49 protein-coding genes and 1 tRNA gene (1 of these 50 running past the window's edge) are annotated in these 57,671 nt (G+C 69.3%); 16 read left to right on the forward strand and 34 right to left on the reverse strand.

Going from position 1 to position 57,671, the window contains the following annotated elements:
• Window positions 1-1,218: 1,218 nt before the first annotated feature.
• The 5 genes from B0I29_RS10325 to B0I29_RS10345 form a co-directional block, all read right to left on the reverse strand.
• Window positions 1,219-2,001 (reverse strand): ABC transporter ATP-binding protein, encoded by a 783-nt coding sequence (locus B0I29_RS10325; RefSeq protein ID WP_111648707.1) that lies wholly within the window; start codon window positions 1,999-2,001, stop codon window positions 1,219-1,221.
• On the reverse strand, window positions 1,994-2,974 hold the full coding sequence (locus B0I29_RS10330) for an ABC transporter ATP-binding protein (protein WP_111648708.1): 981 nt from the start codon (window positions 2,972-2,974) through the stop codon (window positions 1,994-1,996). The genes B0I29_RS10325 and B0I29_RS10330 overlap by 8 nt, the downstream gene beginning before the upstream one ends.
• Window positions 2,964-3,953 (reverse strand): branched-chain amino acid ABC transporter permease, encoded by a 990-nt coding sequence (locus B0I29_RS10335; protein WP_111648709.1) that lies wholly within the window; start codon window positions 3,951-3,953, stop codon window positions 2,964-2,966. The genes B0I29_RS10330 and B0I29_RS10335 overlap by 11 nt, the downstream gene beginning before the upstream one ends.
• 10 nt (window positions 3,954-3,963) lie before the next feature.
• Window positions 3,964-5,253 carry a branched-chain amino acid ABC transporter permease gene (locus tag B0I29_RS10340; RefSeq protein ID WP_221401730.1) on the reverse strand — a complete coding sequence of 430 codons (1,290 nt, stop codon included), beginning with the start codon at window positions 5,251-5,253 and terminating at the stop codon, window positions 3,964-3,966.
• A 165-nt stretch (window positions 5,254-5,418) separates the two neighbouring features.
• On the reverse strand, window positions 5,419-6,033 hold the full coding sequence (locus B0I29_RS10345) for an ANTAR domain-containing response regulator (protein WP_111648711.1): 615 nt from the start codon (window positions 6,031-6,033) through the stop codon (window positions 5,419-5,421).
• Between the two features lie 179 nt (window positions 6,034-6,212).
• Here B0I29_RS10345 and B0I29_RS10350 point away from each other — a divergent pair.
• Both B0I29_RS10350 and B0I29_RS10355 read left to right on the forward strand, forming a co-directional pair.
• A tRNA-Leu gene (locus tag B0I29_RS10350) sits at window positions 6,213-6,286 on the forward strand.
• Window positions 6,287-6,569: 283 nt separating this feature from the next.
• Window positions 6,570-7,454, forward strand: coding sequence for an HdeD family acid-resistance protein (locus tag B0I29_RS10355; protein WP_245972424.1), 885 nt, complete (start codon window positions 6,570-6,572; stop codon window positions 7,452-7,454).
• A gap of 125 nt (window positions 7,455-7,579) precedes the next feature.
• Here the strand turns inward: B0I29_RS10355 and B0I29_RS10360 are convergent, their stop codons facing one another.
• From B0I29_RS10360 to gltB, 4 genes are all read right to left on the reverse strand, one after another.
• The gene (locus B0I29_RS10360; RefSeq protein ID WP_111648712.1) at window positions 7,580-8,458 is read right to left on the reverse strand and encodes an acyl-CoA thioesterase; all 879 of its coding nucleotides are present in this window, start codon (window positions 8,456-8,458) and stop codon (window positions 7,580-7,582) included.
• Window positions 8,455-9,891, reverse strand: coding sequence for a pyruvate kinase (gene pyk, locus B0I29_RS10365; protein WP_111648713.1), 1,437 nt, complete (start codon window positions 9,889-9,891; stop codon window positions 8,455-8,457). Before pyk ends, B0I29_RS10360 begins: the two co-directional genes overlap by 4 nt.
• 346 nt (window positions 9,892-10,237) lie before the next feature.
• Window positions 10,238-11,707, reverse strand: a complete 1,470-nt coding sequence (locus tag B0I29_RS10370; RefSeq protein ID WP_111648714.1) for a glutamate synthase subunit beta — start codon at window positions 11,705-11,707, stop codon at window positions 10,238-10,240.
• Window positions 11,700-16,229 (reverse strand): glutamate synthase large subunit, encoded by a 4,530-nt coding sequence (gene gltB / locus B0I29_RS10375; RefSeq protein ID WP_111648715.1) that lies wholly within the window; start codon window positions 16,227-16,229, stop codon window positions 11,700-11,702. Before gltB ends, B0I29_RS10370 begins: the two co-directional genes overlap by 8 nt.
• 205 nt (window positions 16,230-16,434) lie before the next feature.
• Here gltB and B0I29_RS10380 point away from each other — a divergent pair, with 205 nt between their 5' ends.
• On the forward strand, window positions 16,435-17,307 hold the full coding sequence (locus tag B0I29_RS10380) for a GNAT family N-acetyltransferase (protein ID WP_111648716.1): 873 nt from the start codon (window positions 16,435-16,437) through the stop codon (window positions 17,305-17,307).
• A 581-nt stretch (window positions 17,308-17,888) separates the two neighbouring features.
• Here B0I29_RS10380 and B0I29_RS10385 read toward each other — a convergent pair.
• The 5 genes from B0I29_RS10385 to trpC form a co-directional block, all read right to left on the reverse strand.
• Window positions 17,889-19,076, reverse strand: a complete 1,188-nt coding sequence (locus tag B0I29_RS10385; RefSeq protein ID WP_111648717.1) for an FAD-dependent oxidoreductase — start codon at window positions 19,074-19,076, stop codon at window positions 17,889-17,891.
• A gap of 14 nt (window positions 19,077-19,090) precedes the next feature.
• Window positions 19,091-20,167, reverse strand: a complete 1,077-nt coding sequence (gene lgt / locus B0I29_RS10390) for a prolipoprotein diacylglyceryl transferase (protein WP_111648718.1) — start codon at window positions 20,165-20,167, stop codon at window positions 19,091-19,093.
• Between the two features lie 90 nt (window positions 20,168-20,257).
• Window positions 20,258-21,055, reverse strand: coding sequence for a tryptophan synthase subunit alpha (trpA, locus tag B0I29_RS10395; RefSeq protein WP_111648719.1), 798 nt, complete (start codon window positions 21,053-21,055; stop codon window positions 20,258-20,260).
• Window positions 21,052-22,302 (reverse strand): tryptophan synthase subunit beta, encoded by a 1,251-nt coding sequence (gene trpB / locus B0I29_RS10400; RefSeq protein WP_111648720.1) that lies wholly within the window; start codon window positions 22,300-22,302, stop codon window positions 21,052-21,054. Before trpB ends, trpA begins: the two co-directional genes overlap by 4 nt.
• Entirely contained in the window at window positions 22,299-23,090 is a 792-nt protein-coding gene (gene trpC / locus B0I29_RS10405) for an indole-3-glycerol phosphate synthase TrpC (protein ID WP_245972481.1), read from the reverse strand. Before trpC ends, trpB begins: the two co-directional genes overlap by 4 nt.
• A gap of 422 nt (window positions 23,091-23,512) precedes the next feature.
• On the opposite strand from trpC, the gene B0I29_RS10410 reads away from it, so the two are divergent.
• On the forward strand, window positions 23,513-23,779 hold the full coding sequence (locus B0I29_RS10410; RefSeq protein ID WP_111648722.1) for a hypothetical protein: 267 nt from the start codon (window positions 23,513-23,515) through the stop codon (window positions 23,777-23,779).
• 16 nt (window positions 23,780-23,795) lie between these two features.
• On the opposite strand, the gene B0I29_RS10415 is transcribed toward B0I29_RS10410, so the two are convergent.
• The 3 genes from B0I29_RS10415 to hisI are packed head-to-tail and all read right to left on the reverse strand — an operon-like array spanning window position 23,796 to window position 26,223.
• Complete coding sequence (locus B0I29_RS10415) at window positions 23,796-24,350, reverse strand: Trp biosynthesis-associated membrane protein (protein WP_111648723.1); 555 nt, start codon at window positions 24,348-24,350, stop codon at window positions 23,796-23,798.
• A complete protein-coding gene (locus tag B0I29_RS10420) occupies window positions 24,347-25,861 on the reverse strand; it encodes an anthranilate synthase component I (protein WP_111648724.1) in 1,515 nt (504 codons plus the stop codon). The genes B0I29_RS10415 and B0I29_RS10420 overlap by 4 nt, the downstream gene beginning before the upstream one ends.
• Window positions 25,861-26,223, reverse strand: a complete 363-nt coding sequence (hisI, locus tag B0I29_RS10425) for a phosphoribosyl-AMP cyclohydrolase (protein ID WP_111648725.1) — start codon at window positions 26,221-26,223, stop codon at window positions 25,861-25,863. The genes B0I29_RS10420 and hisI overlap by 1 nt, the downstream gene beginning before the upstream one ends.
• A 205-nt stretch (window positions 26,224-26,428) precedes the next feature.
• Between hisI and B0I29_RS10430 the strand changes: the two genes are divergently transcribed.
• The gene (locus tag B0I29_RS10430; protein ID WP_220091302.1) at window positions 26,429-28,426 is read left to right on the forward strand and encodes a hypothetical protein; all 1,998 of its coding nucleotides are present in this window, start codon (window positions 26,429-26,431) and stop codon (window positions 28,424-28,426) included.
• A 189-nt stretch (window positions 28,427-28,615) separates the two neighbouring features.
• Here the strand turns inward: B0I29_RS10430 and B0I29_RS10435 are convergent, their stop codons facing one another.
• Window positions 28,616-29,371 (reverse strand): DUF2470 domain-containing protein, encoded by a 756-nt coding sequence (locus tag B0I29_RS10435; protein WP_111649138.1) that lies wholly within the window; start codon window positions 29,369-29,371, stop codon window positions 28,616-28,618.
• 70 nt (window positions 29,372-29,441) lie between these two features.
• On the opposite strand from B0I29_RS10435, the gene rpsD reads away from it, so the two are divergent.
• On the forward strand, window positions 29,442-30,050 hold the full coding sequence (gene rpsD / locus B0I29_RS10440; RefSeq protein WP_111648727.1) for a 30S ribosomal protein S4: 609 nt from the start codon (window positions 29,442-29,444) through the stop codon (window positions 30,048-30,050).
• Window positions 30,051-30,167: 117 nt separating this feature from the next.
• On the opposite strand, the gene B0I29_RS10445 is transcribed toward rpsD, so the two are convergent.
• Together B0I29_RS10445 and B0I29_RS10450 are read right to left on the reverse strand one after the other, a co-directional pair.
• Window positions 30,168-31,973, reverse strand: coding sequence for an ABC transporter ATP-binding protein (locus B0I29_RS10445; RefSeq protein ID WP_111648728.1), 1,806 nt, complete (start codon window positions 31,971-31,973; stop codon window positions 30,168-30,170).
• The gene (locus B0I29_RS10450; RefSeq protein WP_111648729.1) at window positions 31,970-33,742 is read right to left on the reverse strand and encodes an ABC transporter ATP-binding protein; all 1,773 of its coding nucleotides are present in this window, start codon (window positions 33,740-33,742) and stop codon (window positions 31,970-31,972) included. The genes B0I29_RS10445 and B0I29_RS10450 overlap by 4 nt, the downstream gene beginning before the upstream one ends.
• A gap of 113 nt (window positions 33,743-33,855) precedes the next feature.
• Here B0I29_RS10450 and B0I29_RS10455 point away from each other — a divergent pair, with 113 nt between their 5' ends.
• Together B0I29_RS10455 and B0I29_RS10460 are read left to right on the forward strand one after the other, a co-directional pair.
• Window positions 33,856-34,482, forward strand: a complete 627-nt coding sequence (locus B0I29_RS10455) for a TIGR03085 family metal-binding protein (protein ID WP_111648730.1) — start codon at window positions 33,856-33,858, stop codon at window positions 34,480-34,482.
• Between the two features lie 68 nt (window positions 34,483-34,550).
• Window positions 34,551-35,807 (forward strand): APC family permease, encoded by a 1,257-nt coding sequence (locus B0I29_RS10460; protein ID WP_111648731.1) that lies wholly within the window; start codon window positions 34,551-34,553, stop codon window positions 35,805-35,807.
• Here B0I29_RS10460 and pdxR read toward each other — a convergent pair.
• The gene (pdxR, locus tag B0I29_RS10465) at window positions 35,781-37,193 is read right to left on the reverse strand and encodes a MocR-like pyridoxine biosynthesis transcription factor PdxR (protein ID WP_111648732.1); all 1,413 of its coding nucleotides are present in this window, start codon (window positions 37,191-37,193) and stop codon (window positions 35,781-35,783) included. The genes B0I29_RS10460 and pdxR overlap by 27 nt on opposite strands.
• A gap of 223 nt (window positions 37,194-37,416) precedes the next feature.
• Here pdxR and B0I29_RS10470 point away from each other — a divergent pair, with 223 nt between their 5' ends.
• Window positions 37,417-39,240 carry an AMP-dependent synthetase/ligase gene (locus tag B0I29_RS10470; protein ID WP_111648733.1) on the forward strand — a complete coding sequence of 608 codons (1,824 nt, stop codon included), beginning with the start codon at window positions 37,417-37,419 and terminating at the stop codon, window positions 39,238-39,240.
• A 59-nt stretch (window positions 39,241-39,299) separates the two neighbouring features.
• Here B0I29_RS10470 and yczR read toward each other — a convergent pair whose 3' ends face one another.
• Window positions 39,300-40,754: a MocR-like transcription factor YczR gene (gene yczR / locus B0I29_RS10475; RefSeq protein WP_111648734.1), complete on the reverse strand. Its 1,455-nt coding sequence runs from the start codon at window positions 40,752-40,754 to the stop codon at window positions 39,300-39,302.
• A 57-nt stretch (window positions 40,755-40,811) separates the two neighbouring features.
• On the opposite strand from yczR, the gene yczE reads away from it, so the two are divergent.
• From yczE to B0I29_RS10500, 5 genes are all read left to right on the forward strand, one after another.
• Window positions 40,812-41,456: a membrane protein YczE gene (gene yczE / locus B0I29_RS10480; RefSeq protein WP_111648735.1), complete on the forward strand. Its 645-nt coding sequence runs from the start codon at window positions 40,812-40,814 to the stop codon at window positions 41,454-41,456.
• Window positions 41,457-41,550: 94 nt separating this feature from the next.
• The gene (locus B0I29_RS10485) at window positions 41,551-41,979 is read left to right on the forward strand and encodes a hypothetical protein (protein ID WP_111648736.1); all 429 of its coding nucleotides are present in this window, start codon (window positions 41,551-41,553) and stop codon (window positions 41,977-41,979) included.
• 60 nt (window positions 41,980-42,039) lie between these two features.
• Window positions 42,040-43,467: a DUF262 domain-containing protein gene (locus B0I29_RS10490; RefSeq protein ID WP_181557757.1), complete on the forward strand. Its 1,428-nt coding sequence runs from the start codon at window positions 42,040-42,042 to the stop codon at window positions 43,465-43,467.
• Window positions 43,433-44,194 (forward strand): type II toxin-antitoxin system HipA family toxin, encoded by a 762-nt coding sequence (locus B0I29_RS10495; protein WP_146616759.1) that lies wholly within the window; start codon window positions 43,433-43,435, stop codon window positions 44,192-44,194. The genes B0I29_RS10490 and B0I29_RS10495 overlap by 35 nt, the downstream gene beginning before the upstream one ends.
• Complete coding sequence (locus B0I29_RS10500; protein ID WP_181557758.1) at window positions 44,169-44,552, forward strand: HipA domain-containing protein; 384 nt, start codon at window positions 44,169-44,171, stop codon at window positions 44,550-44,552. The genes B0I29_RS10495 and B0I29_RS10500 overlap by 26 nt, the downstream gene beginning before the upstream one ends.
• Window positions 44,553-44,554: 2 nt before the next feature.
• On the opposite strand, the gene hisF is transcribed toward B0I29_RS10500, so the two are convergent.
• Window positions 44,555-45,316 (reverse strand): imidazole glycerol phosphate synthase subunit HisF, encoded by a 762-nt coding sequence (gene hisF / locus B0I29_RS10505; RefSeq protein WP_111648739.1) that lies wholly within the window; start codon window positions 45,314-45,316, stop codon window positions 44,555-44,557.
• Window positions 45,313-46,197, reverse strand: coding sequence for an EamA family transporter (locus B0I29_RS10510; RefSeq protein WP_111648740.1), 885 nt, complete (start codon window positions 46,195-46,197; stop codon window positions 45,313-45,315). Before B0I29_RS10510 ends, hisF begins: the two co-directional genes overlap by 4 nt.
• A 72-nt stretch (window positions 46,198-46,269) precedes the next feature.
• On the opposite strand from B0I29_RS10510, the gene B0I29_RS10515 reads away from it, so the two are divergent.
• Window positions 46,270-47,193, forward strand: coding sequence for a LysR family transcriptional regulator (locus B0I29_RS10515; protein ID WP_111648741.1), 924 nt, complete (start codon window positions 46,270-46,272; stop codon window positions 47,191-47,193).
• Here B0I29_RS10515 and priA read toward each other — a convergent pair.
• The 7 genes from priA to hisD form a co-directional block, all read right to left on the reverse strand.
• A complete protein-coding gene (gene priA, locus B0I29_RS10520; protein ID WP_111648742.1) occupies window positions 47,142-47,864 on the reverse strand; it encodes a bifunctional 1-(5-phosphoribosyl)-5-((5-phosphoribosylamino)methylideneamino)imidazole-4-carboxamide isomerase/phosphoribosylanthranilate isomerase PriA in 723 nt (240 codons plus the stop codon). The genes B0I29_RS10515 and priA overlap by 52 nt on opposite strands.
• 40 nt (window positions 47,865-47,904) lie before the next feature.
• On the reverse strand, window positions 47,905-48,222 hold the full coding sequence (locus B0I29_RS10525; protein WP_111648743.1) for a hypothetical protein: 318 nt from the start codon (window positions 48,220-48,222) through the stop codon (window positions 47,905-47,907).
• Window positions 48,219-48,842 carry an imidazole glycerol phosphate synthase subunit HisH gene (gene hisH, locus B0I29_RS10530; protein WP_111649140.1) on the reverse strand — a complete coding sequence of 208 codons (624 nt, stop codon included), beginning with the start codon at window positions 48,840-48,842 and terminating at the stop codon, window positions 48,219-48,221. The genes B0I29_RS10525 and hisH overlap by 4 nt, the downstream gene beginning before the upstream one ends.
• A 3-nt stretch (window positions 48,843-48,845) precedes the next feature.
• Entirely contained in the window at window positions 48,846-49,007 is a 162-nt protein-coding gene (locus tag B0I29_RS45660) for a hypothetical protein (protein WP_181557759.1), read from the reverse strand.
• Window positions 49,004-49,615: an imidazoleglycerol-phosphate dehydratase HisB gene (gene hisB, locus B0I29_RS10535; protein WP_111648744.1), complete on the reverse strand. Its 612-nt coding sequence runs from the start codon at window positions 49,613-49,615 to the stop codon at window positions 49,004-49,006. The genes B0I29_RS45660 and hisB overlap by 4 nt, the downstream gene beginning before the upstream one ends.
• Window positions 49,616-49,691: 76 nt before the next feature.
• Complete coding sequence (locus B0I29_RS10540; protein ID WP_111648745.1) at window positions 49,692-50,768, reverse strand: histidinol-phosphate transaminase; 1,077 nt, start codon at window positions 50,766-50,768, stop codon at window positions 49,692-49,694.
• A complete protein-coding gene (gene hisD, locus B0I29_RS10545; protein WP_111648746.1) occupies window positions 50,768-52,075 on the reverse strand; it encodes a histidinol dehydrogenase in 1,308 nt (435 codons plus the stop codon). The genes B0I29_RS10540 and hisD overlap by 1 nt, the downstream gene beginning before the upstream one ends.
• A gap of 111 nt (window positions 52,076-52,186) precedes the next feature.
• On the opposite strand from hisD, the gene B0I29_RS10550 reads away from it, so the two are divergent.
• A complete protein-coding gene (locus B0I29_RS10550) occupies window positions 52,187-52,894 on the forward strand; it encodes an LON peptidase substrate-binding domain-containing protein (protein WP_111648747.1) in 708 nt (235 codons plus the stop codon).
• Here B0I29_RS10550 and B0I29_RS10555 read toward each other — a convergent pair.
• The 3 genes in view from B0I29_RS10555 to B0I29_RS10565 are tightly spaced (at most 33 nt apart) and all read right to left on the reverse strand, a layout consistent with a single transcriptional unit that may run on beyond the window.
• Window positions 52,820-53,551, reverse strand: coding sequence for a DUF2567 domain-containing protein (locus tag B0I29_RS10555; RefSeq protein WP_111648748.1), 732 nt, complete (start codon window positions 53,549-53,551; stop codon window positions 52,820-52,822). The genes B0I29_RS10550 and B0I29_RS10555 overlap by 75 nt on opposite strands.
• A 30-nt stretch (window positions 53,552-53,581) precedes the next feature.
• Window positions 53,582-57,115 carry a DNA polymerase III subunit alpha gene (gene dnaE / locus B0I29_RS10560; RefSeq protein ID WP_111648749.1) on the reverse strand — a complete coding sequence of 1,178 codons (3,534 nt, stop codon included), beginning with the start codon at window positions 57,113-57,115 and terminating at the stop codon, window positions 53,582-53,584.
• A gap of 33 nt (window positions 57,116-57,148) precedes the next feature.
• Window positions 57,149-57,671: the final stretch of a MinD/ParA family ATP-binding protein gene (locus B0I29_RS10565; RefSeq protein WP_111648750.1), read on the reverse strand. 1,172 nt of this gene lie beyond the right edge of the window; the window shows 523 of its 1,695 coding nt (coding positions 1,173-1,695); its start codon lies off the right edge, out of view; the stop codon is at window positions 57,149-57,151.

Here is a 57,671-nt window from a genome sequence, read left to right on the forward strand (position 1 = left end):
ACCGCCACCGCCACCGCCACCGCCACCGCCGCCACCGCCACCGCCACCGCCACCGCCACCGCCACCGCCACCGCCGACCGTCGCCCCGCCCGCGCTGTCGCCCCCCGTTGCCCCGCCACCGCCCGCGCTGTAGCCCTCGCCACTTTCATTTGTCCGCTGTCACCCTTCGCCGCTGGCGCCCGCGTTGTCGCCCCTCGCCACCTTCTCTCGTCCTGCTGTCGCCCCTCGCCGCTGCCGCCCGCGTTGTCGCCCTTCGCCGCAGGCCGCTGTCGCCCCTCGCCGCAAGCTGCTTTCGCCGCGCTGCCGGCCGCTGTCGCCCAAGCAGCTGCCCGCCCGTCAGCGATCTGGCGATCTTGTGCGGTTTGGCCGTCCAATCGACCACAAACTCACGAGTTCCGGGGGGCCGCCGCCGAGGCGTGTCGATTTCGGGCGGCCCGCGGGCACCTTGATGACGCACTGCGGGCCACTGTCGCCTGAACCGGGGCCGCAGCTGCCCGCCCATCAGCAATCTTGGAAGCTTGCGCCGCCATCCCCACCCAAACCGCACAAGGTCGCCGAGTTGGCGGCTACCGACAGGCGATCTTGTGCGGTTCAGCCGTCCAATCGACCACAAACTCACGAGTTCCGAGCGCCGCCCCCGTGGCGTGTCGATTTCGGGCGGTCCGCGGGCACCTTGATGACGCGCTGCCACCACAACAGTGGGAAGTCACGGCTTTGTGGAGCCCTGTAGGGGTCATAGCACCCACAGGTCTCCAAGATCAGGCTGCAGCCGACAACATCTTTGCCGGGCGCCCACCCTCCGTGACAGTTCGATGAGACAAGCGGCGCCCAGCGGTGACAGGCGTAGAGAGTCCGCGAGCTTGAACCGCCATCCCCGCACAAGGTCGCGGAGCTGGCGGACGAGAGGCGATCTTGTGAGCTTCAGCCACCCGAGCCACCCGAAACTCACAAGATCGCGGCGGGCCCGCGGCGCCGGCCGGCCTGTGCCGGCCGCACAGGCGGCACGGGCGGCACGGCAGCACGGGCAGCACGGCAGCACGGCAGCACAGGCAGCACGGCAGCACGGCAGCACAGGCAGCACAGGCAGCACAGGCGGCACAGGCAGCACAGGCAGCACGGCCAGCACAGGCGGCACGGGCGGCACCTGCTTGGTTGGGCATGGCGAAAGGCCCCGGAACCAAGCGATTCCGGGGCCTTCGTTCGTTCTGCTGGGTGGGGTCAGGCGCGGGCCAGGGTCCCCAGGTAGAGCTCGATCACCTTCGGGTCGTGGATCAGGTCACGGCCGGACGCGGTGTACGCGTTCCGCCCCTGGTCCAGCACGTACCCACGGTCACAGATCTGCAGGCAGCGACGGGCGTTCTGCTCGACCATGATGACCGTGACGCCGGTGTCGTTGATCTGCTTGGTGCGGAAGAAGACCTCGTCCTGCATCGCCGGCGAGAGGCCCGCCGACGGCTCGTCGAGCAGCAGCACGCTGGGCTCCATCATCAGGGCCCGGCCCATCGCGACCATCTGCCGCTCGCCGCCGGAGAGGGAGCCCGCCCGCTGCTTGCGCCGGGTGCCCAGGGCGGGGAACAGGCCGGCCACGAACTCGAAGCGCTCCTTGAAGCGCTTCGGCCGCAGGAACGTACCCATCTCCAGGTTTTCCTCGATGGTGAGGGTTCCGAAGACGTTGTTGGTCTGCGGCACGAAGCCGATGCCCTTGGCGACGAGCTTGTTCGCCTTGACGTTGGTGATCTGCTCGCCGCGCAGGGTGACCTGCCCGGACCGGATCGTCACCAGGCCGAAGAGGGACTTGAGCAGGGTCGACTTGCCGGCGCCGTTGGGGCCGATGATGCCGACCAGTTCGCCCTCTTTGGCGTACAGGTCACAGCCGTTGAGGATGTTGACCCCGGGAAGGTAACCAGCGGTCACGTCGTCGACGCGGACCAGGGCGCCCTCGGCCGCGGCCAGGTGCTCGTCGCGGCCCTCGATCTCGTTGCTGGAGGTTGCGTCACTCATCGGTCTTGCCTCCCTCCGACTTGGCGCCTTCAGCAGAAGACGGTGCGGCGTCCACCGAAGACGACGACGGCGCGTCGGCGCCCGGCACCTCGGCAGCGACCTCGGCGGCGTCGTGCTCGGTGCCGTCGTGGTGCGAGCCCAGGTAGGCATCGATGACCCGCGGGTCCGCCATCACGGTGTCCGGCGTGCCCTCGGCGATGACCTTGCCCTGGCCCATGACGATGACCCAGTCGCTGATGTCGCGGACCATGTCCATGTCGTGCTCGACGAAGAGCACGGTCATGCCGTCCTCGCGCAGGCTCTTCACGTGGCCGAGCAGGGACTGCGTCAGCGCCGGGTTAACACCGGCCATCGGCTCGTCCAGCATGACCATGTCGGGCTGCACCATCAGGGCCCGCGCCATTTCGAGCAGCTTGCGCTGGCCGCCGGAGAGGCTGCCCGCGAAGTCCTCGCGCTTGGCGTCGAGCTTGAACCGCGCCAGCAGCTCGTCGGCGCGCTCGGTGATCTCCTGTTCCTGCTTCTTCCAGATGCCGGGGATCAGCGCCTTCCAGAAGGACTCGCCTTTCTGGCCGGTGCCGCCCAGGCGCATGTTGTCGATCACCGTCAGCCGGGACAGCGCCTTGGTGAGCTGGAAGGTGCGGACCATGCCCTGCTTGGCGACCTTGTGCGCGGCCACGCCGGCGAGCGGCTTGCCGTTGAACTTCCAGTCGCCCTCGTCGGGGCGATCGAAACCGGTCAGCAGGTTGAAGAACGTCGTCTTGCCGGCTCCGTTGGGGCCGATCAGTGCGGTGATCGCGCCACGCTGGATCTCGATGTGGTCGACGGAGACCGCGGTGAGTCCGCCGAAGCGGCGTACCACGGAGTCGGCGACCAGGATCGGGTCCTGCTTGGGCGCTCCGGGCTCGTGCGGAACGTCCTTGAGCGCGGCGCGTGCCTTTGCCACGCCGGGCGGAACGGTGACGTCATCGGCCATCGAGCATGACCTCCTTCTTGTCGCCGAAGATGCCCTGCGGACGGAAAATCAGCAAGAGTACGAGTCCGAGGCCCACCAGGATGTAACCGACCGCACCCGCCTGGTTCGCGTCCATGAGCCACGTCGGGATGTAACCCTGCGAGATCAGCGTCGGCAGCAGCGCGTTGACGAACGTGAGCAGGAACCAGAAGATCATCGAGCCGACGACCGGGCCGAAGACCCGAGCGGCGCCACCGAGGATCACGATCGTGTACATGTAGAACGTGAACTCGGTGCCGTAGGTGTCCGGCTGCACGGCCGCGTTCTTCAGCGCGATGATGAAACCACCGAGCGAGCCGAGGACACCACCGAGGATGAGCGACTGCATCTTGTAGGACACGACGTTCTTGCCGAGGCTGCGCACGGCGTCCTCGTCCTCGCGGATGGCCTTGATGACACGGCCCCACGGGCTGCGCATCGCCAGGAACACGATGGTCAGCGCGATCGCGACGAGCGCCCAGCCGACGGTCATGACCCAGAGCTCACGCTCGTCGAAGCTGATGCTCCAGAATTCCAGCGAGCCGCTGTACGGGTTCATCGCGTAGAAGTCGTCGGAGAACTGCTGCAGACCGTCCGAGCCACCGGTCCACTCGCTCAGCGAGACCGAGCGGAAGAGCAGGCGGACGATTTCCGCGGCGGCGATCGTCACGATCGCCAGATAGTCGGCGCGCAGGCGCAGCGTCGGGATACCGAGCAGCAGTGCCAGCACGACCGCGCCGAGCAGGCCGACCGCGATGCCGATCCAGAACGGAAGGCCGAAGGTCGACACCATCATCGCGAGACCGTAGGCCGCGACGCCGAGGAACGCCGACTGACCGAAGTTCAGCAGGCCGGTGTAGCCGAAGTGCACGTTCAGGCCGATCGCGGCCAGTGCGTACGCGATCATCGTGCCGTTGATCAGCGACTCCAGAGAGACGCCGAAAATGATGTCCCAGTTCATCAGGCCCCCCTCAGCCGATCCGCTCGCGGCGGCCCAGGATGCCCTGGGGACGCACGAGGATGATCACAATCAGCACCGCGAGGGCGCCGACGTTCTTCAGCTCAGTCGGGATCCACAGCGTCGACAGCTGTGTGGCGAGACCGATGACAAGGCTGCCCAGCAGGGCACCGAAGGCGGTTCCGAGACCGCCGAGCGTCACGGCCGCGAACACCAGCAGCAGGATCTGGAAGCCCATCTGGTAGTTCACGCCCTGGAAGATCGCGAGCATCACGCCGCTGAGCGCGGCGAGCGCGCCACCGATCGTCCAGACCAGCCGGATCACCGAGTCGACGCTGATGCCGGAGGCAGCGGCGAGCGACGGGTTGGTGGAGACCGCGCGGGTCGCCTTGCCGAGGCGGGTCTTCACCAGCGCCAGCGAGACCACGATCAGAACGATGATCGCGATACCGTCCATGACCAGGTTCTTCGGCGCCACCGAGATGAGGCCCAGGTCCATGCCGGGCTGCGCGACGTACTGCGCGAACTGCCGGGTGTCGCCGCGGAAGACGTAGAGGAACAGGTACCGCAGGATCAGCGCGAGACCGATCGAGATGATCATCATGCCGATCAGGCCGGTACGGCGGTTACGCAGCCACCCCCAGAAGAATCTGTCCTGGAAGTAACCGAACAGACCACCGAGTGCCACGGCGAGGACCGCCGCGATCTCGAGCGGCACGCTGGCCGTCACGTTGATGAAGAAACACGCCACCGCGCCGAAGGTGATCAGCTCACCGTGGGCGAAGTTCGTGAGGCCCATGGTGCCGAAGATCAGCGAGAGGCCCAGGGCCGCCAGCGCGATGATGAGACCGAAATGGATTCCCGTATAGACGAGGTCGGCCACCCGCTCCAGCTGAGAGGTGCCACCCTCTGCAGGCTGATCGGCGCCGGGACTGCCGGCTGCCGCGCCGAGCGGGAACAGCACGTTACGCGCGGCGCCCTCGAAAACGCTCAATGTCAGGCTCGTGCGGCCAGTGGTGACAGCAACGCCCTGAGGAAGGGTCGCGGCGTCGAGGTCGACCTTGTAGGTACCCGCGGCAGGGACGGAGACCGACCACTTGCCTTGAGCGTCCGAAGTCGCCTCGCCGACCGGAGTGCCGCTCTCTTCCGCCACCTTGATAACCACGCCGGCCACTGGCTGGCCCGCATTGATCAACGTGCCCTGTAACGACTCGCCCTCAGCCAAGGCGCTTGTGGCACCCAGACCCAGGGAAGTGAACAGGAATCCGAGAACGGCCGTGAAGATGATCACGGCTCTACGCAACGATGCTCCTTGTGTTTAGCAGCAGAAATCCCCGCCATACGTCACGCGAAGGACTGGCGGGGATCATAGCTTGCTCAGGAGCGTCGAACCCGGTCGTAACAAAGCCGTTACTGAGCCTCAACCTTTGGTCAAGAGCCAATATCGGAACGGTGGCTCGACAAGCCGCTAACCAGCGGGTTCGGCCTCGCCCTCGGACTCTTTGATGATCCGGTCCGCGACCTCGCGCATCGTCATCCGGTGATCCATCGCGGTCCGCTGGATCCACTTGAACGCCTGCGGTTCGGTCATCGAGTACTTCGTCATCAGCTCGCCCTTGGCGCGCTCGACGGACTTGCGCGTCTCGAGACGGTCAGTAAGGCCGGCCACCTCCGCCTCGAGGACGGAGATCTCCGAGTACCGCGAGAGGGCGATCTCGATCGCCGGCACGAGGTCGGATTTCTGGAACGGCTTCACCAGGTACGCCATGGCGCCGGCCTCGCGAGCCCGCTCGACGAGCTCCCGCTGACTGAAAGCGGTCAGCATGACCACCGGGGCGATCCGCTTCGCGGCGATCCGCTCGGCGGCTGCCAGGCCATCCATGATCGGCATCTTGATGTCCAGGATCACGAGGTCCGGCTTCAGGTCCTCGGCCAGGCGAACCGCGGTCTCCCCGTCGCCGGCCTCGCCGACGACGTCGTAGCCCTCCTCGACCAGCATCTCGGCGAGGTCGAGCCGGATCAGCGCCTCGTCCTCGGCGATGAGCACCCGCTTGCGCTCGGCACCAGCCTGCGTGTCGGCCACGGAAACCCCTACTCCCAGAACGTCGATGTCGCGACACCCGGGTATGTGGGTGTCGCCGCCCTAAGCCTAGTAGGTAGGCTGTCGGGGACTCATCCTGGCGTGACCATCTCACGTCGTGATCAGTCGTGCCGCCCAACGTCATGCTGAGAACGCTCAGGCATGCCGCGATGAGTGGTGTAGCCCCTGTATTCCAACCGGCAGAGAAGATGGTCTCAAACACCATACAGTGTGGGTTCGAATCCCACCGGGGGCACAAAATCCGCGTTAAATATTCGTCACGCCCGATCAAGGGCGCTTGACCAAAACCCCATCTTGGGTACGCCTTTTCGCACGCTCGTCAATTTCCGTGCGATAGCCGACGCGTTACCGGCATGAAATAGGCGAGACAAAAGACGGGCCTGCGAATCTGGGCGAACGCCGGGCCACGGCACGCACCGGATGCTGTCATGACAGGGACAGTTGCAGCGGGAGGCCTCATGTTGTCGTCCGGTTCTTCGCCCCTCACCGTCGCACGCGGGAGCATGTGGGGATTCCTCATGTTCGCCGGTGCGGCGTGGCTGGCGATCGCCTGGGCGGTGATGCGACTGGAACCCGCGGACATCGCCGCGGTGGCCGGACCGATGCTCCTCTTCGGGGCGGTCTGCGAGCTACTGCGCACCCTCGCCGGCACCCGGACCTGGTGGCTGAACGCGGGCCTCACCGTGATCTTCGCGGCGACCGGCGCGGCGATGCTGGTCCCGGACGAATCGTCCTTCACCACGGCGGCGGCGCTGACCGGGTGGTACCTGATGGTCCGCGGCGCGGTGGACGTCGCCGTCGGGATCATGACGCGCGGCTCGGACCGGGTGTGGAGCCTGATCGTGACGATCGGCGTGCTGGAGACGGGTCTCGGATATTTCTCGGCCGGCCCGTTCGCCCGGAGCGCCGATCTGATCGTCGTGACGCTCGGCGCCCTCGCGGTGCTGCGCGCGGTCGCTGACCTGGTCACTTCGCTGCGGCTACGGGAGATCGCGCACACCACGCGCAAGGACGTCCTGGAGCTGCCACCGGAACGGTCGGCGGGCCTGGTCGGCTATTCGGCCGGCCGCGCCGACTTCGAGGCCACGCCGGTACGCGCCCGGCATCGTGCTCCGGAAGGCGCCTCGACCAAGCTGAAGCGGGCCCAGGATCTGCCGTCGGTCTCCCCCGAGGGCGGTGTCGGCCACATCCCTGGGGACACGTACCACGAGCATGTCGTGCGTACCACCGCGGATCTTGACGCGATGCTGGTGCAGGCCGGTATCACCGGGCCGCGCGCCGGAGCCAAGCAGCCGGAACAGACCGACATGCCGCCGGTACCGGACACTCCGGAGATCGCGGCCGACGCGGAGAGCGCCTCGGCCGGGCGGTCGTCACGCGACGACCAGCCGGGCAACCGATAGAGAAGCCTGTCCCCGGCCCCGCCGGTTGATGGATCAGTCAGCGGTCAGTCGCCAGACCGCGATCCACCACCGGCGGGGTGCCCGGAAACCGGAAAACCGAAGACCAGAAACCGGAAGAACGGAAATCAGGCCCCGATCTTGCGGAGCAGGCCTTCCTGCACGGCGCTGGCGATGTGCCGGCCGTCGCGGGTGAACATCCGCCCGCTGGCCAGGCCCCGGGACCCGCTCGCGGACGGGCTCACGCTGTCGTACAGGAACCACTCGTCGGCACGGAACGGCCGGTGCAGCCAGAGCGCGTGGTCCAGGCTCGCACCGATCACGCCGCCCGGTCCCCACACCTCGCCGTGCGTGGAGAGCACCGCGTCGAGCAGCGACAGGTCCGACGCGTAGGTCAGCGCGCAGGCGTGGATCAGCGGATCGTCCGGCAGCTTGCCGTTGATCCGCATCCAGACCCGCTGCAACGGCTCGGCACCGCGGTCACCGGGCGGGACCCAGCCGGGCACACCGACGTAACGGACGTCGACGGCCTGCGGGGACGACTTGAACATCGCCATCCGCTCCGGGTACCGCTCCACCCAGTCGAGCATGGTGGCGACGTCCTCCGGGGCGGGTACGCCCTCGGGCGCCGGGGTGTGGTGGTCCAGCCCCTTCTCCGGCACCTGGAACGACGCCGACATGAAGAAGATCGTCTTCCCGTGCTGCTGCGCCGTCGACCGGCGCACCGAGAAGGACCGCCCGTCCCGGATGTGCTCGACCGTGAAGGTGATCGGCACGGTCGGGTCGCCCGGCCGCACGAAATATCCGTGCAGCGAGTGGACCAGCCGGTCGGGGTCGACCGTACGCCCGGCGGCGACCAGCGCCTGGCCGGCGACCTGGCCGCCGAACACTCGCTGGGCGCCGGTCTGCGGGCTCTCGCCGACGAAGGTGGCCGCGTCGACCTTCCGCAGATCCAGCAGATCCAGCAGTTGGTCGACGGCGGCCTGTCCCTGCAACGGCAAGGTCACACTGTTGCCGGATCGACGAGCGTTCCGAGCTGGTGCACCCGCAGGGTGTTGGTGGAGCCGGGCGCGTTCGGCGGGGAGCCGGCCACGACGACGACGTAGTCGCCGGGCTTCGCCAGGCCGAGACCCAGCATCTTCGCGTCGACCTGCCGGAACATGTCGTCGGTGTGCTCGACGAAGTCGGTCAGGAAGGTGTCGACACCCCAGCTCAGCGCGAGGGTGTTGCGCACCTCGGAGACCGGGGTGAACGCGTAGAGCGGCAGGTCGCAGTGCAGGCGGGCGAGCCGGCGCACGGTGTCGCCGGTCTGCGAGAACGCCACCAGGGCCTTCGCGCCGATGTTGCGCGCGATCTGCGAAGCGGCGACGGTCAGCGCGCCACCGTGGGTACGCGGGTCGTGCTGCAGACGCGGAACGCCCATGCCACCGGCCTCGGTGGTGGTGACGATCTTCGCCATCGTGCTGACCGTGAGCACCGGGTACTTACCGACCGAGGTCTCACCGGAGAGCATCACGGCGTCGGTGCCGTCGAGCACCGCGTTCGCGACGTCGGACGCCTCGGCGCGGGTCGGACGCGAGTTCTCGATCATCGAGTCGAGCATCTGGGTCGCGACGATGACCGGCTTCGCGTTCTCCCGGCAGAGCTGCACGGCACGCTTCTGCACCAGCGGAACCTGGTCCAGCGGGAGCTCGACGCCGAGGTCACCGCGGGCGACCATGACGCCGTCGAAGGCGAGAACGATGGCCTCGAGGTGCTCGACGGCCTCCGGCTTCTCGACCTTGGCGATGACCGGGACCCGGCGGCCCTCCTCGTCCATGATCTTGTGGACGAGGTTGATGTCCTCCGGCGCGCGGACGAACGAGAGGGCGATCAGGTCGACGCCGAGCTTCAGCGCGAAGCGCAGGTCCTCTTCGTCCTTGTCGCTGAGCGCGGGCACGCTCACCGCGACGTTCGGCAGCGAGACGCCCTTGTTGTTGCTGACCGGGCCGCCCTCGGTGACCAGGACGTGGATGTCCTCACCCTCGACGTCGGTCACCTCGACCGCGACCTTGCCGTCGTCGATCAGCAGACGGTCGCCGACCTTGACCTCGTGCGGCAGCTTCGTATAGGTGCAGGAGACGCGCTCCCGCGTGCCGAGGATGTCCTCGCTGGTGATGACGACCCGGTCGCCGGTCTCCCAGCGGTGCGGTCCGTCCGCGAACTTGCCCAGCCGGATCTTCGGACCCTGGAGGTCGCCGAGGATGGCGACGGCACGGCCGGCCTTCTCCGCGGCGGCACGGACGAGGCCGTACATCTCCTTGTGGTTCTCGAGGGTGTCGTGGCTGAAGTTCATCCGGGCCACGTCCATGCCCGCCTCGACCAAGCCGAGCATCCGCTCAGGAGACTTGGTGGCGGGTCCCATCGTGCAGACGATCTTTACGCGGCGTGTCACGGCCATCAGGCTAGTCCTTCTCCACGGTCGGCTCGGCGGCCGACCCCCGGCAACGTCATGAACTGCGGGTGTCGACGGCGAGGTCAGCCCATGTCACCACGGGCAGGCTGCGTCGTCCGGCGGGCGTCGGCGACCGCGGGTCCAGCCTAACGGGCGGCCTCCGGAGCCCGTCGGCACATGCCCGACCCCCTCCCGGGAGCCACCGGACGGCCGCTGAACTTAACGCTCGGTAACCATATTCGAATTTGCTCCGGCCACGCGCAAAATGGTCGCAAGATATCGACGCCCATCGAAGACAACCAACCAAAAACGGCCCGCCGCTAAAAGCGGCGGGCCGTCCTGAGAAAACCGTTCAGACCGACAGCGGCTGCGAATCCGACCGGACCGGTGCCGGCAGTTCGCCGGCCGCGCCCAGATAGGAGTGGATGGCGCTGGCCGCCGCCCGGCCCTCGGCGATCGCCCAGACGATCAGCGAAGCGCCCTTGTGCATGTCGCCGGCGACGAAGACACCCTCGGCGTCGGTCTGCCAGTTCCGATCCGCGTCCAGCACGTTGCGCCGGGTGCGGTTCAGGCCGAACTGGGAGAGCAGCGGCTGGTCTTCCGTACCCTCGAATCCGATGGCGAGAAGGACCAGGTCGGCGCGCAACTCGCGCTCCGAGCCGGGAGTGATGACCACCGTGCGCACGCCGTCGATCCGCTGGACCTGCACTTCCGCGATCCGGATCGCGGTGAGGTTGCCGTTACCGTCGCCGACGAACTCCTGCACGGCCACGCCGAAGACGCGGTCGCCACCCTCTTCGTGAGCGGCGTAGTTGCGCAGGATCAACGGCCAGGTCGGCCACGGGTCCTTGATGCCGGTACGCGCCTCCGGCGGCAACGGGTACTGGTCGAGCTGGGTGATCGACGCGGCGCCCTGGCGGTGGGCGACGCCGAGGCAGTCAGCACCGGTGTCACCGCCGCCGATGATGATCACGTGCTTGCCCTTGGCGTCGATCGGCGTGGTGTCCTGCAGACCGGCGACGATCCGGTTCGCGGGAACCAGGTGCTCCATCGCCAGGTGCACACCGTTCAGCTCACGGCCCGGCGTCTCCGGGGTGTCCCGGCCGGCCAGCGCGCCCGCCGCGAGCAGCACCGCGTCGTAACGTTCCCGCAGGTCATCGGCGGTGATGTCGACGCCCACGTTGACACCGGCCTGGAAGACGACGCCCTCGGCCTCCATCTGCGCCAGCCGGGTGTCGATCACGTCCTTCTCGATCTTGAAGTCCGGGATCCCGTACCGCATGAGACCGCCGATGCGGTCGTCGCGTTCGTAGACGGTGACCGAGTGACCGGCTCGCGCCAGCTGCTGGGCGGCCGCGAGGCCGGCCGGGCCGGAACCGACCACCGCGACCGACTTGCCAGACGCCACCGGCGACGGCTGCGGGACCAGGCCACGCGCGAAGGCGTGGTTGGCGATCTCCACCTCGACCTGCTTGATGGTCACCGGGTCGTCGGCGATGCCCAGCACGCAGGCCGCCTCACACGGCGCCGGGCAGAGCCGGCCGGTGAACTCCGGGAAGTTGTTCGTCGCGTGCAGCGACTCGATCGCCGACTCCCAGTTCCCGGTACGGACCAGGTCGTTCCAGTCCGGGATCCGGTTGCCCAGCGGGCAGCCGTCGTGGCAGAACGGGATGCCGCAGTCCATGCAGCGGGTGGCCTGGTCGCGGATGAGCTCCTCGCCCGCGGGCGGGTACACCTCTTTCCAGTCCATCAGCCGCAGCGGAACCGGGCGACGTTTCGGGAGCTGCCGCTCGTAGCGGAGGAAACCGTTCGGATCAGGCACTGGTGACCCCCATGACCGCCTCGTCCACATTGCGACCGGCAGCCTCGGCGGTCCTGATCAGTTCCATCACGCGCTTGTAGTCGCGCGGCACCACAGCGGTGAACCGCTCGGCCGACGCCGACCAGTCCTTCAGCAACCGGCCGGCCACTGCCGAGTCGGTCTCCGCGTGGTGCTTCTCGACCAGCGAGCGCAGCACCTCGCGCTCGTCGTCGGTCAGCGGCGCGAGGTCCACCAGCTCGGGGTTGACCAGCGACTGGTCGAGGTCGAGCAGGAACGCCTTGCCGCCGCTCATGCCGGCCGCGAAGTTGCGCCCGGTCGGGCCGAGCACGACCACAACACCGCCGGTCATGTACTCGCAGCCGTGGTCACCGACGCCCTCGACAACCGTCGAGGCGCCGGAGTTGCGCACCGCGAACCGCTCGCCGACCCGGCCGCGGAGGAAGACCTCGCCGCCGGTGGCGCCGTACAGAATGGTGTTGCCGGCGATCGTGTTCTCCTCGGCGACGAACGGCGCGTCCTCGGCCGGGCGCACGATCACCCGTCCGCCGGAGAGGCCCTTCGCGACGTAGTCGTTCGTGTCGCCGATCAGCCGCAGCGTCACACCACGCGGCAGGAACGCGCCGAACGACTGGCCGCCGGTGCCCCGCAGGGTGAAGGCGATCGTGTCGTCGGGCAGGCCGTTGCCGCCGTACCGGCGGCTGACCTCGCCGCCCAGCATGGCGCCGACGCTGCGCTGGTCGTTGCGGGTGGGTACCTCGGCGCGGACCGGCAGGCCGTCGACAAGCGCCGGCTGGGCCAGCGCGATCAGCTCGTTGTCCAGGGCCTTGTCCAGGCCGTGGTCCTGGGCCACCACACCGCGGCGGGACGCGCCCTCGGGCAGCTCCGGCACGTAGAGCACCGGCGCCAGGTCCAGGCCCTTCGCCTTCCAGTGGTCGACCGCCTTGACCACGTCGAGGATCTCGGCCTGGCCGATCGCCTCGTCGATGGTGCGGAAACCGAGCTCGGCCAGGATCTCCCGGACCTCCTCGGCGAGGAACATGAAGAAGTTCTCGACGAACTCCGGCTTGCCGGTGTAACGCTCGCGCAGCACCGGGTTCTGCGTGGCGATGCCGACCGGACAGGTGTCCAGGTGGCAGACCCGCATCATGATGCAGCCGGAGACGATCAGCGGAGCCGTGGCGAAACCGAACTCCTCGGCGCCGAGCAGCGCCGCGATCACCACGTCCCGGCCGGTCTTGAGCTGGCCGTCGACCTGCACGGTGACCCGGTCACGCAGCTTGTTGAGCAGCAGCGTCTGCTGCGCCTCGGCGAGACCGAGCTCCCACGGGGTGCCGGCGTGCTTCAGCGAGTTCAGCGGGGACGCGCCGGTGCCGCCGTCGTGCCCGGAGATCAGGATGACGTCGGCCTTCAGCTTCGCGACACCCGCCGCGACAGTGCCGACACCGATCTCGGAAACCAGCTTCACGTGCACCCGGGACTTCGGGTTCACCATCTTGAGGTCGTGGACCAGCTGGGCCAGGTCCTCGATGGAGTAGATGTCGTGGTGCGGCGGCGGGGAGATCAGGCCGACGCCCGGGGTGGCGTGCCGGGTCTTGGCGACCCACGGCCACACCTTGTTGCCGGGCAGCTGGCCACCCTCGCCGGGCTTCGCGCCCTGCGCCATCTTGATCTGCAGATCGTCCGCGTTGACCAGGTACTCGCTGGTCACGCCGAAGCGGCCGGACGCGATCTGCTTGACGCTGGAACGACGCTCGGGGTCGTACAGACGCTCGACGTCCTCGCCGCCCTCACCGGTGTTCGACTTGCCGCCGATCCGGTTCATCGCGATGGCGAGGGTCTCGTGCGACTCGGCGGAGATCGAGCCGTAGCTCATCGCGCCGGTGGCGAAGCGCTTCACGATCGCTTCAGCCGGCTCGACTTCGCTGATGTCGACGGGGGTCCGGTCCGACTTGAACCGGAAGAGACCGCGGAGGTGGCCGGCCTCGGCCGACAATGCGTCCACCTTTTCCGTATATTTACGGAAAACGTCGTACTGCTTGGACCGTGTCGCGTGCTGGAGCAGGAAGACCGTCTCCGGGTTGAACAGGTGCAGCTCACCCTCGCGGCGCCACTGGTACTCGCCGCCGACTTCCAGGCGCCGGTGCGCCCGCTCGGCCGCGTTCGCCGGGTACGCCTTCTCGTGGCGAGCCTTGACCTCGGCGTGAATGCCGGCCAGACCAACGCCGCCGATCCGCCCGGATGTCCCCGCGAAGTACCGCTGGAGCAGCTTGTTCTCCAGGCCGACAGCCTCGAAGACCTGAGCGCCGCAGTACGACGAGACGGTCGAGATGCCCATCTTCGACATGATCTTCAGGACGCCCTTGCCGAGCGCCTTGACGTAGTTGCGGACCGCCTTGCGCGGTTCGATGCCGACAAGCGCGCCGGTCGCGATCAGGTCGTCCACGCTCTCGAAGGCGAGGTACGGGTTGACCGCCGCCGCGCCGAAGCCGATCAGCGTCGCCGCGTGGTGCACCTCGCGGCAGTCACCGGACTCGACCACCAGCGCGACCTGGGTACGCGTCTGCTCACGAACCAGGTGCTGGTGCACCGCCGCGGTGAGCAGCAACGACGGGATCGGCGCCAGATCAGCGTTGGAGTCGCGGTCGGACAGCACAAGGATGCGTACGCCGTCCTCGATCGCCTCGGAGACGTGCCGGCAGATCTGGGTGAGGCGGGCCTTGATGCCGGCCGCGCCGTCCCGCAGCGGGTACAGGCCGGAGACCCGTACCGCCTTGAAGCCGGGCAGGTCGCCGTCCTCGTCGATGGAGAGCAGTTTCGCCAGCTCGTCGTTATCGATCACCGGGTACGGCAGGACGATCTGACGACAGCTCGCCGGACCCGGGTCGAGCAGGTTGGCCTCGGGGCCGATCGTCATCGAGAGGCTGGTGACCAGCTCCTCGCGGATGGCGTCCAGCGGCGGGTTCGTCACCTGCGCGAACAGCTGGTGGAAGTAGTCGAACAGCAGCCGGGGCCGGGTGGAGAGCGGCGAGATCGGCGTGTCGGTGCCCATCGAGCCCAGCGGCTCGGCGCCGGTCCGCGCCATCGGCGCGACCAGGATCTTCAACTCCTCCTCGGAGTACCCGAAGACCTGCTGGCGGCGCAGCACCGAGTCGTGCGTGTAGATCACGTGCTCACGGGCCGGCAGGTCACTGAGCTCGATGAGACCGGCGTGCAGCCAGTCCGCGTACGGCTCGGCGGCGGCCAGCTCCGCCTTGATCTCGGCGTCGTGCACGATCCGGCCGGCGGCCGTGTCGACCAGGAACATCTTGCCGGGCTGGAGGCGGCCCTTGGCCACCACCTGGTCCGTCGCGAAGTCGATGACGCCGGCCTCGGAGCCGAGCACCACGAGGCCGTCGGCGGTGTGCCACCAGCGGCCGGGGCGCAGACCGTTGCGGTCCAGCACCGCGCCGATGACCGTGCCGTCGGTGAACGCCACGGCGGCCGGGCCGTCCCACGGCTCGATGAGGCTCGCGTGGAACCGGTAGAACGCGCGGCGCGCCGGGTCCATCTCCGAGTCGTTCTCCCACGCCTCGGGAATCATCATCATCACCGAGTGCGGCAGGCTGCGGCCGGCCAGGTGCAGCAGTTCGAGCACCTCGTCGAAGCTCGCCGAGTCGGAAGCCTCCGGCGAGTTGATCGGGAAGAGCCGCTTGATGTTGCCCGGGAGGTTCGGCGAGGACAGCAGCGCCTCACGGGCGGCCATCCAGTTCTTGTTGCCCCGGATCGTGTTGATCTCACCGTTGTGGGCGATCAGCCGGTACGGGTGCGCCAGCGGCCACGACGGGAACGTGTTCGTGGAGAACCGGGAGTGGACCAGCGCGATGGCGCTGTCGACCCGCTCGTCGGTCAGGTCCGGGAAGAACGCCGGCAGCTGCTCGGGCGTGAGCATGCCCTTGTACGTGATGGTCCGCGAGGACAGCGACGGAAGGTACATCGCGACACCACGCTGCGACGTCTCCCGCTCGGCCTGCTTGCGGATGCAGAACGCGACCCGATCCAGCTCGATGCCGGACAGCCGCTCACCGGCGGGGCCGGCGGCCGAGTTGCTGAGCCGGTCGGCGGCCAGGAAGACCTGCCGGATCGCCGGACGCGCGTCCTCCGCGGTGGCGCCCAGGTCGGACGGGTCCACCGGGACGTCACGCCAGCCGAGAACCTCGCCGCCCTCGACGAGGACGTACTTCTCGAAGACCTTTGTCGCCCGGGCGGCGTCGTCGGGGTCGGTCGGCAGGAACACCAGACCGGCGGCGTACGAACCCGCCGGCGGCAGCTCGAAGCCGACGACCGCGCGGTAGTACTCGTCCGGGACCTGGATCATGATGCCGGCACCGTCGCCGGTGTTCTGCTCGGCGCCACGCGCGCCCCGGTGGTCCAGACGGATAAGCGCCGAAAGGCCCTTGGCGACCACATCATTGGAGCGACGTCCGTGAATGTCGGCAACAAAGGCCACACCACAGGCGTCACGCTCGTATGCCGGGTCGTACATCCCCTGGGGGTGCGGATATGCCACCGGGCCTCCTGTCGTCACTGGTGTTTCATTCTGAGGTCGGGACGACGTCGGCCCTGCAAAGTCTCTTGAGTCTACGTTAAGAGACACTGATCTCCGCCAGATGCGGATTGATCACACCTCGCACCGGATAGGCGGAGGAACTGAATAGCACAGCCGGTGCGGAGACCGGTAGTCTCGCGCGATGGCGCCAGTGGATTCCGGCCTCTTCGACCGACTCGAACGGTTCTACGACGCTTTGCCCCGCCCCTGGGCGCGGGTCGAGGAGATCGGCTCGCTGAGTCTCTTCGTCCGCGCGGGAGAGGGCTGGCCCTACTATGCCCGCCCGACACTGGGTTCGCACACCCCTTCGGCCGCCGACATCATGGCCACCCGCCGCCTGCAGCGTGAGCTCGGTGTGCCGGAGACGTTCGAATGGGTCCACGAGACTACCCCCGACCTGCTCGCGATCGCCCGTTCCGCCGGACTGGACGTGCTGCTCGCGCCTCTGCTGGTGCTTGAGCCCGCGGCACTCGTACCCGATCTGCCCATTCCCGGCGCCAAGATCCGTTACCTGGACCCGGCGTCGGCGGGTTTCGCCGGCGATCTGCGCGCGGCACGCGCCGTCGCCCGCCTCGGCTTCGGCGCGCCCGCCTATCGGGCGCCCATGGAGGTCGTGGAGAACACGCTGGTCATCGACGGCGCCGGCCCTGCCGAACGGGACGCGAGCGAGGCGCTGAGCCCGGACGCGGTCCGGCAGGCGCAGGCGATGTTCGACAGCGACGCTTACGTCACCGCGGTCGCCGAGTCACCCGAGGAGGGCATTCTCGCGACCGCGACCAGCCAGCGAGTGGGCGCGGTCGCCGAGATCGTCGGGGTCGCGACCCTGCCGTCGGCGCGCAACCGTGGGTACGCGTCGCAGCTCACCGCCACCCTCACCGGCCGGCTGCTGGCCGCCGGGGTCGATCTCGTGCTGCTCTCCGCAGGCGACGACGACGTGGCGCGCCTCTACACCCGCGTCGGGTTCCGCCGGGCGGGTACGGCATGCATCGCACAACCAGCGGCTCTGCCGCTGTGATGTGAGAGGCCTCAGCGACTCGCTCACAGTTCCCACCATTTGGTACGCGGTAAGCACCCGGACCGTCGATGAACCTTACCGTTCGCAGCAGTGATCGAGCTGAGGGCTTCGCACACCGACTGTGTCGAACGGGTGAAATCCCATCCCGCATCCTGATCTTGCAAAATCCAGCCGCCTCGACAGGGGCCCACCGTGTGCCCCTGTCCCGCAAGTCGTGGTCCCAAGGCCCAGCGTGTCGACTTGAGGTTCAATACGCACCCGAACTCGACACGCACACCGCAAACCGCACGGCCGTGTCGACTTGGGGAGCAATACGCGCCGCAACTCGACACGCACGGGCGATCCCCTCGCGCCGTGGTGAATGTCGGCTGCTCTCCGGCGCCGGGATCCCACCACCGGCAGGGATGAGCCGTAGCTCAGCAGGGTTATAGGACAGCGATGACGCGCCCGAGCTACGGCTCGCGCCCCGCGGCCGTCGTTCAGGCACGGTATGCCGGTGCGATAACCCGCCTGAGCTACGGCTCGCCCAGCATCGTCGGCCGGCCGGGGTAGGAGTGAGGGCCGGCCGGGGTAGGGCTGGGTCAGTCCGGTGGGGTCCAGTCGGCTACCGGGTCGAGGGTGCGGCCCAGGATTCGCGGGCGCATGTGGTTCAGCGCGGCGTCCCGGGCCCGCAGGGCGAGCCGGCCACGCGCCTGCACCACCGCGGACATCCGCCGGTTCTGCCGTATCACCGTCGTGGTGCGCGGACGGCGCAGCCGGCTGTATGACTCGACCGCCGCGCACAGGCCCTCGCCCGGCTCGGCGTCCACCATCAGGGTCCGCAACGTCGCGGCGTCCTCGAACGCCAGGCAGGCGCCCTGGCCGAGGTGATGCGGCATGGCGTGCGCGGCGTCGCCGATCAGCACGACACCACCGGAGCCGGAGCGGAACCCGTAATCCCTCGGCAGCGGGCGCAGCTCCCGGACACCCTGCGGGATCAGATCCTCGGGGCGGGTCGCGGCGAGCAGCTCGCCGATCGGTTCGTGCCAGCCGGCGAACCAGCGGCGCAGCAGCGCGAGCTGAGTGGCCGCCGGCTCCGGCCGGGGCGCGCCGGCAGCCGTCGCGACCCAGTAGACACCGCCGACGCCGGCCGCCCGGGTACCGAGCGGGACGGCGACGAAGCGGTAACCGGCACCGAGCGTCTCCCCTCCGGCGAACGTCCCGTCAAGCTCGGGGGTCCGGAAACCGGGGATCACCGCCTGCCACGCGGCCAGGCCGGCACCGAGGGCCACCGCTTCCGGCGCCACCACGGCACGCACCCGGCTGTCGATCCCGTCGGCGCCGACGATCAGGTCGGCCTCGATCACGGTCCGGCCGTCACCGACCACCGGCCGCATGCCGCGGCCGGTGACCACGGTGGTCACCTCGAACCCGGTCCGGATCTCCACGCCGTCGCCGAGACCGGCGATCAGCCCGTCGTACAGGTCCTCCAGATGGACCGCGGCCGGCGCGGGGCCGGTGCCGGCACGCGTACGCGGCGCCACCAGCCATTGGCCGTCCGGCCGCCGCACTCCCCCGTCGGGCAGCGGCGACCAGATCGCCGACCAGCCGCCGTCCGGGTCGAGGGACGTGAGCGCCCGCTGCCCGTTCGGCCAGAGCACCACGGCGGTGGGCGGCGCGACCACACGCTCGGCCCGCTCCAGGACGACGACCTGCCAGCCGGAGCGGGACAGCGCACCCGCGGCGGCAAGCCCGGACATACCCGCGCCCACCACCACGGCCGTCCGCATGCCGGGCCCGGCGATCAGTTCTCGTCTTTGGCGGAGGACGCCGCTGGTACCGGCTCCTCGGACGCCGGCACGGGCGGGAGGATGCCGGTCCGCTGGTATTCCCGGAACCGTTCCTCGCTCACCACCTGATAGGCCACCGGCAGTTTCGGCTCGGTCTTGGCACCGGCCTCGACGTCGACCTGCGAGATGTCGCCCGCGGCGTTCTCGGTCGCTGCCTCGGCTGTGCTTTCCGCCGCGGTCTCCGGCGCGTCGATCGGCACCACGTACGCCCGGGGGCCCTTCGCCACCACGAAGTAGATGGCCGCCGCGACGAACAACACAATCGCGGTGAAGACGTTGAGCCGTACGCCGAAGAAGTGGTTGGCCTCGTCGGTCCGCAGGATCTCGATCCAGGCCCGACCCGCGGTGTACGCCATCACGTAGAGCGCGAACGCCCGCCCCTTGCCGAACTTGAACTTCCGGTCCAGCAGCCAGACCAGGCCCGCGACGCCGAGGTCCCAGATGACCTCGTAGAGGAAGGTCGGGTGGTACAGATCCGGTTTGGTCACCGGCTCGCCGTCGATCACGGTGGCGTGGCCCGGGTTGGCCGAGTCCATCTCGTGGATCTCCAGGCCCCAGGGCAGCGTGGTGATCTTGCCGTACAGCTCGTTGTTGAACCAGTTGCCGAACCGGCCGATCGCCTGGGCCACCGGCAGCGCCGGGGCGAGCGCGTCGGCGAAGACGCTGAACGGAAGGCCGATCTGCCGGGCCGCGATCCAGGTGCCGAGGGCACCGCCGATCACCGCGCCCCAGATGCCGAGGCCGCCCTCCCAGATGTAGAGGGCCCGGATCGGGTCGCCACCGGCGCCGAAGTAGTCCTGCGGCGAGGTGATCAGGTGGTAGATGCGGGCGCCGACGATGCCGAACGGCACCGCCCACACCACCATGTCCAGCGAGACCCACGGCGCCACGCCACGGTTACGCAGGCGCTTCTCCATCAAGAGTGTGGCGACGACCATTCCGGCGATGATGCAGAGCGCGTACGCGCGCACCGGAAACGGCCCGAGATGCCACACGGATGTCGTGGGACTGGGGATGGCGGCGATGTTCACGGGTGCACACGCTACCGGCGCTCAACAGGAAGGGAAGTCCCGGGCAGGGCCCAGTTCGATAAAGAGACCGGGCCCTTCCTCAGCAAGATCTCAGCGCGAGCGGACACCCTCGGCGAGCTCGGCGGAGAGCGCTCGCAGCCGGTCCAGGCCGGTGGCCCGATCCGGGGCCTCCAGCACGCACCGGATCAGGGCGCTGCCGACGATCACACCGTCCGCGAACGCGGCCACCTCGGCGGCCTGCTTGCCGTTGCCGACACCGAGACCGACGCCGATCGCGATGTCCGGGTCGGCCTCACGGATCCGGGTGACCAGCTCGGGAGCCTGCGACGAGACCGAGGTACGCGCGCCGGTCACACCCATCAGGGCGGTGGCGTAGACGAAGCCCCGGCAGTTCGCCACGGTCATCGCGATCCGCTCAGCGGTCGAGCTCGGCGCGACCAGGAACGTCCGGTCGATCTTGTGCTTGTCCGAGGCGGCGATCCACTCCTGCGCCTCGTCCGGGATCAGGTCGGGCGTGATCAGCCCGGTCGCCCCGGCCGACGCGAGGTCACGGGCGAACGCGTCGACACCGTACTTCTCGATCGGGTTCCAGTACGTCATCAGCACCACGGTGGCGCCGGCCGACGAGACCGCGTCGATGATCTTCAGGGTGTCCCGGGTGCGGACACCGTTGGCGAGCGCGATGTCGCTCGCCTTCTGGATCACCGGGCCGTCCATCACCGGGTCCGAGTACGGCAGCTCGACCTCGATGACGTCGCACCCGGCCCGGTGCATCTCGATCATCTGCTCGATGCTGTCGTCGACCGTCGGGAAACCGGCCGGCATGCAGCCGACCAGCACCGAGCGGTTCTCGACCTTGGCCTTGTCGAAGACAGAAGAGATGCTCACGTGTTCTCCCCCGGGACGACGGTCTCGACCGGGTCGAGGATGCCGAAGTAGGCGCCCGCCGTGTGCACGTCCTTGTCGCCGCGCCCGGACAGGTTGACCACGATGGTCGGGGTCCGGCCCAGCTCCTCACGCAGCCGCGGCGCGATCTTCGCGGCCCCGGCCAGGGCGTGCGCGCTCTCGATCGCCGGGATGATCCCCTCGGTACGGCAGAGCAGCGTGAACGCCGCCATCGCCTCCGCGTCGGTGACCGGCTCGTAGACGGCGCGCCCGGTGTCGTGCAGCCAGGCATGCTCCGGTCCGACGCCCGGGTAGTCCAGGCCCGCCGAGATCGAGTGCGACTCGATGGTCTGGCCGTCGTCGTCCTGCAGCAGGTAGGTCCGGTTGCCGTGCAGCACGCCCACCGAACCACCGGTGATCGACGCCGCGTGCCGTCCGGTCTCCACGCCGTCGCCGCCGGCCTCGAAGCCGTACAGACGCACGCCCTCATCGGGGACGAACGCGTGGAAGATGCCGATCGCGTTGGAGCCGCCACCGACACACGCGGCCACGGCGTCCGGCAGCTTGCCGTTCATCTCCAGGACCTGCGCCCGCGCCTCGACGCCGATGCCGCCGACGAAGTCGCGGACCAGCTCCGGGAACGGGTGCGGACCGGCCGCGGTACCCAGCAGGTAGTGGGTGTTGTCGACAGTGGTGACCCAGTCGCGGAGCGCCTCGTTCAGCGCGTCCTTGAGGGTCCGCGAGCCGTTCGTCACCGGGATGACCGTGGCGCCGAGCATCCGCATCCGCGCCACGTTCAGCGCCTGCCGCTCGGTGTCCATCTCGCCCATGTAGACCACGCACTCGAGGTCGAGCAGCGCGGCCGCCGTGGCGCTCGCGACACCGTGCTGACCGGCGCCGGTCTCGGCGATGACCCGGGGCTTGCCCATCCGCTTGGCGAGAAGCGCCTGGCCCAGCACGTTGCGCACCTTGTGCGCACCGGTGTGGTTCAGGTCCTCCCGCTTCAGCAGGATCTCCGCGCCCAGTTTCTCGGAGAGCCGGGTCGCCCGGTACAGCAGCGACGGCACACCCGCGTAGTTGAGCAACAGATCCTGGAACCGTGCCTGGAACTCCGGGTCCGCCTTCGCCGACCGGTACGCGGCGTCCAGCTCGTCCAGCGCCTTGACCAGCGCTTCCGGGACGAACCGGCCACCGTACCGGCCGAAGTGTCCGGCGAGGTCGGGCAGCGACGGCAGCGCGGGCGCGGTCATCGCACCGGCCGCGGCGTTGCCGGGTGGTTGCCGGCGTTGACCAGCTCGGCGACCGCGTCGCGCGGGGACTTCTGGGTGACCAGACCCTCGCCGACCAGCACTGCGTCAGCGCCCGCCGACGCGTACCGGATCAGGTCGTGCGGGCCACGCACGCCGGACTCGGCGATCTTCACGACGTTGTTCGGCAGGCCGGGCGCGATGCGCTCGAAGACCGACCGGTCCACTTCGAGGGTGCGCAGGTCGCGGGCGTTGACCCCGATGACCTTCGCGTTCGCCTCCAGCGCCCGGTCCGCCTCCTCCTCGTTGTGCACCTCGACGAGGGCGGTCATGCCCAGCGACTCGATGCGCTCCAGGAGGCCGACGAGCACGTTCTGCTCAAGGGCGGCGACGATCAGCAGCACCAGGTCGGCGCCGTGTGCCCGCGCCTCGTGCACCTGGTAGCTGGAGACCACGAAGTCCTTGCGCAGGACCGGGATCTTCACCGACTTGCGCACGGCTACGAGATCGTCAAGCGAACCGCCGAACCACCGGCCCTCGGTGAGCACGCTGATGCAGCGCGCGCCGCCGGCCGCGTACTCCCCGGCCAGCTCGGCCGGGTCCGGGATGTCGGCGAGCGCGCCCTTGGACGGCGACGACCGCTTCACCTCGGCGATCACCGCGACGCCGGGCTTACGCAATGCCGCGTACGCGTCGATCGCCGGTGGCGTAGCCGCCGCGAGCTCACGCACCTTCTCCAGTGGTAGCTGCGCCTGACGTGCCGCTACGTCCTCACGCACACCAGCGAGGATCTCCTCGAGAACGTTCTGCGGAGCCGCTCCGCGCTGCGCGGTGCCGCCACTGCCCGCTTCCGCCTGATCGGATGTCACGTAATGACTCCCCTCTCCGGGTGTCTCCGGCCCGATGCTAGGAGGTAGCGACGGTCACCGGGCTCCCGGGGTATGGCGCGCCTCACGGATTGGGCTGGGGCATAATGCCAGGCTGCCCGGCGCTCTGTTCGTTCGATCACATCGGTTCCGATGCTGTCAGGCCGCTGTGCAGGGACCCCTCCCCCGAACGGTGGATAGCACTGCGCGTTGACCCTGTCGTCACCGTGCGGAAATAGGACTCCACCATCATGACTCTCGGGCAGACTTGTCCCGGCACCGAGTACCAGCAAGCGTGCCGCCAGCCGGACGATGATTGCGGAGTCGACCTCATGGCCACTGCCTCCATGACCCAGGTTTCCCTTACCCAGGCGATGGGATTCGCCACCGTTTCCCGGACCCTCGTTTCTCTCGCGGCCGAAGTTTTCACCGGCGTGCAGAAAGCGGTGGTGGGCCCGGACAACGTCCGCACCGCGCGGGACAACGCGTGGGCGGCCATCCAGGCCGACCGTGCCCGTGCCGAGGCCCGGGCCGAGACCAGCCGAGCCGTGGCCGCCCTGATCGCCACCCGGCCCCGCCGGACCCGCGCGAAGAAGCTGGCAAAAGCCCGATAAAACCCTAATGGGTGAATCAGCGGACCGTGGGGTCGTCACCCCGGTCGAGTGCGTCCCACAGGGCCCTCGTATCGGCCGGCGACTCGGGCACCTGAGCCTTTTCCGGGGAGACCTGCGGCGCTGTGCTCCGCTCGTACCGGGAAGACATGGCCGACCACAGATGGCCGTGACGCGCCGCAAGCACGCCGCCCACGGCGACGGCCGCGCCGCCCAGCACGCAGAGAAACGGCCAGATGGCCGCTGAGGCGCCGGCGTCGCCGGCGTCCAGACCGAGGCGCGCCAGCGCCGCCCCGGCCACGATGCCCGCACCGATCAGCGTGAGCAGCACGCCGAGACCGCGCCGCACCCGGCCCCGGGTGGCGAGCAGCGCACCCGTTCCGGCGAGCGCGACCAGCGCGAGGCCGATCAGCCACGGCTGGGATTCCGCGCCGGTCTGTTCGGTACGCAGATCGGACAGGCCGGTCCGGTGCTCGACCTGGACCGACCAGACCCGCGTCACGGCGTAAAGGGTGAGCCCCGCACCGGCCAGGCAGGCCACCACCGACAACAGATGAGTGCGGCGGCTGGTCATCGGGCCGCGCGCAGCGTCTCGGCGGAGGCGATGGCGGCGAGCACGGCAGCCGCCTTGTTCCGGGTCTCCTGCTCCTCGGCGGCCGGATCCGAGTCGGCCACGATGCCGGCGCCCGCGCCGACGTAGGCCACACCGTCCTTGAGCAGCGCGGTCCGGATCGCGATCGCCATGTCCATGTCGCCGGCGAAGCCGAAGTAGCCGACCGTGCCGCCGTAAAGGCCGCGCCGGGTCGGCTCCAGCTCCTCGATGATCTCCATGGCCCGGACCTTGGGCGCGCCGGAGAGCGTGCCGGCCGGGAACGTCGCGGCGAGCGCGTCGAACGCGCTCCGGTCGGCACGCAACCGCCCGGTCACCGTGGAGACGATGTGCATGACGTGGCTGTACCGCTCGATGCGGGCGAACTCCGGCACCTCGACGCTGCCCGGCTCGCAGACCCGGCCCAGGTCGTTACGGCCCAGGTCGACGAGCATGACGTGCTCGGACCGCTCTTTCGGGTCGGCGAGCAGCTCGGCGGCGAGCGCGGCGTCCTGTTCCGGGGTGGCGCCACGCCAGCGGGTGCCGGCGATCGGGTGCAGCAGCGCCGTCCGGTTCGCGCTGACCTTGAGGTGCGCCTCCGGCGACGAGCCGACGATGTCGAAGTCGTCGAAGCGCAGCAGGTACATGTACGGGCTCGGGTTGGTGGCCCGCAGCACCCGGTAGACGTCGAGCGCGTTCGCGTCGGTCGGCCGCTCGAACCGCTGCGCCACCACGATCTGGAAGCACTCGCCGGCCCGGATCGCCTCCTTCGCGATCTCCACGGCCTTCTGGTACTCGCCCGGCGCGGTCCGGCTCACCGGCTCACCGGCCGGTCGCCGATCCACCGTGGAGACCATCGGCGGGGTCGGGCGGGACAGCGCGGTGGTCATCGCGTCCAGCCGGCCGACCGCCTGGTGGTAAGCGGCGAGCTTGGCCGTGTCGTCCGCGTCCTCGGCGAGCACCGCGTTCGCCACCAGCAGCGCCGAACCCTCGTGGTGGTCGAGCACGACCAGGTCGGTGGCGAGCATCATGCCCAGCTCGGGCAGCGGCACGTCGTCGGTCGCGGTGGCCGGGAGCCGCTCGAAGCGCCGCACCAGGTCGTAACTGAGATAACCGACCATGCCACCGGTCAGCGGGGGCAGATCCTCGTTCGGCTCGGCGCCGCCGGTCAGCGCGGCCACCGTCTCACGCAAGGCCGCGACAGGATCACCCCCCAGGGGTACGCCTTCAGGCGGCGTACCGAGCCATTCCGCCTGCCCGTCCTTCTCGACCAGCGTGGCGACACTGCGGACGCCGATGAACGAGTACCGCGACCAGGCGACGCCCTGCTCCGCCGACTCGAGCAGGAAGGTGCCCGGCCCACCGGCCAGTTTCGTGTAGACGCCGACCGGTGTCTCACCGTCGGCGAGCAGCTTGCGGGTGACCGGCACGACCCGTTTGCGGCCGGCCTCGCCGAGGAAACCGGCCTCGTCGGGAACCACGGCTCCGCTGGTCATCACGCCTCCACGGGCAGGTCGTCGGTGAAGCAGGTGTGTGTGCCGGTGTGGCAGGCCGCGCCGGTCTGCACGACGGTCAGCAGCAGCGCGTCGCCGTCGCAGTCCAGCGACACCTTGGTGACCTGCTGGTGGTGGCCGGAGGTGGCGCCCTTGACCCAGTACTCACCGCGGCTGCGGGACCAGTAGGTGGCCTTGCCGCTGGCCAGCGTGCGGCGCAACGCCTCGTCGTCCATCCAGGCCAGCATCAGGACGTCGCCGGTGCCGTGCTCCTGCACGATCGCGGCGACCAGTCCGTCAGGGGTGCGCTTGAGCCGGGCGGCGACCGCCGGGTCGAGGAACGTCTCTGCTTCGGGTACGGGCACGGACTGGATTCTCCCCCATCGGTTCGCGGAGCCGTAACGGCCCGCAGATCGCCCACGATCTGAGTAACCGGGGATGTGCTGGGCGTTGCTGAGCGGTACCGTCGCCGAAGCGCGGTACGTGCCTGACTGCCCGGCGCCCGCCGCTTTGGGTGCGCCTGGACTGATTCGGACGGCCTTCGGTGGGCGCGCACTCGCAACGGGAGTGGTGAAAACCGAGATGGACCCGACGTCCAGCCCCGACAACACCCGGCCTTCACCCGGCCTCGCCCGGTTCTGGCAGGTCCGGCCGGACCCCGACGGTCCGGCGCCGGCATCACCGGCGGACAACGCTGGACAGAACCCTGAGATGGTCGCGCTCGGCTCACGCCGTAAGCCGGAACCACCCGAGACGCCCGCCGACCTGCTGAACGGCTACGGCGTCCGCCCTGCCGCCCCACTACCGCCGGTCACGCCCGCCGACCCGTTCGGCCTGAACCGGGCAGCCCGGCGGTCCGGGCCACGAACCCCCGCCGGTGGCCGTCCGTTCTCCGGACCACCGGCCCGCGATCCTGATCACTCAGGCCCAACGGACGACCAGCCCACACCGGATCAGGACGTAAAGTCCCATGAGCCGGAGGCCGGCGACCCGTCCCCGAGCCGGGACGGCGCCTTCGGAGGTTTCCGCCTCGGCGGGACCGGGCGATTCCTGTTCGGCAACCGCAGCACGGCGGCCGAGGAGGAGAACCGCGCCACGGCGGCAGAAGAGGAGAAGGTCGCCTCGGAGCCACCCGGGGCGCCGGAGTCCGGGATGCCGGAGTCCGGGGAGCCGGGGTCCGGGGAGCCGGAGTCCGTGCCGGAGGCATCTCCGGAACCGGATGAGACTCCGGTTGCGGAAGTCGCCGAACCCGGCGACTCTCTAGTCGCCGAAAAACCGGCCGGCGACGAGCCGGACGATGCGACACCGGCGGACGAACCCGTGGCGGAGACGCCGGCGGACGCCGACCAGGACGCCGCCGACAGGGCGGGGCCCAGCGACGAGAACGGACGTGAAGACATGAACGGACGGGCAGGGGCGCCCGGTTACGCCCAGACCGGCGAGGCGTCGGGCCCGGACGGCACGACGTTCCCCGCTCCTCGGGAAGCTCTGTCGACGCGGGATGGATCGCGGGATGGATCTCCGTCGGCCGGCGACGGGATCGAGGAGCAGCCCGTTTCGGGTGGCGCTCCGCGTACCGCCGCGGGCTGGGCCACCGTGCCCAGCGCGAACCACCCGGTCACGCCGACCTCGGGCAACCCGGCGAACGGGCAGGTCTCCGGCATTCCGGTCTCGCCCGGGTTCGCGTACCCGCCGGTGCCGGGCGGCTTCACTCCGGATCACCCGGCCGCCATCCTCGAGCCGGTCTCCGGCGCGCCGCACGCCGACGCGCCCGAGCAGCCGCAGCACCAGTCGCGGCAGCAGGAGCAGACCCGGCCGCAGGAGCACGAGGAGCCGGCCGCGCAGAGCAACCCGACGTCCGGCGCTCCGGTCTCCGGCGCCACCGTCGCGGCGATCCAGTTCCCGACCGTGCAGATTCCGGCTACGCGTACGCCGCCGGACCTCACTGTCGACCGTTCGAACGAGACCGCGTCTCTGCCGTCGGTGGCCGATGGCGGGTTCGGGTTCGGCGCGACCGGTTACAGCCTGGGCCGCTCCGGCGGCGAGGCGTTCGGCGTCGCGTCGGTGACCCCGGCCGCACCGGGTGCCGGTTCGGTGACCCCGCCGCCGGCCGAGTTCCCGTCGTTCCCGTTCCCGGACAGCAGCGGTGTGACCGGCATCTCCGTCGGTGGCGCCCGCCGCGTGCCGGACGAGGACGACTTCGGCGCGCCCCGGCGCTCGGCGAGCCTCGAGGACGTCGAGCCGGTACGCCGTACCGGCCGCCGCTCGTCGCGCGACGAGGAGTCACCGGCCGCCGAGATATCCCGGACGGTCTGGGACGAGGACGCGGCCCGGCACTTCCGGGCGGCGTGGCACGAGGTGAAGGCGGAGTTCGTCGACGACCCGGTCAACGCGCTCACCCGGGCGCACGACCTGCTCACCGACGCGGTGAACGAGCTCACCGAGGTACTGCTGGCCGAGCGGGACGACCTCGACCCGCTGCGCGGCACCGGTACGCCGGACACCGAGAGCATGCGGATGGCGATGCGCAACTACCGCGAGTTCCTGGAGCGCATCCTCTCGCTGTGACGCGGTAAATGTGAGAACAGCAACGACGGGCGACACCCGGAGGTGTCGCCCGTCGTCGTTTGTGGTTCGGTGTGCTCTGCCGGCCGCGGCACCGGCCGGCAGAGCACAAGGTGGGATCCCGCAGCCCGACGGCGGCAGAAGGGGGCTGCGGGATCCCACCCGTTCAGGGGAGCACTCCCGAAAAGGTGCTCAGGCGGCCGTGTGATCGGCCGCGGTGTCGGAGTCGGCGCAGCGGCGGCACAGGATCGGGTGCAGCAGGTGGGCCAGGTCGTGCCGGTCGGTGACCGGGCGCGGGAAGGCCAGCCGGGCGCTGCGTTTGCCCATCCGGACCAGGAACCCGTACCGGTCCATCCGCACGACGCGGGGCTCGTCACCGGGCCGCGCGGCCGATCCGAGCTGGCGCTTCACGTAATCGCTCATCTCGTCGACGTGGTGGTCGGCGAGGTCGGCGATCAGGTCGAACTCGACGGCGCGCAGCGGGTCCGGGGTGGCCTCCGCGTAGTCGTCCGGGTCGATCTCGACGAGATTCTCGCCACGTTCGTACCGGACCTCGGCGACGTCCATCCGGTACAGCATCTGGCTCTCGCCGATGTCGAGAAGATCGCCGCAGGCGTCGGTGTCGGCGTAATCCAAGGCTGCGGCCCTGGCGTCCTCGCCGGTCAGCTTCGCGGCCCACCCGGAGACCCAGGCCCGCCCGAGCGACGGTGACGTCGCCATGGGAGGTACGTCACGAATATCCAGGACCAGCGCGGTGTCGTCATTACCGTCTTGTGGCCGAAGCGCGGCCGCGAGGGTACCCTCGGCGGGCACGAGTAGTAGCACGCGACCCTGCGCGTCAGTGACATGACGGATCGGAACCGGTCCGGGACGGCAGGCGATGTGGGCCACGGCGGGCAGGTGACCGGCGGCGAGCGTGCGCGCGATCTCGGCGGGACTGGGTTGCATGACGAGCACCTCCGGGCACCGGTTAGGCTTACCTAAGTTAGGCAAGGCTTACCGTAACAGGAGATCTCAGTTGAACAACTCTCGACCCAAGGCGAAGCTCTCGCGAGCTCTCGGCATCCCACTGACGCGTAAGTGCGTCAAGTACTTCGAGCGGCGCCCGTTCCCGCCGGGCGTCCACGGCCGTGGCCGTCGTAAGAGCTCGGACTACCAGGTCCGTCTGCTGGAGAAGCAGCGTCTTCGCCACCAGTACAACATCAGCGAGGTCCAGATGCGGGCCGCGTACGACGCCGCGCACAAGGCAGAGGGCAAGACCGGCGAGACGATGGTCACGCTGCTCGAGCGCCGCCTGGACGCGACCGTTTTCCGCGCCGGCTTCACCCGGACCATCTACCAGGCCCGCCAGCTCGTCGTGCACGGTCACTTCACCGTGGACGGCAAGAAGGTGGACCGCCCCGGCTACAAGCTCAAGCCGGGTCAGGTCATCGAGGTCAAGGAAACGAGCCGCTCCAAGCCGCCGTTCCAGATCGCCGCGACCGGCACCCACATCGATGGGCCGACCGCGCCGTACCTGTCGACGGTTCTTGAGGAGCTGCGCTCCACCGTGGTCCGGGCGCCGCAGCGCTCCGAGGTCCCGGTTCTCTGCGACGAGCAGCTGGTCGTGGAGTACTACGCCCGCTGACGCGGGGCTCATGAATCGCTGAGATGGCGGGTTTCTCGCCGCGGTTGCTCCTGGGATGTTCCAGGAAGCAGCCGCGGCGGGCGACGCGCTCATCTCACCGGCGCATGTATTTGCCGGTCAGCGCGTCTGTTCCAACCAGCTGGCGTAGAGCTTGGCGTAGATCGAACCCTCCTCGGCGAGGAGGCGTGCATGCGGGCCGCGTTGAACGACGCGGCCCGCATCCACCACCAGGACCTCGTCGGCGGCCTGTGCCGTCGACAACCGGTGCGCGATCGCCACCGTCGTCCGGCCCCGGGTCACCAGGTCGAGTGCGTGCTGCAACCGCACCTCGGTCGCCGGGTCCACCGCGCTGGTCGCCTCGTCCAGCACCAGCAGATCCGGGTCGGCCACGTACGCCCGGACCAGCGCCACCAGCTGGCGCTCCCCCACGCTGAGCGCCTCACCGCGCTCACCCACCGGCGTCTCCAGGCCCTGCGGGAGCCCGGACAGCCAGTCGGCGAGCCCCAGCTCCACGAACGCCGTCCGCAGCTGGTCATCGGTCAGATCCGGCTCCGCGAACCGGATGTTCTCCGCGACCGTCGCGTCGAAGAGGAAGCCGTCCTGCGGCACCATCACCACCCGCGAGCGCAGCGACGAGAACCGCACCGACGTGAGCGGCACCCCACCCAGCAGCACCTCACCCTCAGCGGGGTCCATCAACCGGGTGAGCAGCTTCGCGAACGTGGTCTTCCCACTGCCGGTCTCGCCGACAACGGCCACTTTGGTACGCGCCGGAATCTCCAGATCCACGTCATCCAGCACGAGAGGGCCTTTAGTCCGGTTAAGGGCGGTGGTGGGGTGGTTGGATGGGGGGCCGCCGGGATAGCGGAACGAGACGTTCTTGAAGGTCACCGAGAGCGGGCCGGCCTGCAGGGGAACACCTTGGTCGTCCGGGTCCGCCACGTCCGGTTCCACGTCCAGCACGTCGAGGATCCGGCGCCAGCCGGCGACCGCGTTCTGTGCCTCGTTGAGCATGTCGGTGGCGATCTGCACGGGCTGGATGAAGAGCGTGACCAGGAAGAGGAACGCTGTCAGCTGCCCCACGGTCAGCCCGCCGTCGATGCCGATCAGGGTGCCGGCGACGACCACGCCGGCCAGGGCCAGCCCGGCGCCGATCTCGCCGCTGGAGAAGCTGGTCACGCTGGTCTTCAGCGCTTTCTGCTGCGCGGACCGCAGGTCGTCGATCGCGCTGTCCAGACGCATCCCGGTACGCCCGGCCACCCCGTACGACCGGATCACGGTGGCTCCCACCACACTTTCCGCGACCGCGCCGAGCATCACACCGGTGCGCTCACGAACCGTGCGATAGACAGCGGCGAGGCGATTCTGGAACAGCCGGATCACCAGGATCGCCGGGCCGAAGGCGAGCAGCACCACGATGGTGAGCTGCCACGAGTAGATCGCCATCACCACTGTCGAGACGATCAGCTGGCCGCTGGCGAGCAGCAACTGGATGCCGCCGGTCTGCAGGAACTGGGAGATCTGGTCGACGTCGCTGGTCACCCGGGAAACCATCGAGCCACGCCGCTCGGACTGCTGGTGCAGCATCGACAGATCGTGGATGTGCCGGAACGTGCGCGAGCGCAGCGCGCCGAGCGCGGTCTCGCTGACCGTGAACAGCCGCCGGGTCATCAGATATCCGCAGACCGTCGAGATGACCAACGCGAGCAGGGTCAGCACCACGATGGTCAGCACGATGCCGGGGTTCGGCCCGCCGGGCGCGTTGATCCCCTTGTCGATGCCCTGCTGGATGGCGATCGGCACGGCGACCCGGCCGGCCATCTGCAGCAGCGCCAGCCCGATCGTCCCGGCCATCCCGGGCCGCAGCTCCGGACTGAGTGCCAGGCCTCGGCGGATGGTCGCGACAGTGCCTTCGTCGGTCATCGCTGTTCCGCCTTCTCGTACGCGGTCACCAGATCCCGGTAACCGGGTTCCGCCGCCATCAGCTCCAGATGGGTGCCGGTCGCCACGACCCGGCCCCGATGCAGGTAGACCACCTCGTCGGCGAGCGCGATGGTGGCCCGCCGGTACGCCACGACCAGGACCGACGTGTTCGCGTCCCGATCACGAAGCGCGCCCAGGATGGCCGCCTCCACTCTCGGGTCGACGGCGCTGGTCGCGTCGTCGAGCACCAGCAGGCGGGGCCGGCCGGCGAGCGCGCGAGCCAGGGTGATCCGCTGCCGCTGCCCGCCGGAGAGCGAGGTGCCGCGCTCACCGACCTGGGTGTCCAGCTCCTGCGGCAGCCCGCCGACGAAGCGGTCGGCCTGCGCCAGCCGCAACGCCTGGCGTACGCCGTCGTCGGTGATCTCCGGGCGGTCCAGGGAGATGTTGCCGCGGACCGTGTCGTCGAACACGAACGGGATCTGCGGGACCAGTGCCGCGGCCCCGGCCAGGGCGACGGCGGACAGGTCGGGCAACTTCACCCCGTCCAGCGCGATGCTGCCGGATCCCGGGTCGACCAGACGGATCGCGAGGGAGGCGATCGTGGACTTGCCGGAACCGGTCGCGCCGACCAGGGCCACCGTCTTGCCGGCCGGAACCGTGAAGGTGACCTCGTCGAGCACGGCGGGACCTTCGGCGTACCGGTAGCTCACCTGCTCGAAGCGGAGCTCTGCCGGTCCGGTGCCGGGGACCCCGGCATCTCCGTACTCAAGATCTCCGGTGGCGGAGAGGACGGCCTGGACCCGCTCCCAACCGGCGACGCTGCGCGGCAGCTCGCCGATCACCCACCCGATCGCGCGCACCGGAAACGCCAGGACGGTGAACAGGAACGCGACGCTGACCAGCTCGGACACGTTGATCGCGCCGCTCTGCAGACGCCAGGTGCCGATCAACAGCACGGCGAGGGTGCCGACGCTGGGCAGGCTGTCCATCAGCGGGTCGAAGATGCCGCGCAGCCGTCCCACCGAGACCAGGGCGTCACGCAGTTCGGAGACGAAGACGCCGAACCGGCGTGACTCGTCCGCTTCCCGGCCCATCGTCTTGACCACGAGGGCGCCGTCGAAGCTCTCGTGCGCGACCGCGCTGACCTTGGCGCGCATCTGCTGGGCGTGGATCTGCCGGGGTGCCATCCGCCGCGAGTAGGCGAGGTTCAGCGCGAACAGCGTCGGGAACAGCGCCACGCCGACCAGGGCAAGGACCCAGTCGGTGAGGAAGAGCGTGATCACCGCGCCGAAGATCATCACGATGGTGCCGACGGCGAACGGCAGCGGCGCGATCGGCCCGAACGCGGCCTCCACGTCGGAGTTCGCGTTGGAGAGCAGGGTGCCGGTGGCGTGCCGCTGGTGCCAGGACGGCGGCAGCGAGAGATAACGCCGGGTCACCGCGCGCCGGTAGCGGGCCTGCAGCCGGAACTGCATGTAACCGGCGCCGAGACGACGGCCGAAGATGCTCGCCACCCGCAGCCCGCTGATGCCCACCAGGATCGCCACGACCCCCGCGAGCGAGGCGGTGCTCACGCTCCCTGCCGCGAACGCCGGCACGACGATGTGCCCGGTCACAAATCCGACGACGTACGAGTTAGCAATGATCAGTAGACCGAAGAGACTGCTGCCGATCGAGCTGACGACGAAGAGCCGTGGTTCCGTACGGATTGCCTGGCCGAGCACCCGCAGTCCCCGTCCCAGCACGTCATTGCTGGTTCTGCCGCTCAATTTCCTACCTGACTGGTAAGTGTTCGCCGGGGCTTCCGGCCTTACCTGTCCATCCTGCCGAACCCAGCAACTGTTTACATTGTGTGCACAATTACAGCGACTAATATCAACGGGTGACCAACTATGCCCGGCAGGAGCGTGCCCTCCTCGCCGACCTGCTGCTGCTTCAAGGTCCGGACGCCCCGACACTCTGCGAAGGCTGGACCACCCGTGACCTGGCCGCGCACCTCGTGGTCCGCGAGCGCCGGCCGGACGCCTCCGCCGGGATGATGATCAAACCCCTGGCCGCGCACGGTGAGAAGGTCCGCCTGGCCCGCGCCTCTCTTCCCTACCCCGAGTTGATCGACCAGGTGCGAAATCCACCCTCCTGGGGGCTGATGACCAACCCGGTGGTCGACCCGCTCGCCAACACCGCCGAGTTCTTCATCCACCACGAGGACGTGCGCCGCGGCGCACCGGGCTGGGAGCCACGCGCCCTGTCGCCGGATTTCGAGGCGGCCCTCTGGCGCCCGCTGAAACTGATCTCCCGGGCGTCGCTGCGCAAACTCGGGATCACCGCCGAGATCACCCCGACCGGGCAGTCCCCGGTCCGGACCGGGGAGAACCCGCAGGTGCACATCTCCGGGGACGTCGGCGAGCTGACGGTCTTCTTCTTCGGACGGCAGCGCGCCGCCCGGGTGAGCGTCGAGGGTGACCCGGCCGCCGCCGAGCGCGTGCGGACGGCCCGCCTCGGCGTCTAAGAATTGGCCCATTCAAGCTGGGTGAAATTGGCTCGTTGGCGACGCCAATCGAGCCATAGGTTCAGGGCATGACCACTCGAACCGGGCTGTCCGTCTCCCAGGGCGCCGCCCTCTCCGTCGGCGCCGTTCTGGGCACCGGGCTGATCTCGATGCCCGCCCTCGCGGCGGAGGCCGCCGGACCGGCCTCCCTGGTCGCCTGGCTCGCGCTGATCCTGCTCTCCGCACCGCTGGCCTGGACGTTCGCCGCTCTCGGCGCGCGGTACCCGGACGGCGGCGGCGTCTCCACGTACGCCCGGATGGCGTTCGGCCCGCGGGTCGCGGCCGCTGTCGGCTGGTGCTTCTACTTCGCGGTCCCGCTCGGCGCGCCGGTCGCGGCCGCGTTCACCGGCGGGTACGTGGCCGACGTGCTCGGTGGCGGCCGGACCACCGAGTTCGTCACGTTCCTGGCGATCATCGGGACCGCGTACGGAATGAACTGGTTCGGTCTGCGGATCTCCGGCAAGGTCCAGCTGGTCCTCTCCGCCTGCCTCGCCACCCTGCTCGTGGTGACAGTGGTCGCCGCCCTGCCGCACGCCCGCTGGGAGAACCTGCAGCCGTTCGCGCCGCACGGCTGGACCGGCATCGGCGCGGCCGCCGCCATCCTGGTCTGGGGTTTCGCCGGTTGGGAGGCGCTGTCCTCGCTCTCCGGCGAGTACCGCAACCCGCAGCGGGACGTGCCCCGGGCCACGCTGATCGCGGTCGCCGTGGTCGGTGTCCTCTACCTGGCCGTCGCGGCGGTCAGCGTCCTCGCCCTCGGTCCCGCCCTGGCGGGCAGCCGGGCACCGCTCGCCGATCTTCTCGCGATCGGCGTCGGCGGGCCGGTCCGGGCGATCACCGCGGTCGTCGCGGTGGTGCTGACGCTCGGCGCGGTCAACGCGTACTTCGCCGGAGGGAGCCGGCTCGGGGCGGCTCTGGCCGGCGAGGGCGCGTTGCCCGCCCGGGTCTTCGGCAGCCAGCGCAAGGCCATGACGTTCATCCTGGTCGCCAGCGTCGTGTCGGCACTGCTGCCGCTCGGGCTGCACACCGCCGCGCTGCTGGTGACCGGCTGCTTCACCCTGGTCTACGTGATCGGGACGGCGGCCGCGCTGCGGCTGCTGCCCGCCGGATGGTCCCGGGTGGTGGCCGGGGTGGCGTTCGTGGCCGTGGTGGCACTGCTCTGGCTCAACGGGTGGCCGGCGCTGCTCAGCCTGGCGATCGCGGCCGGCGCGGTGATCTACCAGGAGTGGAGCAGCAGGTCCCGTGTGCCGGCCGCGGCGGATTCACAGGAGACCTGCCAGGTGGGCTAGCCCCTCCTCGATCAGGTCGGGGTCGACCGCGCCGAAGCCGAGCACCAGGCCCGGCACGACCGGCGTACCGGGCGGCACGTAATCGCCCAGGTGGTCGATCGCGACGCCGGCCCGGCGGGCGGCCGCCACGATGGCGACCGGGTCAGGGGCGCCCGGGCGCAGCAGTGCGGTGACGTGCAGGCCGGCCGCGGACGGGACGACCTCCAGCGCGGGCATCGCGGCCAGCCCGGCCAGGATGCGGGTACGCCGGTCCGCGTACGAACGCCTCGCCCTGCGGACGTGGCGGGCCAGTTCGCCGTCGTCGACGAAACGGGCCAGGGCTGCTTGGGTGGCCGTTTGACCGTACCCATCGCTTAATTGCCGAGCGGCGATGAGCGCAGGCCGCAGGCCTGGCGGGACCAGCACGAAGCCGGTGCGCAACGCCGGAATCGTGCATTTGGAGAAGGTGCCGACGTACAGGACGCGGCCGTTGCGGTCGAGCGTGCAGAGCGGTTCGAGAGGGCGGGCCGAGAAGCGGAACTCGCTGTCGTAGTCGTCCTCGACGATCGCGGCGCGGCGGCATCGCGCCCAGTCGAGAAGCTCGCTGCGGCGCTCGCGGCTCATCACCCGGCCGAGCGGGAACTGATGCGACGGCGTCACGTAGACCAGCCGCGCGTCGTCCGGCAGATCCGCGACCACCAGGCCCTCGTCGTCGACCGGCACGCCGGCCACCCGGACGCCGAGCGACGCGAAGAGCCGGCGGGCCGGTGGGTAACCGGGCTCCTCGACCGCCACGACGTCACCGGGACGCAGCATCACCCGGGCGATCAGATCGAGCGCGTGCTGGGTGCCGTTCGTGACCACCACGTCGTCGGCGGTGGTCCGCACCGACCGGGAGTACCCGAGATAGCGGGCGATCGCGGCCCGCAACGCCGGATGACCGGAGGGCTCCGCGTAGGTACCGGGATCATTCGCCCGCAGCCGCAGCTCGGCGCCGACCAGCCGCCGCCAGGTGTCGAACGGGAACAGCCGCGGATCCGGGATGCCGGTACGGAAGTCGTACCGCGGCGCCGCCGACTCCCCGCTGGTCGGCAGTGGGGTGAACGTCCAGGCGTCGTGCGGCCGCAGCGGATCCGCCCGCGGCCGGACCGGCAGGTCACCGGTGTGCGCCTCGGCCACGAACGTCCCGGCGCCGACCCGCGCGGTCAGATAACCCTCGGCAGTCAGCCGCTCGTAGGCACCGGCCACACTCCCCCGGGACACGCCAAGGTCGGCGGCCAGCACCCGGGTCGCGGGCAGCCGATGCCCGGCGGGCGCCCGGCCGTCCATCACCGCGGCCCGCAACGCCCGGTAAACGGCGGCGGTGGTCCCACCGGCGCCCGGCTCGATCTCGATGACCAGATCCACGAGGCCATTTTGCTCTGAGAAGTAGCTGTGAGCCCGCCTGCGCTATGGACCCCGCGAGCGTGCTGACTAGGATTAAGAAGTTCCGGTCCCGTTAACGGGGACCACCCGGGCCGGTGAAGTTGGTTGATGCGGCACTCTAGCCGTGGTGCCGGACGCGCATTACCCTCCGGTAACACTGACGTTACTTGCTCCCCGTTTCTGGTCTTCTAAGGCGGCGCCCGATATGGCTCTCGAGGTTCCCTACCGGTCAATTCCGGACATGCTCTTTCAGCGCGTGGCGAAAACCCCCGATGCCCGGGCGCTCGCGAAGCCCAACGCGACCGACACCGGTCCCGAGTGGCTGACCTGGCGCGAGGTCGGTGAGCGCACCCGGGCCATCGGCGCCGGTCTGCGCGAGCTCGGCGTCGGCCTGGAGGATCGGGTCGCGATCCTCTCCAACACCCGTCTCGAGTGGATCCTCGCCGACCTCGGCATCAACGTGGCCGGCGCTGCCGCCACGACGGTCTACCCGACCACCGAGCCGGAAGACACCGCGTTCATCGTCACCGACTCCGGCTCCAAGATCCTCATCGCGGAGAACGCGAAGCAGGCGCTGAAGATCGCCGGCGCCGAGACCGCGGTGACCAAGGTCGTGATCATCGAGGGTCCCGCCGACGCCGGCGCCACCCCGCCGCAGATCACCCTCACCGAGCTGGAAGAGCTCGGCAAAGCCGCGCTGGCGGCCAACCCGTCGCTGATCGACGACGTGCTCGCCCAGCTCACGCCGGACAACGTCGCCACCCTGATCTACACCTCGGGCACCACCGGCCGCCCCAAGGGCGTCACCCTGCTGCACAAGGGCTGGACCTGGGAGGGCGTGGCGCAGGAAAACCTCGGCCTCTTCTCGCCGCAGGACCTGCACTACCTCTGGCTGCCGATGTCGCACGCGTTCGGCAAGACCCTGCTCTGCGGCATCCTGCACGTCGGCGTGCCGACCTATGTCGACGGCCGCGTCGACAAGCTGATCGACCTGCTCGCGGTGATCAAGCCGACGCTGATGTGCGCCCCGCCGCGCATCTTCGAGAAGGTCTACAACAAGACCGTCACGAGCGGCCTCTCCGGTGGCGGCCTCAAGCCCAAGATCTTCAGCTGGGCCGTGGCGACCGGGAAGAAGAAGGTCGCGCTGGAGCAGACCGGCAAGCCGCTCCCGCTGGCACTCAAGATTCAGTACGCGATCGGCGAGAAGCTCGTCTTCTCGAAGCTCCAGCAGAAGCTCGGCGGCAACATCAAGGTGCTGGTCAGCGGCTCCGCGGCGCTGAGCCGGGACATCTCGGAGTTCTTCGCGGCGGCCAACCTGCCGATCCTTGAGGGTTACGGCATGACCGAGGCCTGCGCGGCCAACTTCGTGAACCGTAACGGCCGCCTGCGGATCGGCACGGTCGGCGAGGCGATCGGCGACCTCGAGGTTCGCATCGACACCGACGGCGAGGTGCTGCTGCGCGGCGCGCCGGTCATGCGGGGTTACCACAACCTGCCGGAGGCCACGGCCGAGGCGTTCACCGAGGACGGCTTCCTGCGTACCGGTGACATCGGCGAGCTCGACGCCGACGGCTACCTGAAGATCACCGACCGGAAGAAAGACCTGGTCAAGACGTCCGGTGGCAAGTTCATCGCACCGTCGGCGATCGAGGGCGCGTTCAAGGCCGTCTGCCCGTACACGTCGCAGGCGATCGTCGTCGGCCAGAACCGCAACTTCGTCACCATGCTGATCGCCCTCGACGAGGACGCGATCAAGTCGTGGGCGGCCGATGGCCCGCTCGCCGGCAAGAGCTACGCGGAGATCGTGGCCGCTCCGGAAACGGAGAAGCTGGTCGCCGACTTCATCGCCGAGCTCAACGCCAAGCTGAACCGCTGGGAGACGGTCAAGAAGTTCGCGATCCTCCCCCGCGACCTCAGCATCGAGTCCGGCGAGGTCACCCCGTCCATGAAGATCAAGCGGCGCAGCGTCGAGACGAACTTCGCCGAGCAGATCGACAAGATGTACGCGGGCTCCCTCGCCCAGCTCTGACAGTCACTCTTCTTCAGCGAGGCCGGACTTCTGTCCGGCCTCGCTGCGTTTTCCTGAAGTCAGGTGATGACGACGGGGCTTCGCCAGGTCGGCCGGGGTGAGTGGTCGAGGTCGTGGCGGACCGCGGCGATCCGGCGTACCGACTCGATCAGGTCGTCGGCCGCCAGGGTGAACGGCAGCCGCAGGAAACGCTCCAGAGTGCCGTCCAGGCCGAACCGCGGGCCCGGGGCCAGCCGCACCCCGAGATCCTCCGCCGCCCGCGACAGCGCGCTCGAGATCGGGCCGTCCAGCTCCGCCCAGAGCGTCACCCCGCCGGCCGGCACGACGAACCGCCATTCCGGCAGCATCTCCCGCAACGTCTCGACCAGCGCGTCCCGCCGGAATCGCAGCTGCGCCCGCCGGGCCGCAACGATCTCCGGGGCCAGCCGCAGCAGGTGAACCGCGACGAGCTGCTCCAGCACCGGGCTGCCCATGTCGACGCCGACCCGGATCGCGGCGAGCCGCTGGACGAGCGGCGCGGAGGCGCGAACCCAGCCGATCCGCAGGCCACCCCAGTACGCCTTGCTCATGCCGCCGATCGACGTCACCCGGGAGTGCCGGTCGAAGACGGCCACCGGTGGCGGCATCTCCTGACCCTCCAGCGGCAGATCGACGAAGGACTCGTCGACGACCAGCTCAGCCCCGGCCGAGTGGGCGCCGACCACGAGGCGTTCGCGCAGCTCGGCCGGCATCAGGTGACCGGTCGGGTTGTGGAACTCCGGAATCACGTACGCAAGTCTGGGTCTGGTCTGACGCAGCGCGCCGAGCATCATCTCGCCGTCCCAGCCGGTCTCGATGTCGAGGCCGTGCGTGCTGATCCGCGCGCGGCGAGCGGCGAGCGCGGCGAGCGCGTTGGGGTACGTCGGCGTCTCCACCAGCACCGGCGCCCCGACCGGAACCGAGAGCCGCAACACCAGGTCGAGCGCCTGCTGCGTGCCACTGGTGATCATGATCTGCTCGGCCGACGTGGTCACACCCCGCGCCGTGTACGCCTCAGCGACGGCAGCCCGCAACTCAGGAAGCCCGGTCGGGTGGTACCCGGCACTGCCCAGATAACGCGGCAGATCGTCGGCCGCCGCCCGGGCCGCAGGCACCAGCTCGACCGGCGCTGCCGACGCGGCACAACCCAGGTCGATCATGTCGAGGTCGTCGTCGGGGGTCCAGAGCCCGGACGTGGCGACCCGATGGCCGTTCGGCAGCGTGGTCCAGCTCCCGGCCCCACGCCGGCTGGTGAGATGACCCGTCTCGCGCAACGCCCGGTATGCCGCCGACACCGTGGTCCGGCTGACCGCGAGGGCTTCGGCGAGCTCCCGCTCGGCCGGAAGCCGGACACCGAGGGCGAGCCGCCCGTCAGCCAGCAACCCTCGGACCGCACCGGCCAGAGCGGCGTAGTCAGGGTTCCGGTGCCGGCCGGGCAGCGAGTGCCACCGGCCCAGAAGCCGGGCCAATTGATCGCCACGCACTGATGTAGTCATGCCACCCTCCAATAATTGGCACTTTAACATCAGCTAATTGGCATCGAGAGTGGCTACATGGACTTGTTTCGGCGCGTGCCACAACTCTTCGTCGGGCTCTTCCTCTATGGGGTGAGCATGGCCCTGATGGTGGAGTCGGACCTCGGGCTCAACCCCTGGGACGTCTTCCACCAGGGCCTCTCCGAGGTGACCGGGATCAGCTTCGGCTGGATCGTGCTGATCGTCGGGGTGCCGGTGCTGCTGCTGTGGATCCCGCTGCGCCAGCGGCCCGGCTTCGGCACCATCGCCAACCTCGTGGTGGTCGGCTTCTCCGCCGACTTCGCCCTCTGGGTGCTGCCGATGGGCGAGGGAATCCCGGCCAAGGTCGGCTACCTGGTCGGCGGGATCCTGCTGAACGGGTTCGCGACCGGCCTCTACATCGGCTCCCGGATGGGTCCCGGCCCCCGCGACGGCCTGATGACCGGCCTGGCCGCCCGGTTCCCCCGGCTCTCGCTGCGTCTGATCCGCACCGGCATCGAGCTGATCGTGCTGGGCGCCGGCTTCCTGCTGGGCGGAACGGTCGGGATCGGAACCATTGCGTACGCCCTGGCGATCGGCCCCCTCGCGCACCTGTTCCTGCCGCTGCTGACCGTCCCGGAACGCCGCCGCGGCGACCGAACCGTGAGACTGCCCGACCCCGATGCGCACCCTATGCCGAGCTGACCCCACTTGATCCACTTCTGGCCCGGGCAACGGCCCGGTGATCATCCGGACACATTCGCTTCCGGGTGAGGCGACGGCACGGCATCATTGCGGCATGGGGGTCGGCGGCTGGCACTGGAACGACGCTTGGATCTTCGTCTCCGCGGTCATCGCCGAGCGGCTGGAGCGTGACAGGGCGATGCACGCCGCCCTGCCGGTGGCCGGCGCGACCTTGGCCGACCTGCTGGCCGCCGCGGATTTCCTGCACCACAGCGTCCCGAGCCGCGAGGACATCGAGGAATCGGTCCGCCGCCTCTCCGGCGCCGGCCTGATCACCGTCGAGGACGACATGTTCGAGGTGGCCCCGGCCGGCGAGCAGCTCTGGCGGACCCGCCCGTTCAGCGGCCTCTCCTCAGCGGTGATGACCCTGCAAACCCAGCTCAACCGATCCGCCGAACCCGGCGACGGCGACTGGCCCCTGACCGAGCAGGCCTACGCGTCAGCCCTCCGCGAATACCGCCTCCGCCTCGCCGACGGCCGATAACGGCTCCCGTACGGTTAAATGGCGTCGGGAAGGCAGCCCGGCGATCCAGGGGGTGAGGGAATGACGCGAGCCGCGTCGGAGCCATTCTCCCTCACCGTGCGGGAAGTCCTGACGCTCATCGAAGACGGAAAATTCCGGACGCCTTCCTTCCAGCGTCCTTTCGTCTGGACCGCACGGCAGGCGGTGCCGTTTTTCGAAAGCATCCTGGCGGGCTTGCCGATCGGGGCGATAACCCTCGTCGAGGGGCCTGCGGACGGCGGACCGGACCGCGTCGGCCCGATACAGATGGCCGTTTCTTCCCGGGCGGACGCTTGGTGGATCGTGGACGGCTCACAACGATTGGGGACGCTCGCCGGGGCTCTGTCGCACCTCGGCGGGATCGGTCCGGAGGCCATCCGCCTGGCCTACGACCTGGAAGCGGATGCGGTGATCCCGCAGAGGGAACCCGCCCGCCCACTCGATCTCCCGTTTGACCTGATGGCGGATCCAGAGTCCTTCTACGCCTGGCGGGATGAGCGCGAACCGGCTGACCCCTACAGCCGACGCGCCACGGACGTGCGGAGCCGCATCCTCGATTATCCGCTGACACTCGTCCGGCTGCTCAACTCGCCTGTCGAAGCAGCGGCGGAGATCTTCCTTCGGCTCAACGACGCCGGGGTCGGGCTGAGCGCCGTGGACCTGACCCATGCGCGGCAACCTCACACCGATTCTCTTTCGGCACGGCTGGCGGCCACCGGTTTCGGTCGCATCCCCGAAATCGCCCTGACGGAGGCGGCTCAGGGAATTACCGACGCCGATCGAGCCGTGACGCGAGCGATCCTCTGGCTCCGCGAGGAAGCCGGAATTCCACACATCTCGGTCTGGGAGAAGCATCTCGATCTTCTCAGCCCGCTGGTCAGGTTCTTCCATCTGAATCGAGCGCCGTCCGCTCGCGCTCGCATCCTCCTGATCCGGTGGCTGTGGCGTTCCATGGGAGCCGCCGAGCGCCGGCCTTCACAGCCGCTACGCGGCGCCGACTCGCTGGATGCCATCAGGTTGCTGGAGGCAGCGCCGGCCGAGAAACCCGGCGCCGAATATTTAACGCAGGTCGGCGAGCGGCTCGCTCTGATCACCCTGGCTCCGCGCTCGCTGCTGACCGGTGATCCGCTGGCGGTGGCCAGTGTCTTGCAGGCGCACGGCCACGCGGCTTTTCATCGGCTCGCTGGCAGCCTCTTCTTCGGACTGCCGGACGAGGGGCCTCTCCCCGATCTCCTCGCCGGAAACCATGATCCGGCGGTGCTGGCATCACAGGCTCTCGACGTCACAATGATCTCGCGGCTGCAGGCCGGCGACATCGACGGGTTCGTCACCCGGCGGCGGCGGTTGCTGGCACTCAGCTTGATCGAGGCCGCGCAGCCCTTCGCTCAGTGGGGAGCATCCGATCGCCCGGCAATCAGCGACCTGATGGTCACCGATGATCCCGAAGAAGCACACAGCCATGCCGGGTGAATCGTCGTGGGCCCTCACCGTCCGGCTTCACGACGTCGTCGTCGGCGAGATCGTGCTGTCCGGAAACACCGCACGCCTGACCTTGAACGGTGAGTACCTGCGGATGCCGTCGCGCCCGGTGCTCGGTCAAACCTTCGAGGACGATCCGGAACGGGCCCGGAACACACATCAACGTCTGACCCCGTGGTTCTCCAACCTGCTGCCCGAAAAAGGCGGCCCGTTGCGGGACATCATCGCGCGGCAGCTCGGCATCCACCCAGAGCGCGAGTTCTTCCTGCTCGCAGGGCTGGGCCATGATCTGCCGGGAGCGGTCACCGCGCTCCCCGCCGAACCCTGGACGGATGTACCGGACACCCATCAGACATCCCTGGAGTCCGAGCTTCTGGACCGGGTCCGGCTCAAGTTCTCTCTGGCCGGCATTCAGCTGAAGCTGTCACTGCTCAAGACGCGGCGGGGACTCACCCTCCCTGCCAGCGGCGAGGGCGGCGACTGGATCGTCAAACTGCCGTTCCACGACTTCGGCAAGGTGCCCGAGAACGAGTATTCGATGATGCTGTGGTTGAAGGAGTCGGGGGTCGACGTTCCGGCCATCGATCTCTTTCCCGCGGCCGAAGTGCAAGGTGTTCCCGAGGGCTTGGTCGATCGGCCGGATCCTGCTGACTCTCGCGGGCGAGGATGCGATCAAGGAGTTCGTCCGGCGGTTGGTCGCCATCGTTCTGATGGGTAATGGCGACGCCCACCTGAAGAACTGGTCGTTGCGATACGCACGATCCGGATCGATCACCCTGGGCCCCGCCTACGACTTCGTGTCGACGATCGTCTACCAGCCATTCCGCGCGGACACGCTGGCGCTCAACCTGGACCGTTCCAAGGAATTCACCTCGGTCACCCCAGCCACCTTCCGCCGATTCGGCGAACGGATCGGGTACCCGCAGCCCGAGTCGCTGGCGACGCTGGCAGCGGAGTTCGTCGAGAAGATGCGCGAGACATGGTCCGCGCTCTCCCCCGACCTGCCGCTGTCAGCCGAGATGTCCAACCTGATCAACGGCCGGCTGCGTGACCTGCCGCTGGCTCGGACCGTCTGACGTCAGCGGACCGGGTTGCCGGCCTCGCGGAGGGACTCCTTGACCTCGCCGATCGTCAGGTCGCCGAAGTGGAAGACGCTCGCTGCCAGCACCGCGTCGGCGCCCGCGTCGACGGCCGGCGGGAAGTGCTCGACCGCTCCCGCCCCGCCGCTCGCGATCACCGGGATGTCGACGACGCCGCGGACCGCCCGGATCAGCTCCAGGTCGAAGCCGGCCTTGGTGCCGTCGGCGTCCATCGAGTTCAGCAGGATCTCGCCGGCGCCCAGGGAGGCGACCCGGGCCGCCCACTCGATCGCGTCCAGGCCGGCGCTGCGGCGGCCGCCGTGTGTGGTGACCTCCCAGCCCGACGGCTGGTCCGCGGACCGGCGCACGTCGAGCGAGAGCACCAGCACCTGGTTGCCGAACCGGGTGGCGATCTCCTCGATCAGCTCGGGGCGGGCGATGGCCGCGGTGTTCACACCCACCTTGTCGGCGCCGGCTCGCAGCAGCACGTCGACGTTGTCGGCCGAGCGCACCCCGCCGCCGACGGTGAGCGGGATGAAGACCGACTCGGCGGTACGCCGAACCACGTCCAGCATCGTGCCCCGATCGTCGGAGGACGCTGTCACGTCGAGGAACGTCAGCTCGTCGGCGCCCGCGGCGTCATAGGCGGCGGCCAGCTCCACCGGGTCGCCCGCATCCCGCAGGTCGACGAAGTTGACACCTTTCACCACCCGTCCGGCGTCCACGTCCAGACAGGGGATAACACGCACCGCGACCGTCATGCCCCAACCCTAGCCAAGGGCCGGGAGGCGACCGGCCGAGCCCGGACCAGTCCCAAAAGCACCCCGCCGACGACGAGCACGCCCCCGGCGATGTCGACCGGATAGATCGGCTCTCCGAGGACGACCGCAGCCGACGCGATGCCGAAGAACGGGACGAGCATGGAGAACGGGGCGACGGTCGCGGCCCCGTACCGTTGCATGAGGAATCCCCAGCCGGCGAAGCCGGCGAGAGTGCTGACCAGCGCGATGTACAGCAGCGAGAGCAAGGCCTCGGTGTTGATCGTGCGAAGCGCGGCGAGGTCAGCGGACGGTCCGTCGAAGAGCAACGTGAGCACGATGAGCGGCCCGGTGGCGAGGGCGCTGACCCAGACCATGAAGCGCAGGCTGTCCGGCGGCGAGGCCTTGCGGGTGGCGACGTTCGACAGTCCCCAGGCCACCGCCGCGCCGATGACCAGCAGGAACGCCGGGAGGTTGGCGCCCATCCGGGTGGCGACCAGCAGGACGCCGACGACCGCGACGGTGAGGCCGGCGATCTGGAGACGGCGGGGACGTTCGCGCAGGAACAGCACCGCGAAGAGCATCGTGAAGACGGCCTGGCTCTGCAGCACGAGCGAGCTGAGGCCGGCCGGCATCCCGGCGTTCATCCCGGCGAAGAGCAGCGAGAACTTGGTGACGCCGAGGACCAGCGCGACCGCGATGATCCATCGCCACGGCACCTGGGGACGGCCGACGAAGAACAGGGCGGGGAAGGCGGCGAGACCGAAACGCAGCGCGTTGAACATCAGTGGCGGGAAGTGGTCCAGCCCCGCGTGGATAGCGACGAAGTTGAAGCCCCAGATCGCCGCCACGGCGACGGCGAGGGCGAGGTCACGCGGTCTCATGCTCATCAGCCTCGGACAGACAACCGTTAAGCACCAGCAAAATAACCTACACCCACGATGTAGCATCGCTACATGATTGACCTCGGGAGGCTGCGCGCCCTGCACGCCGTGGCGAGTTACGGCACGGTGCTCGCGGCCGGTGAGGCGCTGCACTGCACACCGTCCGCGGTGTCCCAGCAGATCGCGAAACTGGAGCGGGAGACCGGCGCGGTCCTGGTCGAGAAAGACGGCCGCAGGCTGCGGCTCACCGACACCGGCCGGGTTCTCGCCGACCACGCCGAGCGGGTGCTGACCAGCGTGCAGGAGGCGGAGTCAGCCCTGGCCGCGCATCGGGACACGGTCACCGGGCGGCTCACCGTGGCCACGTTCGCCACCGCCTGCCGGGCGTTGATGCCGCACGTGCTGAAAAAGCTCGCCATCGAGCACCCGCAGCTGACCACCGGCCTGATCGAGGTGAATCCGCACGAGGGTCTGGAGCTGCTGCGCCGGGGTCACGTGGATCTCGCGGTGCTGGATGATTGGCCCGAGGTCGGCCTGCGTTACCCGGAGACGGTGACGAAGATCGAGATCGGCCAGGACCACGCGGATCTCATCGTGCCGACAAACCACCACTTAAACGGAAAAATTGATTTAAAAGCGGCGAAGGACGAACGCTGGATCGGCGTCCGCGCCGGCGACGTCTGCTACGAATACCTCGTCCGCAGACTCCCCGGCCTGGTCCCCGACTTCCAGGTGGGCGAGTTCGAAACCCAGCTCACCCTGATCGCCGCCGGCCTCGGCGTCGGACTCATCCCCCGACTCGCCCGCCCGGCACTGCCCGACGGAGTCCGCGTCGTCGAGGTGACACCACTACCCACCCGGCGCGTGGTGATCGCCTGGCGCGACTCCTCGGCGGCCCGTCCTGCGATCAAGGCCGCCGAGGAGGCGTTACGCGAAGCGTGGGATCAGGAAGCCAGCGCGACAAGCGCCTCACGGACGGTGAACGCGCCCGCGTAAAGCGCCTTGCCCGCGATCACACCCTCCACACCGATCGGCTCCAGCGTGGCGAGGGCCCGCAGGTCCTCCAGCGTGGAGACGCCGCCGCTGGCGATCACCGGCTTGTCGGTCGCGGCGCACACCTCACGCAGCAGGTCCAGGTTCGGCCCGCGCATGGTGCCGTCCTTGGTGATGTCGGTGACGACGTAACGGGACGCGCCCGCCTTGTCGAGCCGGGCAAGAACCTCGTACAGGTCACCGCCGTCGCGGGTCCAGCCCCGAGCAGCGAGGGTACGCCCACGCACGTCCAGTCCGATCGCCACGCGGTCGCCGTACTCGGCACAGATCCGGTCGCACCACTCCGGGTCCTCCAGTGCGGCCGTGCCGATGTTGACGCGCTGGGCGCCCGTCGACAGTGCCCGGGTCAGCGACTCGTCGTCGCGGATGCCACCGGAGATCTCCACCTTCACGTCGAGCTGGCGGACCACGTCGGCGAGCAGCTCAGCGTTCGAACCCCGGCCGAAAGCGGCGTCCAGGTCGACCAGGTGGATCCACTCGGCGCCATCGTTCTGCCAGGCCAGCGCGGCTTCCAGCGGGTCGCCGTACGCGGTCTCCGAGCCGGCGGCGCCTTGCACCAGGCGGACGGCCTGGCCGTCGGCGACGTCGACGGCGGGCAGCAGTTGGAGGGTCATTTCTCTCCCATTAGGAACGACTGAGGCACATAGGAACGACTTAGGCCCGGCGGCCGAGCACCACGACAACGAGGGCCGGCACGGCGAGGACGAGCAGTGCGGTGAGGATGACGCGGAGCGCCAGTTCCGGGATGAACGTCCAGACCGCGGCGATCGCCAGCAGCGTGACGACGGCGATGCCGATCCGCTCACGACGACTGCGATGGTAGATCCGGCCGTTCCGCCCGAATCGCGGAGTCAGTTTCTGACGAAAGGTGCGAACGCCGTTACGCCGGGCGACCCGCCGGGCACGGACGGCCTTCTCCTTCTCCAGCACGACGAGCCTCTCGGCCCGCCGCCGCGCGCGTTCCTTGCTCACCTCAGTCCCGCGACCCAGTTGGTGAGCAGCAGGAATCCGGCGTCCGACGATTTCTCCGGGTGGAATTGCGCGGCGCTCAGAGCGCCGGCTTCCACCGCGGCGGCAAACGGCAGGTCGTGGGTCGCGGTGGTCACTTCGGCGCCGGCTTGCGCCAGCAATTCAAGATCTTGAGCAGCGTACGAGTGAACGAAGTAGAACCGTTCGTCCCCGGTGAGTCCGGTCAGCAGCCGTGAGCCGGACGGCACCTGCACCGTGTTCCAGCCCATGTGCGGAATCCGCTCGGCGGAGAGCTTGGTGACCGAGCCGGGCAGCAGGCCCAGTCCCTTGGTCTCCACACCGTGCTCCACACCGGACTCGAAGAGGATCTGCATGCCGACGCAGATGCCGAGCACCGGCTTGCCGGCCGCCACCCGTGCGGCGATCACCGGCCCGGCGTTCAGCGCCTCGATCCCGGCCATGCAGGCGGCGTACGCGCCGACGCCCGGAACGACCAGGCCGTCCGCCTCGGCAGCCGCGCCCAGGTCGCTGGTCACTGTCACCTCAGCACCGGTACGCGCGACCGCCCGCTCGGCCGACCGGAGGTTCCCCGAGCCGTAGTCCAGGATGACGATGTTGGCCACCACTTACGCCTCCCCCATCGGCCACCAGGCGAAGCCGCCGGCCGTGGCGAGCGCCGCCAGCACAGCGACCATCCCGATGCTGAACTTCGTGGCGTCCGCCTTGACCAGCTGGACCACGCCGCCGACCAGGATGCCGGCCGCCGCGAACAGAACCAGGGAGATCACAGAACCCCCTTCGTGGACGGCAGCGAGCCGGCGTTGCGCGGGTCGATCTCGACAGCCTCGCGCAGCGCCCGGGAGAACGCCTTGAACTGGGCCTCCACCACGTGGTGCGCGTCCGGGTGACCGCCCGGGCGGCAGGCCCGCAGCACGTCCACGTGCAGGGTCACCTTCGCGGCGTGGCCGAACGCCTCGAAGATGTGCCGGGTCATGCTGGTCGCGTAGACCGGCCCGATGTACGGCGTGAGCAGCGGCTCGTCGTGCACCACGTACGGCCGGCCGGACAGGTCGACGGCCGCACGGACGAGCACCTCGTCCATCGGGATGGTCGCTGACCCGTACCGGCGGATGCCTCGTTTGTCGCCGAGCGCTTGCGCGAAGGCCTCGCCGAGCGCGATCGCGGTGTCTTCGATGGTGTGGTGCGAGTCGATCTCAAGATCGCCTTCGGTACGCACGGTGAGGTCGAATCCGCCGTGCTTGGCGAGCTGGTTGAGCATGTGGTCGTAGAAGCCCACGCCGGTGCTCAGATCGCCCTTGCCGGTGCCGTCGAGGTCGATCTCGACGAGAACCTTGGTCTCGTTGGTGACGCGGTCAATCCGCCCGGTACGACTCACAGAGCCTCCTCACTTCGTTCGTCGGCGCTGTGAGCCGGAAAAGCGACACTGAACTTAATGCGCTCGCTTCGCTCGCTCATGGCAGGATCTCCTCAGCGGCGTTCAGGAAAGCGGACGTCTCGGACTCGGTGCCGGCGGTGACCCGCAGCCAGCCGGCCAGGCCGACGTCGCGGATCAGGACCCCACGGTCGAGGAAGGCCTGCCAGGCTGCCTTCTGATCGGGATCGGTGGCGAACAGCACGAAGTTGGCGTCGCTGTCGGCGACCCGCACACCCCGGGCCCGGAGCGTGGTGACGATCCGGTCGCGCTGCTCCTTGATCGCCTCGACAGTGGCGAGCAGCGAGTCCCGGTGCACGACCGCAGCCCGCGCGGCGGCCTGGGTGATCGCCGACAGGTGGTACGGCAACCGGACCAGCTGCACCGCGTCGACCACGGCCGGGTCGGCGGCCAGGTAGCCCAGCCGGCCGCCGGCGAAACCGAACGCCTTGCTCATGGTCCGGCTCACCACGAGGCGCGGGTGGTGCGGCAGCAGGGTGAGCGCGCTGATCGTGCCGGGCCGGGCGAACTCGGTGTAGGCCTCGTCGACGATCACCATGCCCCGCGCGGTCGCCAGGATCGCGTCGATCACCGACGGGTCCAGAGCGGTGCCGGTCGGGTTGTTCGGCGAGCAGACGAAGACCAGGTCCGGGTCGTGTCTCTCGATCTCGGCGACGGCGGCATCGGGGCGCAGCCCGAAGTCCGGGTCACGCAGCGCGCCGATCCAGCGAGTGCCGGTGCCCTGCGCCAGCAGCGGATGCATCGAGTACGACGGGCCGAAGCCCAGCGCGGTGCGACCCGGCCCGCCGAACGCCTGCAGCAGCTGTTGCTGCACCTCGTTGGAGCCGTTCGCCGCCCACACGTTCGCCGTGGTGAGGCCGTGGCCGAGGTAGGACGCCAGCTCGGTGCGGAGCGCGATCGCGTCCCGGTCCGGGTAACGGTTCAGATCGCGGAGCTCGGCCTGCACGGCCTTGCCGATCGCCTCCACCACGTCGTCCGGCACCGGGTACGAGTTCTCGTTCGTGTTCAGCCGCACCGGCACGTCCAGCTGCGGCGCGCCGTAAGGCGTCGTGCCGCGCAGATCGTCCCGGATCGGCAGATCGTCAATCGTGGTCATCAGGAGAACCGTGCCTTCACTGCGTCACCGTGGGCGGGGAGATCTTCGGCGTTGGCCAGGGCCACCACATGGCCCGCCACGTCACGCAGAGCCGCCTCGTCGTAATCGATGATGTGCACACCGCGCAGGAACGACTGCACCGACAGACCGGACGAGTGCCGCGCGCAGCCACCGGTCGGCAGCACGTGGTTCGACCCGGCGGCGTAATCGCCGAGCGACACCGGCGACCAGGCGCCCACGAAGATCGCGCCGGCGTTGCGGACCCGCAGGGCCCACTCCCGCGCGTCCCGGGTCTGGATCTCCAGGTGCTCCGCGGCGTAAGCGTCCACCACCCGCAGGCCCTGCTCCAGGTCGTCGACCAGCACCACACCGGACTGCTCGCCGGTCAGCGCCGTGCGTACCCGCTCCTCGTGTTTCGTGGCGGCGACCTGCACGGCCAGCTCCGCCTCGACCGACTCCACGAGGGCGAGCGAGTCGGTGACCAGCACACTCGCGGCGAGCGGGTCGTGCTCGGCCTGGCTGATCAGGTCGGCCGCGACGTGCCGCGGGTCGGCGGTGTCGTCGGCCAGGATCGCGATCTCGGTGGGGCCGGCCTCGGCGTCAATCCCGACAACGCCCCTGAGCAGGCGTTTCGCGGCTGTCACCCAGATGTTGCCGGGCCCGGTGATCACGTCGACCGGCTCGCACCGGTCGGCTTCGTCGGCGCCGGTCGATCCGTACCCCAGCATCGCGATCGCCTGGGCGCCGCCCACGGCGTAGACCTCGGTGACGCCGAGCAGGGCACACGCGGCGAGCACCCGGGCATCCGGCAGGCCGCCGTTCTCCACCTGCGGCGGGCTGGCGATCACCAGGCCCTCGACGCCGGCCTCCTGCGCGGGAACCACGTTCATGACCACGGTGGACGGGTAGACGGCGAGGCCGCCCGGCACGTAGAGGCCGACCCGGCGGACCGGGATCCAGCGCTCGGTGACCGTGCCACCCGGGACGACCTGGGTGGTGACCTCGGTGCGGCGCTGGTCGGCGTGCACCTTGCGGGCCCGCTTGATCACCTCGAGCAGCGCGGCGCGCACCTCGGGGTCGAGGCTCGCCTCGGCGGCGGTGATCTCCTCGACCGGCACCCGCAGACGATCCAGCTGGACACCGTCGAATTTCGACGTCGCCTCCTGGATCGCGCTGAATCCATGCTGATGAACCGCCTCGACAACCGGGCGAATCCGCTCGACGGCAACAGAGACGTCGAGCTGGGCACGGGGCAGCAGTCCGCGCGGGTCACGAGAGGAGCCGCGCAGGTCGATCCGATTCAGCACCCGCCCAGTCTAGGCCGCCGGCCGTACCGTCAGCGAAGCCGCCGCACCCGGCCCAGGCGTTGGGACACCGCGCCGGGTTGACCAAGGTCGGTCGGCGACTAGGCTGAACGCGTGAGCGATCGGCTGCCGGTCTTCCCGCTGAGCACGGTGCTCTTTCCCGGCCTGGTGCTGCCCCTCCACATCTTCGAAGAGCGATACCGCGCGCTGGTGCGGGACCTCGTGGCGCTGTCCGCCGACGATCCGCACGAGTTCGGCGTGGTCACCCTGCGCCACGGCAGTGAGGTGCCGCCCGATCCCGGTGAGGGCCCGGTGCCGGCCGTGCCGCCGATCCGCGCCGAGGATCTGTACGAGGTGGGCTGCACGGCGGAGCTGCGCCACGTCACCGAGCTGCCGGACGGCCGGTTCGACATCATGACCGTCGGCAAGCGCCGGTTCACCGTGCTGAGCATCGAGCAGGGCGCGGAGCCTTATCTGAGCGCCCGGGTCCGCTGGCTGACCGACACCGACGAGGCCGACGAGTCCGCCCACATCCTGGCGCCGCGGGTGCTGGCCGCGTTCCGGTCATACCTGGAACTGCTCCGGCCGAACAGCGAGGTGCTCGACCAGGTTCCGGACGACCCGACAGTGCTGTCCCACCTGGTCGCGGCGACCGCCCAGCTCACCGTCGAGGAGCGGCAGCAGCTGCTCGCCACCCCCGACACGGCGAGCCGGCTGCGCGCCGAGCTGCGGCTGCTCAACCGCGAGTCAGGCCTGCTTGCCCGGGTCCGTGCCGTCCCGGTGCCGCTCTCCGACCTGGCTCGTCCCGCCAGCCCAAACTGAGTCGTCCATCGCCGGCACGGGTGCCACATAGGGATGGTTCGGGCCGTAACCGGGCGCGGCTCCCGGCTGGTCCAGGTCCGGGTCGTTCGACCAGCCGGCCAGCAGCGTCAGCACGATCGCCGCGGCGAACGCCGGCACCAGCGTCGGGCCGAGCGAGTGCACCTCCGGCGGGGCCAGATAGGTGGCGCCCTGCGCGGCCGAGGCACGCCACTGCTGGTACGCGTCCCGGCCGATCAGCTCACCGACCCACGGCGCCACCCAGTGCCCGGCCACGTACGTCCCGCCGACCACACCGAGCAGCAGGAACGGCCCCCGGTCGCGGCGCAGCGCCAGCCAGGCACCGACCGCGGCGAGCAGCCCGAACGCGAACCCGAGCAGGGTGAACCAGCCGTCCGAGGCGATGTACTGCTCGGGTGACGGATCGTTCACCACGATCCCGTTGTCGCCCACGTTGATCACCGGCACACCCGGGGCGAGCCACGCCCAGAGAAGGCCCAGCGGCGCGCCCAGCACGCCGAGCACCACCAGGCTGACGATCGTGGCGGTCACGGTCCGCCGCAGGGGCCGGCGGCTGTCACGCTGGAACTGCCACCACTGTGCCGAACGCCACGTGGGCGGGCCGGGATCGTAGGGCGGTTCGAGATCGCTCGGTTGCACCCTACGATCCTTCCAGATCAGCGCTGATCGTCAGGCGACGGCCGATGGCCCGAGAATCATCTTGAGATCGGCTCGCAGCGCCGGGGTCGGCGCGACCCGCACCCCGCCCAGCCGCATCACCGTCGTACGTTTGCCGTTCTGCAGGTGGACGTGCACCTCGGCGTCGCCGGGGTGACTGATGAGGATCTCTTTGAGCTCGTCCACGAGCGGCGGCGTGCACCGGGTCACCGCCATGGTCAGGGTGACCGGCTTGTTGTCCGGGTTGTGGGTCACGTCCGGCATGGACATGTCCATCGCCATGATCCGGGCCTGGTCGTCGCGCCGGTCGATCCGGCCCTTGACCACCACGATCGCGTCCTCGGCGATGTACTGCCCGACCAGCTCGTAGGTGTTCGGGAAGAACAGCGCCTCGACACCGCCGGCCAGGTCCTCCAGCGTCGCCGACGCCCAGGCCCGGCCCTGCTTGGTGATCCGGCGCTGCACACCGGTGAGGATGCCGGCCAGGGTGACCACGGCGCCGTCCGGCACCGAGCCCTCCTCGCCCAGCGCGGCGATGCTGGTGTCCGCCGAGTTCTGCAGGAGCACCTCGAGGCCGGCGAGCGGGTGGTCGGAGACGTAGAGGCCGAGCATCTCCCGCTCGAACGCGAGCTTGTCGCGCTTGTCCCACTCGCTGTCGCCGATGATCGGCATCGCGACCGTCGAGGAGACGCCGGAGTCGCTGTCACCGAACGCGCCGAACAGGTCGAACTGCCCGGCCGCCTCGTTGCGCTTGACGTCCGCGTACGCGTCGATCGCCTCGGCGTGCACGGCGAGCAGGCCCTTGCGGCTGTGCCCCATCGAGTCGAAGGCACCCGCCTTGATCAGCGATTCGATGGTTCGCTTGTTGCAGGCCACCGCGTCGACCTTCGACAGGAAGTCGTAGAAGTCGTTGTAGTCGCCCTTTTCCTTACGGCAGCGGACGATCGCCTCCACCACGTTGCCGCCGACGTTGCGGACCGCGCCGAGGCCGAACCGGATGTCGGTGCCGACCGGGGTGAACGGCCCGGCCGACTGGTTCACGTCGGGCGGCAGCACCTGGATGCCCATCCGGCGGCACTCCGCCAGGTAGACCGCCATCTTGTCCTTGTCGTCGCCGACGCTGGTCAGCAGACCACCCATGTACTCGGCCGGGTAGTGCGCCTTCAGGTACGCCGTCCAGTACGACACCAGGCCGTACGCCGCGGAGTGCGCCTTGTTGAACGCGTAGCCGGCGAACGGGACCAGGACGTCCCACACCGCCTGGATGGCCTCGTCGGAGTACCCGTTCGCCCGGCAGCCGTCGCGGAACGGGATGAACTCCTTGTCGAGGATCTCCTTCTTCTTCTTGCCCATGGCGCGGCGGAGCAGGTCGGCCTGGCCGAGCGTGTAGCCGGCGAGGATCTGCGCGGCGCGCTGCACCTGCTCCTGATAGACGATCAGGCCGTAGGTGGGCTCCAGGATCTCCCGCAGCGGCTCCTCCAGCTCCGGGTGGATCGGGGTGATCTCCTGGAGCTTGTTCTTGCGGAGCGCGTAGTTGGTGTGCGAGTCGACGCCCATCGGACCGGGCCGGTACAGCGCCAGGACGGCGGAGATGTCCTCGAAGTTGTCCGGTTTCATCAGGCGCAGCAGGGACCGCATCGGGCCACCGTCGAGCTGGAAGACGCCCAGCGTGTCACCCCGGGCCAGCAGGTCGTACGCCGGCTGGTCGTCCAGCGGCAACGCGAGCAGGTCCATGCCGTTGCCGTGGTTGAGCTCGATGTTCTTCACGGCGTCGTCGAGGATGGTCAGGTTCCGCAGGCCGAGGAAGTCCATCTTCAGCAGGCCGAGCGTCTCGCAGGTCGGGTAGTCGAACTGCGTGATGATCACGCCGTCGCTGGCCCGGCGCATGAGCGGGATGTGGTCGATGATCGGCTCGGCGGACATGATGACGCCGGCGGCGTGCACACCGGTCTGCCGGATCAGGCCCTCGATGCCGCGAGCCGTGTCGATGACCTTCTTGACGTCCGGGTCGGTCTCGTAGAGCCCGCGGATCTCACCGGCCTCGTTGTACCGCTTGTCGTCCTTGTTGAAGATGCCGCCGAGGGTGATGCCCTTGCCCATGACGTCCGGCGGCATCGCCTTGGTGATCTTGTCGCCGACCGCGAACGGGTAACCCAGCACCCGGGCCGAGTCCTTGATCGCGGCCTTGGCCTTGATCGTGCCGAACGTGGCGATCTGGGCGACCTTGTCCTCGCCCCACTTCTCGGTGACGTACCGGATCACCTCACCGCGCCGGCGCTCGTCGAAGTCGATGTCGACATCGGGCATCGAGACACGCTCGGGGTTCAGGAACCGCTCGAAGATCAGGCCGTGCGGCAGCGGGTCGAGGTCGGTGATACCCATCGCGTACGCGACCAGCGAGCCTGCCGCCGAGCCACGACCCGGTCCCACCGCGATGCCGTTGTTCTTCGCCCACTGGATGAAGTCGGCGACCACGAGGAAGTACGCCGGGAAGCCCATCTGGATGATGACACCCAGTTCGTACTCCGCCTGCTTCACGTGGGTGTCCGGGATGCCGGCCGGGAATCGGGCGCGCAGCCCCTCGAACGCCGTGTGCCGGAAGTACTCCTCTTCGGTGTACCCGTCCGGGATCGGGAACCTCGGCATCAGGTTCTTGAAGGTGAACATCCCGTCGGTGTCCACCTTCTCGGCCACCAGCAGCGTGTTCCGGCAGCCCTCCTGCCACGCCTCGGAGGAGTCCACCGCGCGCATCTGGTCGGCCGACTTCACGAAGTAGCCGGAGCCGTCGAAGCGGAACCGGTTCGGGTCGGCGACGTTGCTGCCGGTCTGCACGCACAGCAGCACGTCGTGCGCCGCGGACTGCTCCTCGTGCACGTAATGCGAGTCGTTGGTGACCAGGGGCGGGATGTTCAGCTTCTTGCTGATCTCCAGCAGGCCGTCCCGGACGCGCTTCTCGATCGACAGACCGTGGTCCATGATCTCGAGGAAGTAGTTGTCCTTGCCGAGCGCTTCCTGGTACATCGCGGCGGATTTCAGGGCCTCGTCGAACTGGCCGAGCCGCAGCCGGGTCTGCACCGAGCCGGATGGGCAGCCGGTGGTGCCCATGATGCCCTCGGCGTGCTCCGCGATGATGTCGAAGTCCATCCGCGGGTACTTACCGAGCTGGCCCTCGATCGAGCCGCGCGAGTTGAGCCGGAACAGGTTCTTCAGCCCGACCGCGTTACGCGCCCACATCGTCATGTGCGTGTACGCACCGTTACCGGAGATGTCGTCCGATTTCTGCTCCGGACGACCCCACTTGATCCGGCTCTTGGTGAGCCGCGACTCCGGCGCCACGTACGCCTCGACACCGATCACCGGGATCAGATCCGCGGCTTTCGCCTGCCTGTAGAAGTCGTAAGCCCCGTGCATGTTGCCGTGGTCGGTGATCGCCGCGGCCGGCATGCCGAGCCGTTTCGCCTCGGCGAGCAGTTCCTTGATCCGGGCAGCCCCGTCGAGCATCGAATACTCAGTGTGAACATGAAGATGCACGAACGAGTCGGACACCCGGACCCCCCTATAAGTCGACGGCCCAGAATATTACTCGGCGAACGGCTCCAGCATCGTCGACGCGGCACGCAACCAAGCCTGTCGAGTTTCGGCCTGGAGGTCGCCGTACTCGATCGAGGAACCGACCTCGAGCGCGGGGTCGTAAGGCACCACCGCGACCGCCCGGGTCCGCGTGGCGAAGTGCTTCTTGAAGTCCTCAAGCAGCGGCAGGTGGCCCGGCGACGGGCACGAGATCAACGTCACGGCGTTTGCCACCATGTCGCCCATCCCGCTCTCCTCGAGCACGTCGAGCATCCAGTCCGCGGTGAAAGCCGCGTCCTCCCGGGGCACCGTGGTGATCACCAGCTGGTCGGCGGTGCGCATCACCGTCTGCCAGTTGACGCTCTCCACGTTGTTGCCGGTGTCGACGCAGATCACGTCATGGGTACGCCGCAGCAGATCGGTCACCCGCCGCACGGTGCCCTGGTCGAGCCGCTGGGCGAAGCGCGGGTTCTCCTCGCCGGCGAGGACGTCGTAGGAGCCGTCCGAGGCGTGCCGCAGATAGGCGTCGAGC

Source organism: Actinoplanes lutulentus, from assembly GCF_003259845.1.
Taxonomy (GTDB): Bacteria; Actinomycetota; Actinomycetes; order Mycobacteriales; family Micromonosporaceae; genus Actinoplanes; species Actinoplanes lutulentus.

Coding starts and splice junctions, on each gene's coding strand:
- B0I29_RS10325 (WP_111648707.1), bottom strand. CDS start 2,001: ATGAGTGACGCAACCTCCAGCAACGAGATCGAGGGCCGCGACGAGCAC.
- B0I29_RS10330 (WP_111648708.1), bottom strand. CDS start 2,974: ATGGCCGATGACGTCACCGTTCCGCCCGGCGTGGCAAAGGCACGCGCC.
- B0I29_RS10335 (WP_111648709.1), bottom strand. CDS start 3,953: ATGAACTGGGACATCATTTTCGGCGTCTCTCTGGAGTCGCTGATCAAC.
- B0I29_RS10355 (WP_245972424.1), top strand. CDS start 6,570: ATGTTCGCCGGTGCGGCGTGGCTGGCGATCGCCTGGGCGGTGATGCGA.
- pyk (WP_111648713.1), bottom strand. CDS start 9,891: ATGGCCGTGACACGCCGCGTAAAGATCGTCTGCACGATGGGACCCGCC.
- gltB (WP_111648715.1), bottom strand. CDS start 16,229: ATGTACGACCCGGCATACGAGCGTGACGCCTGTGGTGTGGCCTTTGTT.
- B0I29_RS10380 (WP_111648716.1), top strand. CDS start 16,435: ATGGCGCCAGTGGATTCCGGCCTCTTCGACCGACTCGAACGGTTCTAC.
- B0I29_RS10385 (WP_111648717.1), bottom strand. CDS start 19,076: ATGCGGACGGCCGTGGTGGTGGGCGCGGGTATGTCCGGGCTTGCCGCC.
- trpB (WP_111648720.1), bottom strand. CDS start 22,302: ATGACCGCGCCCGCGCTGCCGTCGCTGCCCGACCTCGCCGGACACTTC.
- B0I29_RS10410 (WP_111648722.1), top strand. CDS start 23,513: ATGACCCAGGTTTCCCTTACCCAGGCGATGGGATTCGCCACCGTTTCC.
- B0I29_RS10415 (WP_111648723.1), bottom strand. CDS start 24,350: ATGACCAGCCGCCGCACTCATCTGTTGTCGGTGGTGGCCTGCCTGGCC.
- B0I29_RS10420 (WP_111648724.1), bottom strand. CDS start 25,861: ATGACCAGCGGAGCCGTGGTTCCCGACGAGGCCGGTTTCCTCGGCGAG.
- B0I29_RS10435 (WP_111649138.1), bottom strand. CDS start 29,371: ATGCAACCCAGTCCCGCCGAGATCGCGCGCACGCTCGCCGCCGGTCAC.
- B0I29_RS10445 (WP_111648728.1), bottom strand. CDS start 31,973: ATGACCGACGAAGGCACTGTCGCGACCATCCGCCGAGGCCTGGCACTC.
- B0I29_RS10460 (WP_111648731.1), top strand. CDS start 34,551: ATGACCACTCGAACCGGGCTGTCCGTCTCCCAGGGCGCCGCCCTCTCC.
- B0I29_RS10470 (WP_111648733.1), top strand. CDS start 37,417: ATGGCTCTCGAGGTTCCCTACCGGTCAATTCCGGACATGCTCTTTCAG.
- yczR (WP_111648734.1), bottom strand. CDS start 40,754: ATGACTACATCAGTGCGTGGCGATCAATTGGCCCGGCTTCTGGGCCGG.
- yczE (WP_111648735.1), top strand. CDS start 40,812: ATGGACTTGTTTCGGCGCGTGCCACAACTCTTCGTCGGGCTCTTCCTC.
- B0I29_RS10485 (WP_111648736.1), top strand. CDS start 41,551: ATGGGGGTCGGCGGCTGGCACTGGAACGACGCTTGGATCTTCGTCTCC.
- B0I29_RS10490 (WP_181557757.1), top strand. CDS start 42,040: ATGACGCGAGCCGCGTCGGAGCCATTCTCCCTCACCGTGCGGGAAGTC.
- B0I29_RS10495 (WP_146616759.1), top strand. CDS start 43,433: ATGATCCCGAAGAAGCACACAGCCATGCCGGGTGAATCGTCGTGGGCC.
- hisF (WP_111648739.1), bottom strand. CDS start 45,316: ATGACGGTCGCGGTGCGTGTTATCCCCTGTCTGGACGTGGACGCCGGA.
- B0I29_RS10510 (WP_111648740.1), bottom strand. CDS start 46,197: ATGAGACCGCGTGACCTCGCCCTCGCCGTCGCCGTGGCGGCGATCTGG.
- B0I29_RS10515 (WP_111648741.1), top strand. CDS start 46,270: ATGATTGACCTCGGGAGGCTGCGCGCCCTGCACGCCGTGGCGAGTTAC.
- priA (WP_111648742.1), bottom strand. CDS start 47,864: ATGACCCTCCAACTGCTGCCCGCCGTCGACGTCGCCGACGGCCAGGCC.
- B0I29_RS10540 (WP_111648745.1), bottom strand. CDS start 50,768: ATGACCACGATTGACGATCTGCCGATCCGGGACGATCTGCGCGGCACG.